64 protein-coding genes (1 of these 64 running past the window's edge) are annotated in these 57671 nt (G+C 32.4%); 50 read left to right on the top strand and 14 right to left on the bottom strand.

The window, feature by feature from the left end; all coding sequences use genetic code 11:
* Positions 1 to 255: ISAon1 family transposase N-terminal region protein (locus T367_RS0106820; RefSeq protein ID WP_027419173.1), on the bottom strand; the 255-nt coding region annotated here is incomplete at its 3' end.
* A 377-nt stretch (positions 256 to 632) separates the two neighbouring features.
* Here T367_RS0106820 and T367_RS0106825 point away from each other — a divergent pair.
* Positions 633 to 1763 carry a histidine kinase dimerization/phosphoacceptor domain -containing protein gene (locus tag T367_RS0106825; protein ID WP_157454150.1) on the top strand — a complete coding sequence of 377 codons (1131 nt, stop codon included), beginning with the start codon at positions 633 to 635 and terminating at the stop codon, positions 1761 to 1763.
* Between the two features lie 48 nt (positions 1764 to 1811).
* Here T367_RS0106825 and T367_RS0106830 read toward each other — a convergent pair whose 3' ends face one another.
* The gene (locus T367_RS0106830) at positions 1812 to 2624 is read right to left on the bottom strand and encodes a universal stress protein (protein ID WP_169736036.1); all 813 of its coding nucleotides are present in this window, start codon (positions 2622 to 2624) and stop codon (positions 1812 to 1814) included.
* Positions 2625 to 2807: 183 nt separating this feature from the next.
* On the opposite strand from T367_RS0106830, the gene T367_RS0106835 reads away from it, so the two are divergent.
* The 17 genes from T367_RS0106835 (at position 2808) to T367_RS0106915 (ending at position 19418) form a co-directional block, all read left to right on the top strand.
* Positions 2808 to 4352, top strand: a complete 1545-nt coding sequence (locus tag T367_RS0106835) for an SDR family oxidoreductase (RefSeq protein ID WP_027419176.1) — start codon at positions 2808 to 2810, stop codon at positions 4350 to 4352.
* Between the two features lie 91 nt (positions 4353 to 4443).
* Positions 4444 to 5169, top strand: a complete 726-nt coding sequence (locus T367_RS0106840; RefSeq protein ID WP_027419177.1) for a hypothetical protein — start codon at positions 4444 to 4446, stop codon at positions 5167 to 5169.
* Positions 5170 to 5196: 27 nt separating this feature from the next.
* On the top strand, positions 5197 to 5568 hold the full coding sequence (locus tag T367_RS0106845; protein WP_027419178.1) for a VOC family protein: 372 nt from the start codon (positions 5197 to 5199) through the stop codon (positions 5566 to 5568).
* Positions 5569 to 5588: 20 nt separating this feature from the next.
* Positions 5589 to 6086, top strand: coding sequence for a GNAT family N-acetyltransferase (locus T367_RS0106850; RefSeq protein WP_027419179.1), 498 nt, complete (start codon positions 5589 to 5591; stop codon positions 6084 to 6086).
* Positions 6087 to 6155: 69 nt separating this feature from the next.
* Complete coding sequence (locus tag T367_RS21645) at positions 6156 to 6797, top strand: DsbA family protein (RefSeq protein ID WP_051568412.1); 642 nt, start codon at positions 6156 to 6158, stop codon at positions 6795 to 6797.
* Positions 6798 to 6941: 144 nt separating this feature from the next.
* On the top strand, positions 6942 to 7415 hold the full coding sequence (locus T367_RS23760; RefSeq protein ID WP_051568413.1) for a hypothetical protein: 474 nt from the start codon (positions 6942 to 6944) through the stop codon (positions 7413 to 7415).
* Between the two features lie 18 nt (positions 7416 to 7433).
* On the top strand, positions 7434 to 8351 hold the full coding sequence (locus T367_RS0106865; protein ID WP_027419180.1) for a hypothetical protein: 918 nt from the start codon (positions 7434 to 7436) through the stop codon (positions 8349 to 8351).
* Positions 8352 to 8359: 8 nt separating this feature from the next.
* Positions 8360 to 10042 (top strand): NAD(P)/FAD-dependent oxidoreductase, encoded by a 1683-nt coding sequence (locus T367_RS21655; protein WP_051568414.1) that lies wholly within the window; start codon positions 8360 to 8362, stop codon positions 10040 to 10042.
* Positions 10043 to 10101: 59 nt separating this feature from the next.
* On the top strand, positions 10102 to 11244 hold the full coding sequence (locus tag T367_RS0106875) for a beta-ketoacyl-ACP synthase III (protein WP_027419181.1): 1143 nt from the start codon (positions 10102 to 10104) through the stop codon (positions 11242 to 11244).
* 1 nt (position 11245) lies between these two features.
* Positions 11246 to 11647, top strand: a complete 402-nt coding sequence (locus T367_RS0106880; RefSeq protein ID WP_027419182.1) for a hypothetical protein — start codon at positions 11246 to 11248, stop codon at positions 11645 to 11647.
* A 6-nt stretch (positions 11648 to 11653) separates the two neighbouring features.
* Positions 11654 to 12658 (top strand): BtrH N-terminal domain-containing protein, encoded by a 1005-nt coding sequence (locus tag T367_RS0106885; RefSeq protein WP_027419183.1) that lies wholly within the window; start codon positions 11654 to 11656, stop codon positions 12656 to 12658.
* A complete protein-coding gene (locus tag T367_RS0106890; protein ID WP_051568415.1) occupies positions 12658 to 13401 on the top strand; it encodes an ABC transporter ATP-binding protein in 744 nt (247 codons plus the stop codon). The genes T367_RS0106885 and T367_RS0106890 overlap by 1 nt, the downstream gene beginning before the upstream one ends.
* A gap of 5 nt (positions 13402 to 13406) precedes the next feature.
* Positions 13407 to 14678 carry an ABC transporter permease gene (locus T367_RS0106895; RefSeq protein WP_027419185.1) on the top strand — a complete coding sequence of 424 codons (1272 nt, stop codon included), beginning with the start codon at positions 13407 to 13409 and terminating at the stop codon, positions 14676 to 14678.
* A 4-nt stretch (positions 14679 to 14682) separates the two neighbouring features.
* Entirely contained in the window at positions 14683 to 14949 is a 267-nt protein-coding gene (locus T367_RS0106900) for a phosphopantetheine-binding protein (protein ID WP_027419186.1), read from the top strand.
* Positions 14950 to 16146, top strand: a complete 1197-nt coding sequence (locus tag T367_RS0106905) for a beta-ketoacyl-[acyl-carrier-protein] synthase family protein (protein ID WP_027419187.1) — start codon at positions 14950 to 14952, stop codon at positions 16144 to 16146. It begins immediately after the preceding gene.
* 1 nt (position 16147) lies between these two features.
* Positions 16148 to 17185: a beta-ketoacyl synthase chain length factor gene (locus T367_RS0106910; protein WP_027419188.1), complete on the top strand. Its 1038-nt coding sequence runs from the start codon at positions 16148 to 16150 to the stop codon at positions 17183 to 17185.
* A gap of 97 nt (positions 17186 to 17282) precedes the next feature.
* On the top strand, positions 17283 to 19418 hold the full coding sequence (locus T367_RS0106915; RefSeq protein WP_027419189.1) for an endonuclease MutS2: 2136 nt from the start codon (positions 17283 to 17285) through the stop codon (positions 19416 to 19418).
* Positions 19419 to 19507: 89 nt separating this feature from the next.
* Here the strand turns inward: T367_RS0106915 and T367_RS0106920 are convergent, their stop codons facing one another.
* From T367_RS0106920 to T367_RS0106940, 5 genes are all read right to left on the bottom strand, one after another.
* Complete coding sequence (locus T367_RS0106920; protein WP_027419190.1) at positions 19508 to 19714, bottom strand: hypothetical protein; 207 nt, start codon at positions 19712 to 19714, stop codon at positions 19508 to 19510.
* 117 nt (positions 19715 to 19831) lie between these two features.
* Positions 19832 to 20476 (bottom strand): DUF2490 domain-containing protein, encoded by a 645-nt coding sequence (locus tag T367_RS0106925; protein WP_051568416.1) that lies wholly within the window; start codon positions 20474 to 20476, stop codon positions 19832 to 19834.
* 28 nt (positions 20477 to 20504) lie between these two features.
* Positions 20505 to 21116, bottom strand: coding sequence for a carbonic anhydrase family protein (locus T367_RS0106930; RefSeq protein ID WP_027419192.1), 612 nt, complete (start codon positions 21114 to 21116; stop codon positions 20505 to 20507).
* 2 nt (positions 21117 to 21118) lie between these two features.
* Positions 21119 to 22681 carry a SulP family inorganic anion transporter gene (locus T367_RS0106935; protein ID WP_157454151.1) on the bottom strand — a complete coding sequence of 521 codons (1563 nt, stop codon included), beginning with the start codon at positions 22679 to 22681 and terminating at the stop codon, positions 21119 to 21121.
* Positions 22682 to 22875: 194 nt separating this feature from the next.
* A complete protein-coding gene (locus T367_RS0106940) occupies positions 22876 to 23214 on the bottom strand; it encodes a hypothetical protein (protein WP_157454152.1) in 339 nt (112 codons plus the stop codon).
* 210 nt (positions 23215 to 23424) lie between these two features.
* On the opposite strand from T367_RS0106940, the gene T367_RS0106945 reads away from it, so the two are divergent.
* The 7 genes from T367_RS0106945 to T367_RS0106975 all read left to right on the top strand — a co-directional run bounded on the left by T367_RS0106945 (position 23425) and on the right by T367_RS0106975 (position 29407).
* A complete protein-coding gene (locus T367_RS0106945) occupies positions 23425 to 24279 on the top strand; it encodes a helix-turn-helix domain-containing protein (RefSeq protein WP_051568417.1) in 855 nt (284 codons plus the stop codon).
* Between the two features lie 257 nt (positions 24280 to 24536).
* Positions 24537 to 24974 (top strand): peptide-methionine (R)-S-oxide reductase MsrB, encoded by a 438-nt coding sequence (gene msrB, locus T367_RS0106950; protein WP_027419196.1) that lies wholly within the window; start codon positions 24537 to 24539, stop codon positions 24972 to 24974.
* Positions 24975 to 25043: 69 nt separating this feature from the next.
* The gene (locus T367_RS0106955; RefSeq protein ID WP_027419197.1) at positions 25044 to 25325 is read left to right on the top strand and encodes a DUF427 domain-containing protein; all 282 of its coding nucleotides are present in this window, start codon (positions 25044 to 25046) and stop codon (positions 25323 to 25325) included.
* Positions 25322 to 25831, top strand: a complete 510-nt coding sequence (locus T367_RS0106960) for a peptide-methionine (S)-S-oxide reductase (protein ID WP_027419198.1) — start codon at positions 25322 to 25324, stop codon at positions 25829 to 25831. Before T367_RS0106955 ends, T367_RS0106960 begins: the two co-directional genes overlap by 4 nt.
* 4 nt (positions 25832 to 25835) lie before the next feature.
* Positions 25836 to 27053, top strand: coding sequence for a bifunctional alpha/beta hydrolase/OsmC family protein (locus T367_RS0106965; protein WP_027419199.1), 1218 nt, complete (start codon positions 25836 to 25838; stop codon positions 27051 to 27053).
* Positions 27054 to 27309: 256 nt separating this feature from the next.
* Positions 27310 to 28467 carry an ergothioneine biosynthesis protein EgtB gene (gene egtB, locus T367_RS0106970; protein ID WP_035842837.1) on the top strand — a complete coding sequence of 386 codons (1158 nt, stop codon included), beginning with the start codon at positions 27310 to 27312 and terminating at the stop codon, positions 28465 to 28467.
* Position 28468: 1 nt separating this feature from the next.
* Positions 28469 to 29407 (top strand): L-histidine N(alpha)-methyltransferase, encoded by a 939-nt coding sequence (locus tag T367_RS0106975; protein ID WP_027419201.1) that lies wholly within the window; start codon positions 28469 to 28471, stop codon positions 29405 to 29407.
* A gap of 73 nt (positions 29408 to 29480) precedes the next feature.
* Here T367_RS0106975 and T367_RS0106980 read toward each other — a convergent pair whose 3' ends face one another.
* Positions 29481 to 29777, bottom strand: a complete 297-nt coding sequence (locus T367_RS0106980; protein WP_027419202.1) for a hypothetical protein — start codon at positions 29775 to 29777, stop codon at positions 29481 to 29483.
* 550 nt (positions 29778 to 30327) lie between these two features.
* On the opposite strand from T367_RS0106980, the gene T367_RS0106985 reads away from it, so the two are divergent.
* On the top strand, positions 30328 to 31167 hold the full coding sequence (locus T367_RS0106985) for an MbnP family protein (RefSeq protein WP_157454153.1): 840 nt from the start codon (positions 30328 to 30330) through the stop codon (positions 31165 to 31167).
* 95 nt (positions 31168 to 31262) lie between these two features.
* Positions 31263 to 31703 carry a DUF2141 domain-containing protein gene (locus tag T367_RS23765; RefSeq protein ID WP_051568418.1) on the top strand — a complete coding sequence of 147 codons (441 nt, stop codon included), beginning with the start codon at positions 31263 to 31265 and terminating at the stop codon, positions 31701 to 31703.
* 19 nt (positions 31704 to 31722) lie between these two features.
* Here T367_RS23765 and T367_RS0106995 read toward each other — a convergent pair whose 3' ends face one another.
* On the bottom strand, positions 31723 to 32103 hold the full coding sequence (locus T367_RS0106995) for a DUF1987 domain-containing protein (RefSeq protein ID WP_051568419.1): 381 nt from the start codon (positions 32101 to 32103) through the stop codon (positions 31723 to 31725).
* Positions 32103 to 33191 carry a DUF6272 family protein gene (locus T367_RS0107000; protein ID WP_027419205.1) on the bottom strand — a complete coding sequence of 363 codons (1089 nt, stop codon included), beginning with the start codon at positions 33189 to 33191 and terminating at the stop codon, positions 32103 to 32105. Before T367_RS0107000 ends, T367_RS0106995 begins: the two co-directional genes overlap by 1 nt.
* A 203-nt stretch (positions 33192 to 33394) precedes the next feature.
* Here T367_RS0107000 and T367_RS21665 point away from each other — a divergent pair, with 203 nt between their 5' ends.
* From T367_RS21665 to T367_RS0107015, 3 genes are all read left to right on the top strand, one after another.
* Positions 33395 to 33994, top strand: a complete 600-nt coding sequence (locus tag T367_RS21665) for a murein L,D-transpeptidase catalytic domain-containing protein (protein WP_051568420.1) — start codon at positions 33395 to 33397, stop codon at positions 33992 to 33994.
* A 23-nt stretch (positions 33995 to 34017) separates the two neighbouring features.
* On the top strand, positions 34018 to 34584 hold the full coding sequence (locus T367_RS0107010; protein ID WP_027419206.1) for a PsbP-related protein: 567 nt from the start codon (positions 34018 to 34020) through the stop codon (positions 34582 to 34584).
* Between the two features lie 113 nt (positions 34585 to 34697).
* Positions 34698 to 35033 (top strand): TfoX/Sxy family protein, encoded by a 336-nt coding sequence (locus T367_RS0107015; protein ID WP_027419207.1) that lies wholly within the window; start codon positions 34698 to 34700, stop codon positions 35031 to 35033.
* A gap of 31 nt (positions 35034 to 35064) precedes the next feature.
* Here T367_RS0107015 and T367_RS0107020 read toward each other — a convergent pair whose 3' ends face one another.
* From T367_RS0107020 to T367_RS0107030, 3 genes are read right to left on the bottom strand one after another with little or no spacing between them, the layout of a single operon-like run.
* Entirely contained in the window at positions 35065 to 35460 is a 396-nt protein-coding gene (locus tag T367_RS0107020; RefSeq protein WP_027419208.1) for a hypothetical protein, read from the bottom strand.
* Entirely contained in the window at positions 35460 to 36023 is a 564-nt protein-coding gene (locus tag T367_RS0107025) for an RNA polymerase sigma factor (RefSeq protein ID WP_027419209.1), read from the bottom strand. Before T367_RS0107025 ends, T367_RS0107020 begins: the two co-directional genes overlap by 1 nt.
* A gap of 11 nt (positions 36024 to 36034) precedes the next feature.
* A complete protein-coding gene (locus T367_RS0107030; protein WP_027419210.1) occupies positions 36035 to 36361 on the bottom strand; it encodes a DUF6249 domain-containing protein in 327 nt (108 codons plus the stop codon).
* A gap of 204 nt (positions 36362 to 36565) precedes the next feature.
* Here T367_RS0107030 and T367_RS0107035 point away from each other — a divergent pair, with 204 nt between their 5' ends.
* From T367_RS0107035 to T367_RS0107115, 18 genes are all read left to right on the top strand, one after another.
* Positions 36566 to 37726 carry an iron-containing alcohol dehydrogenase gene (locus T367_RS0107035; protein ID WP_027419211.1) on the top strand — a complete coding sequence of 387 codons (1161 nt, stop codon included), beginning with the start codon at positions 36566 to 36568 and terminating at the stop codon, positions 37724 to 37726.
* A 132-nt stretch (positions 37727 to 37858) separates the two neighbouring features.
* Positions 37859 to 39583 (top strand): hypothetical protein, encoded by a 1725-nt coding sequence (locus T367_RS0107040; protein ID WP_027419212.1) that lies wholly within the window; start codon positions 37859 to 37861, stop codon positions 39581 to 39583.
* 121 nt (positions 39584 to 39704) lie between these two features.
* The gene (locus T367_RS0107045) at positions 39705 to 40283 is read left to right on the top strand and encodes a hypothetical protein (protein ID WP_027419213.1); all 579 of its coding nucleotides are present in this window, start codon (positions 39705 to 39707) and stop codon (positions 40281 to 40283) included.
* Between the two features lie 103 nt (positions 40284 to 40386).
* Positions 40387 to 41703, top strand: coding sequence for a flotillin family protein (locus T367_RS21670; RefSeq protein ID WP_394331574.1), 1317 nt, complete (start codon positions 40387 to 40389; stop codon positions 41701 to 41703).
* A 26-nt stretch (positions 41704 to 41729) separates the two neighbouring features.
* Positions 41730 to 42671 carry an endo alpha-1,4 polygalactosaminidase gene (locus tag T367_RS0107055; protein WP_084274337.1) on the top strand — a complete coding sequence of 314 codons (942 nt, stop codon included), beginning with the start codon at positions 41730 to 41732 and terminating at the stop codon, positions 42669 to 42671.
* A complete protein-coding gene (locus T367_RS0107060; RefSeq protein ID WP_027419215.1) occupies positions 42672 to 43331 on the top strand; it encodes a class I SAM-dependent methyltransferase in 660 nt (219 codons plus the stop codon). It begins immediately after the preceding gene.
* A gap of 222 nt (positions 43332 to 43553) precedes the next feature.
* On the top strand, positions 43554 to 44885 hold the full coding sequence (locus T367_RS0107065) for a cytochrome ubiquinol oxidase subunit I (protein WP_027419216.1): 1332 nt from the start codon (positions 43554 to 43556) through the stop codon (positions 44883 to 44885).
* A gap of 1 nt (position 44886) precedes the next feature.
* Positions 44887 to 45960, top strand: a complete 1074-nt coding sequence (gene cydB, locus T367_RS0107070; protein WP_027419217.1) for a cytochrome d ubiquinol oxidase subunit II — start codon at positions 44887 to 44889, stop codon at positions 45958 to 45960.
* Between the two features lie 9 nt (positions 45961 to 45969).
* Positions 45970 to 46266, top strand: a complete 297-nt coding sequence (locus tag T367_RS21675; RefSeq protein WP_035842844.1) for a hypothetical protein — start codon at positions 45970 to 45972, stop codon at positions 46264 to 46266.
* 75 nt (positions 46267 to 46341) lie between these two features.
* Positions 46342 to 46560 (top strand): (4Fe-4S)-binding protein, encoded by a 219-nt coding sequence (locus T367_RS0107080; protein ID WP_027419218.1) that lies wholly within the window; start codon positions 46342 to 46344, stop codon positions 46558 to 46560.
* A gap of 59 nt (positions 46561 to 46619) precedes the next feature.
* Positions 46620 to 46850, top strand: a complete 231-nt coding sequence (locus T367_RS24490) for a GNAT family N-acetyltransferase (RefSeq protein ID WP_084274349.1) — start codon at positions 46620 to 46622, stop codon at positions 46848 to 46850.
* A gap of 213 nt (positions 46851 to 47063) precedes the next feature.
* Positions 47064 to 48575 (top strand): sensor histidine kinase, encoded by a 1512-nt coding sequence (locus T367_RS23770; RefSeq protein WP_051568421.1) that lies wholly within the window; start codon positions 47064 to 47066, stop codon positions 48573 to 48575.
* A gap of 156 nt (positions 48576 to 48731) precedes the next feature.
* The gene (locus T367_RS0107090) at positions 48732 to 49181 is read left to right on the top strand and encodes a KTSC domain-containing protein (RefSeq protein ID WP_027419219.1); all 450 of its coding nucleotides are present in this window, start codon (positions 48732 to 48734) and stop codon (positions 49179 to 49181) included.
* A 147-nt stretch (positions 49182 to 49328) separates the two neighbouring features.
* Positions 49329 to 49907 carry a HutD family protein gene (locus T367_RS23775; protein ID WP_051568422.1) on the top strand — a complete coding sequence of 193 codons (579 nt, stop codon included), beginning with the start codon at positions 49329 to 49331 and terminating at the stop codon, positions 49905 to 49907.
* A 26-nt stretch (positions 49908 to 49933) separates the two neighbouring features.
* Complete coding sequence (locus T367_RS21690; RefSeq protein WP_051568423.1) at positions 49934 to 50593, top strand: YdcF family protein; 660 nt, start codon at positions 49934 to 49936, stop codon at positions 50591 to 50593.
* Between the two features lie 77 nt (positions 50594 to 50670).
* Complete coding sequence (locus T367_RS0107105; RefSeq protein WP_027419220.1) at positions 50671 to 51000, top strand: hypothetical protein; 330 nt, start codon at positions 50671 to 50673, stop codon at positions 50998 to 51000.
* A 101-nt stretch (positions 51001 to 51101) separates the two neighbouring features.
* The gene (locus T367_RS0107110; RefSeq protein ID WP_027419221.1) at positions 51102 to 53288 is read left to right on the top strand and encodes a B12-binding domain-containing radical SAM protein; all 2187 of its coding nucleotides are present in this window, start codon (positions 51102 to 51104) and stop codon (positions 53286 to 53288) included.
* 10 nt (positions 53289 to 53298) lie between these two features.
* Positions 53299 to 53871 (top strand): hypothetical protein, encoded by a 573-nt coding sequence (locus T367_RS0107115; protein WP_027419222.1) that lies wholly within the window; start codon positions 53299 to 53301, stop codon positions 53869 to 53871.
* Between the two features lie 228 nt (positions 53872 to 54099).
* Here the strand turns inward: T367_RS0107115 and T367_RS0107120 are convergent, their stop codons facing one another.
* Entirely contained in the window at positions 54100 to 54897 is a 798-nt protein-coding gene (locus T367_RS0107120; protein ID WP_027419223.1) for a hypothetical protein, read from the bottom strand.
* Positions 54898 to 55217: 320 nt separating this feature from the next.
* On the opposite strand from T367_RS0107120, the gene T367_RS0107125 reads away from it, so the two are divergent.
* Complete coding sequence (locus tag T367_RS0107125; protein WP_027419224.1) at positions 55218 to 56942, top strand: helix-turn-helix domain-containing protein; 1725 nt, start codon at positions 55218 to 55220, stop codon at positions 56940 to 56942.
* Positions 56943 to 57271: 329 nt separating this feature from the next.
* Positions 57272 to 57671, top strand: partial view of an alpha/beta hydrolase family protein gene (locus T367_RS0107135; RefSeq protein WP_027419225.1) — the start only. Its footprint extends 1871 nt past the window's final position; only the first 400 of its 2271 coding nucleotides appear in the window; it begins with the start codon at positions 57272 to 57274; the stop codon falls past the right edge of the window.

Here is a 57671-nt window from a genome sequence, read left to right on the forward strand (position 1 = left end):
TTCTTTATTTGTCCATCTACGTCGTTTAATATGAAAAAAAACAAACATACCTTTTAAAGGAAAATCCTGAACTGTAATGGTTTTATGAAAACCTTTTGAAATTAATTGACGTGAATTAAATTCTTGGGGAACAGTATTCTTTTCCTCAAAATAAAGGTTCAATCGTTCTCCTACTTTTTTTGATTCCGTAAGCTCAAAATGTGCTACTAAAATCTCAGGTAAAATCATTTTTATTAAGTCTAAATATCCCTCCAAAACTTATTCTTTTTTACAAAGAAAATCATTTTAGTCTAAATTCCTCCCCAACTTTTGTGACTGATCTGAAGTTTATGCTGAGCAATGTCGAAGTGAACCCGGTCTTCCACCCATTTATTTTAAAGCTTCATGGAAACATAGCCACATACAAAATCGTTCAATATTTAGACGCTAAATGATTCAATTCGAGTAATTAAAATTATTACGATTATAATAAAAGGGGCATTTCAATCAACTTTTAACTGCCGAAAACGATTTTCAATTTGACACTCATAGCGTTATAATCAGGGTTTGTCTTTACATAACGGCTCTTCAGCTATTTTTTTAAAAACTAATCACTTAAAAACCTATTTTTAGATCAAAACACGAATATTTAAGTGAACGATTTAGAGCAGGAAATAATTTACGGGAGTAAGAATATCTATCTCATGGATACTGTCAATAGAGGCGGTTTATTAGGTGCGATAGTTCACTTAATCTTCGCATTATTGTTTATATTTTTAAACATCCCTGAATTAACGATTATAAATTTAATTGGAGCTGCAATTTTTTTCATTGGCCGACTTTTATTTCTTCGAGATTTAAAATTTACCATTCCATTTGTTGCTGCAGGTAGTTTTGTCATTATAGCACACGCAATTATTGCAACTTATTTTATTGGCATAACGGCTGGCTTTGCGCTCTATATCTGGTTGATTCCTTTATTTTTTATCCTTCAAGTTAAAGATCCATCATTCTTAATTATTTCGATCATTATTGTAAGTTTACTTCACTTCTATTTACATAATGCCCCGATTTTTACCACAGGCGTTTACCAACTTAATCCAACAATTGAAAAAATAACCAGCTACTTTACTTCTATTGGTGTTGTTGTTACAGTCATGGCTGTTTTGCTCTATTTTAAAGATACTGTCCGTAAAAAAGAACAAATTATTATCAGGGAAATTCATCATCGAATAAAGAACAATTTACAGGTTGTATCCAGCATGGCTAATATTCGAAATATTAGTTTTAGAGACGACCTTAGTGAAGTCGCATTCGATAAATTAAAAATGGATGTCTTACATCTGTCCTCTATTCATAATCAAATAAATGTGACTAAAGATGGCATTACAATGAATTTTATTGATTTTTTAAATGAAAAAGGAACAAATTTGGTTTCAAATCGAATGAATTTTGATCGATCTTTAAAATCACTGAATATTGATCTTGATCTAGCTGTTCCTTTAGGTCTTGTATGTTCTCAAATTTTCGAACACTTTATAGAAATTCATGACGCTTCAAATTCCAAGAATGGGATTTCAATTGATCTAATGAGTGAAGCGGATGCATATCATTTAAAAATCAATTTGCACTGTAACGATATTACAGAATTTAATACATCTCCTTTAAAGAGTATTGAATTAGAAATTATTGACTGCCTAGCAGAACAATTCGATGGTAAATATCAAATTGATTGCATTCAAGGCATCAAATCATTCAATATATTGATTCCTGCTTTAGTATAAAAACAATTTACAATCCATTTAAATTAAATGGATTGTAAAATATTAAGACTAATATCCTCCTTGCGTATGGAAACTTGAATAATTACTCAATTCTTGATTCTGAATTGCGATAATTGGCATTGACCTTTTATTACGAATTAAGCTTTCAACAAAACCTTTTGCTGCAAAATTAAATAGATTTTGATTCGTAAGATTCACAATTGAAATAGTATCTGCCTCTAACGCATGTCCAAAATCAATTAAACCGTCCATTAATTCTTGCTCTGAATTCCCTAAAAACACCGATTTGAATCCAATATTCGCTTTATTTAATAGTTCTGATGCAACAATCATCGTATCATTTTGACCTTCATTTTCAGCATTATAAGTGCAAAGTGTGATTTTAAACTTTAAAAAATGTTGCAGATAAATAAGAACCTTAAGATTTGCTATCGAATGCTTATCTGGAAATATAGGAAGTAAAACATGTTTAATCGATTGATTATCGGCAGTTGAACTTGGTACAAAGATAAAATTAGTATCCAATTCATTTAATAATTTTAAAGCTCTACTATCAAGAATATGCTCCAAAAATTTCATATCGTGGGTTCCACAATAAACAAATCCAATTTTCTCACCTTTTACGTATTCAGAAAGTTCATCGCTTAATTTACCTCCTAATTGTACAATACCTATTTTTACCTCAGAAGTTGTATACTTTTGGACTAAAGCATTCATTTTTTCTGTGGAAGACTCAGCATTTTTATCATCTATAACATGAACTAACTCCAATTCTCCTCCAGTTTCTTTCATTGTATTAACAGCAAAGGAAATTGCTTTTTCTGACTCGGGTGTAAAATCTACTAAAACTATGTTTTTCATATCCAGGTTTTTAATTTCTTTAAAGTTAAAAACAATAAATTTAAATGTTAGTTTATAACAATTAAATAACATGCACCTTTTACAAATATTAACGGTTTTAGAGGTTCTAATTAAAATAGATATTATCTAAATGAATCAATTCAAGATTTGAAATTAACTATATTTGTATTTCATAAGCAGCGTGTGACAACAAAAGAAAGTAAACCAGATTCAACTTTATCAGCAGAGCAAATTAAAAACTGTATAGACACTTTAAATTTGCTATTAGATGATACCACTCAATTATTCGACTTACCTGAAGAGCAACGTATCGAGTTAATGACTTCGGCGGGGCAATTATCCCGTCCGTCAAAAGAAGAACACAATAAACGACGGAAAGATGCTAAAAAAGCTGCAAAACGAAAACAAATAGAACGTGACAAACATGCACGAAAGGACACTGGAATTCGAAGTGCGCGTGAATCAAACATCTTTATAGCACCTAAATTTATAGAACTACCAAAAGAATTTGAACCCAAAACATTATCCTCTCCACGGAACTGTTATGTGTGTAAAGCTGAGTTTACGACATTGCATCATTTTTACGATACAATGTGTCAAGATTGTGGAGACTTTAATTATGCAAAAAGATATCAAACAGCTGATTTAACTGGACAAGTTGCTGTTGTTACAGGTTCTCGTTTGAAAATAGGATATCATATTACATTAATTTTATTAAAAGCTGGAGCAACTGTTGTAGCAACGACTAGATTCCCCGTAGATTCAGCTTTAAGATTTGCTAAAGAAGAAGATTTCACTTCTTGGGGACACAGACTGCATATTCACGGTCTTGATTTAAGACATATACCAAGTGTTGAAATATTTTGCAACTATATTGAAATGAAATACAGTCGCTTAGATATCTTGATAAATAATGCAGCTCAAACTGTTCGTCGTCCTGCTGGTTTCTTTAAACATTTAATGGATAAAGAAGAATTACCAATGGATGAATTACCTGATTTTGCTAAAGATTTATTAAAAAATCACTTTGACTGCATTCAGGAGTTAAAAACGCTATCTATCCAAACAGCTGATCAGAAAAACCTTCCTGTTACTTGGCATGGTAAAGAACCTGGAATTGGACTAAGTGCTTCTGCTAAATTGTCTCAAATCCCTTATAGTTTTGACAATTCCTTAGCTGCAAGTGAAGTTTTTCCTGAAGGTAAATTAGATGCTGACTTACAACAAGTCGATTTAAGATCCACCAATAGCTGGCGACTTAAACTAGGTGAGATAGAAACTTTAGAAATGATAGAGGTGCAATTGGTAAACTCTATTGCCCCTTTTGTACTCTGTAATCGCTTATCTGTATTAATGCGTAAAGAAAATACAGGTCAGAAACACATTATCAACGTTTCGGCAATGGAAGGGAAATTTCATACATTCAAAAAAATTGCACGCCATCCGCATACCAACATGGCCAAAGCAGCTTTAAATATGCTAACACATACTTCTGCAAGTGAATTTGCTAAGGATGGTGTTTTTATGAATGCTGTTGATACTGGTTGGGTGACTGATGAAGACCCTATTGAATTGTCTAAAAAGAAAACTGAAATACACGATTTTCAGCCACCTCTTGATATTGTAGACGGCGCAGCTCGTGTCCTTGATCCATTAATTGACGGAATCAATACAGGTAAGCATTGGTGCGGTAAATTCCTTAAAGACTATAAACCAATTAGCTGGTAATTTAAAAATATTGAATGTGTATTAACCTAAATTTAATATCCGCCTATCGATATTATTTTTCTTAGACTATGCAGTTGATTAAATTTGTCAGATGATTGATACTCTTGAAATCGTAAATCGACTGGTTCATATAACTGACAACGGTCCTATGTATAACGAATTTATTCACGACGCATACATTCATGAACCTTGGAACGCATTTTCATCTCTTATATTTTTTATACCTATAATATATTGGATTTGGAAATTGCATGGTAATTACGCCAACCATAAAATAATAGTTCTGCTATTACCACTTTTATTTCTGAATGGTTTAGGCTCGACTTTATTCCATTCTTTTAGAAATGAACCTGCCTACTTCATATTAGACTGGTTGCCTGCATCATTAATGTCATTCTGCTTGGCTTGTTACTTTTGGTATAAGGTTGTTGATAATATTAAACGCGCTATAATACTCACAATAGCTTTTCAATGCGTTGCAGTACTGAGCACTAATTTTCTTTCACAAATAGATAGTTTAGAGGGGTTTGGGCCTAATATTGGATACTTTTTTGTTGGAACGTCACTCCTTATCCCTATTATTATATTCCTTTTTAAAACAAAATTCAAGTTTGTGAATTATATAATTCTTTCATTCATATTCCTGAGCACAGCATTAATATGTAGAATGTTAGACTACCCTACTCCTAACCCATTCCCTGAATTATTACCTCAAGGCACTCATTTTTTATGGCATATATTTAGCTCTTTTGCTGTTTTCAGTATGGGTTACTATATTTTCAAACTAAATAATTGGTTGAGAAAAATCGAGGAATAAAATTCTTACCTTGTCGGTAAAAACGATATGAAATTAGGCGCATTTTCAGTAAGCTTGAACGTGAAGGACATTCACGTTTCAAAATCATTTTACGAAAAATTTGGTTTTGAACAAGTTGGAGGAAACATCGAACAGAATTGGATTATTTTAAGAAATGAATCAACTACGATTGGCTTATTCCAAGGTATGTTTGAATCAAATCTTTTAACCTTTAATCCTGGATGGGATCAAAATGCACTGCCTATAGACAACTTCGAGGATATAAGAAAAATACAAAAAGACTTAAAACAAGGAGGAATTAACTTTCAGACAGAAGCTGACGAATCAACATCAGGTCCGGCAAGCTTTATTGTGATTGATCCAGATGGTAATCCTATTCTTGTTGACCAGCATGTATAATATAAAAGCAAATAATTGTCATGTTATATTTTGAAGATGCCAAATTAAGCGATCTACCTGTCATTGTTGAAATTTACAATTCTACAATAACTTCACAAATGGCAACTGCAGATATTAAACCAGTAAGTCTAGCAGAAAAAAAGCCTTGGTTTAACGCACATACCTCTGATGCTAATCCTATTTGGTTGGTTAAAAATAACGATGATGAAATTGTTGGCTGGGTAAGCTTCCAACAGTTTTATGGGCGTGAAGCTTATAACAGTACTAAGGAGCTAAGCATCTACATTGCTGAATCTTTCCGTCAAAAGGGATATGGAAAAGAAATACTCGATTATTGCATCACTGAAGCGCCTAAATTCAAAATAAAAACTTTATTGGCTTTTATTTTTGGACATAATGAAGCGAGTATTCATCTTTTTTCAAGATTTGGTTTCCAAAAATGGGGTATTCTACCACAAATAGCAACCTTTGATACATCTGAAAAAGATCTAATTATAATGGGATTACGCGTTGATTAATCTGTAATTTCAACCCAATTATTGCAATGATTATTGAATAATAACGACCAAGTTTAAAAAAATAAAATAATGACAAATTTTGATTGGCTAGAAACTGAAGAAAACACTATAATTTACATTGGAGACACTATGTGCTCATGGTGTTATGGGTTTGCGCCAGAATTAGACAAATTCATCTCAAATCACAAAGACTATAAAGTTAGAATAGTTAATGGAGGGCTGAGACCAGGGAATACCGAAAAAATAAATACAATGTCAGATTTTTTAAAGTCGCATTGGGTTGAAATTAACGAAAGAACAGGTCAACCTTTTAGTTATAAAATACTAGAAGATGTAGATTTTATCTATGATACTGAACCTGGATCGAGAGCAGTTATGACAGTTCGCCAAATGAATCCAGCAATTGAATTAGATTTTTTTAAAGCTGTCCAAACTGCATTTTACAAGGATAATTTGAATACCAGTAAATTGGACACCTTTCTTCAAATTGCTAGCGGTTTCAATTTGGATTTAAAAGAATTCGAAGCACTTTATAATAGTGAAGAAACCAAATACCTAACAAAAGCTGATTTTCAATTATCTTCAGAAATGGGAATAAAAGGTTTTCCGTCGATGATTATAAAACGTGGCAAGGAGTTCACTCTATTGTCTAACGGCTTCCGAGAAGTTACTGATTTAGAAGATGTTTACAATAAAATAACAGCTATTTAAATCACAAAATAAAACTTGACTTTAGAAAAAGTCAATAGCAATCAAATTAGGAATATAGACAGTGCGAATAACTTGGATCTATTTTTGTATAGAGTGTTTGAAAAATAGCAATAATTGTACTAATTTTGTAATCGACTATAACCTATGAAAATTTTAGCCATTTTAGTATTGCTTTCGATACAAACCGCAATAAATTCGAAAGTTGATACAACTAATTATTATAGCACCTTATCATCGAATAGTGAAACAGAAATTAATAAAATTCTGAAACTATTGGAAACGGAAGAGAACACCCTTACCAATAAGGCTTATCGTGGGGCTTTAATCGCTAAAAAAGCAGATTTTGCTAATTTTCCTGCTGAAAAGTTAAAATTATTCAGAATTGGTGTTGATTTAATAGAGCTTGCGGTTAAAGAAAAACCAGAAAACGTAGAATTTCGTTTTTTACGATTAGTTATTCAAGAAAAATCTCCTGGAATTGTTGGTTACAAAGACAATCTTCAGGAAGACAAAAATATAATTTATAAACATTTTTCAACTTTAAGTACCCCACTAAAATTGGCGATTAAAGATTATGCTAAAAATTCAGACATAATTAACAACGCCAATCTAAAATAAAGAGGACCCAAATCGTTAATGAAAAAAATTTTAGCAATTAATTATTCGCAATCTGGACAGTTAAGCGAAATTGTAGACAATTTAATATCAGCATTTACTGATATTGATGTAGATCGAATTAATGTCGAAATGCAGAATGATTTCCCGTTTCCATGGACACCAAAGGTTTTTTATAATGCAATGCCCGAGTCGGTATTAAAAATACCCGCTCCAATTAAACCTTTAAATTTCAAGCACGAGAATTACGATTTAATTTTGATTGGTTATCAACCATGGTATTTATCACCATCTATACCCACAACATCATTCTTAAATGATGCAGGTTTACAAAAAAGATTAAATGGCACTAAAGTCATAACAGTGATTGCCGGTCGAAATATGTGGCTTACATCACAAGAAAGCGTTGTAGCAACAATTGAGTCTGCTGGTGGTGAAATTGTCGGTAATCTACCTTTTGTCGATAGAACGTCAAACCTAATTTCTGTAATCACAATTTTGCATTGGATGTTGACAGGGAAAAAAACTAAAAAATACGGTATTTTCCCGAAACCAGGAGTAGCGGATGAAGAGATAGACACATCTTCAAAATTTACACCATTAATTCAAGACGCACTTCTTGCAGATGATTATATCGGTCTACAAGAAAAAATAATTAAAACAGGTAAGTTCAGTGTTTTAACAACTGTAATGTTTATCGAATCTAGAGCAAAGATGCTCTTCCAAGTTTGGGCGAAGTTAATTAAGAAGAAAGAAGCAAAATCCCAACAATCGCGTGAAAAATGGCTTAATGTTTTCAAATACTATTTAATATTTGCAATATTTATTGTTTCACCAATTGTATTGCTAATTTATTCAATATTGATTAGACCTTTTACACAAAAAAGTATTAACTTAAATAAACGCAATTTTCTTTACTTAGGTATCCGCAGAAAATAAAATGATTAATGGAAAATAATTTTGATGTAATTATTGCAGGCGGTGGACTTGCCGGACTAACTTTGGGTATTCAATTAAAAAATGCTCGACCCTCTATTTCAATTTGTATAATCGAAAGTAGTAATGGAGATCATAAAGTCTCAGCTCATAAGGTAGGTGAATCTACTGTTGAATTGGGAACCTATTATCTTCGTGAAGTATTAGGACTAGCTGATTATTTAGATCAAGATCAACTTCCGAAACATGGCTTGCGTTTCTTTTTAAGTCCTGAACATAAAGAAAATATAGATAAAAGATACGAAATTGGTCCTGTTTTGGCACCACCAACTCCAAGTCACCAATTGGATAGAGGTATTTTTGAAAATGAATTAATTCGGAAAAATCAAAAGATTGGTAATATTGTTCGTTTGGCTGAAAGGGTCAACGAGGCTATTTTAAATAAAGAAGGACACAAAATAACAGTAAATAGTAAGACTGAAAGTACAACACTAACAAGTAAATGGTTTGTTGATACGACTGGTAGATCTTCATTCTTAAAAAAACAATTTAATTTAGCCAAAGATATTGATCACGATATCAATGCTATATGGTTTAGATTAAAAGGTGTGATTGATATTAGCGATTGGTCAGATAATACGGAATGGAAAGATCAACTTGGACCTGGTTTAAGACGTTTGAGTACTACCCATTTAATGGGAGAAGGTTATTGGGTGTGGCTAATTCCTTTGGTTACAGGAAATACAAGCGTTGGTATAGTAGCAGACCCAAGGTATCACGAATTTAAATCAATCAATCGTTTAGATAATGCCATTCAATGGTTAGAAAAATTCGAACCTCAATGCGCTAAACACATCACTGCTAAACGCGATGATATCCTTGATTTTAAGATACTAAAAAGCTTCGCGTATAACTCAACAAAATTATTCAGTGAAGACAGATGGTGTTTAAGCGGCGAATCAGGTGTGTTCTTAGACCCATTTTATTCTCCAGGAACTGATTTTATTAGCTTATCAAATACATGGATTACGGATTTAATTAGCAAGGATCTGAACGGTGAAGACATTTATGTCCAAAATATAGTCTATGAAAAAGTATTCCAAGCCATGATTGAGAATTGGGCAGAGGTATACAGAAACAAATATCCACTATTTGGTTCGACTGAAATTATGGCTACCAAAATCATTTGGGATTGGGCTAACTATTGGTCCATTCAAACACTTATGTTCATGAATAATGGCTATACAAACATGAATGTCTTGAAGAAGCTATTTTTCGGAGAAAACGGCCTTGGACTGAAGTTAGCCGCATTAAATTCTAATATCCAATCACTATTTGTAAATTGGCAACCTGAATATAACGAGGAAATAAAAGCAACATATTTAGATCCTTTTGAAATTGACTTTTTAAAAGATTTACATTTAGGCCTGTCTCAAAAGTATAATGAAGATGAATTGATTGAAAAAATTAAGTCAAATATCAGTTTGCTTGAGCAGATTGGAGCTGAAATTATAAGACATGCAGTACAGAAAACAAAGCATATAAATATGTCTGACACAATAAATCCTTATCACGATAATATTGTGACTAGCGATATAAAGGAGGAAGACAAAATAGATGTTAATATAGCGATTCAACCTTCAATTCAAGAGGATTGGCAGAAGGTTTGGATGCCGCAAATGGTTAACAGTTAAAGTAAACAAAAAGAATTTGAATAGTTTTTTACTAATTTTAAGACAATTTTAAGATAGATATGAAAGAAGTATATCTTACAAGAACAGCCAATTTTTTACCAAACTCATTGGTTGAGAATGAAGATGTGGAAGAATTTTTAGGCCTAATTAACGGACAAAAATCAAAATCAAAATTATTGGTATTGCGCAGTAACAAGATTAAAGGACGTTATTACGCTATTGATAAGCAAGGAAATACGACACATACAAACGCCCAAATGGTTTCAGAAGCTGTGCGTGCGTTATTTAAGCAGAGTCCAGAGGAAATAAAATCAGTTGACCTACTTTGTTGTGGAACATCTTCTCCAGATCAATTGATGCCTTCGCATGCCGTGATGGTGCATGGATACTTACCTGAAATGAACTCTATAGAAGTTGTTTCTCCTTCAGGTGTATGTTGTTCAGGAATGCACGCGTTAAAATATGCGTTTAATTCGATAAAATGTGGTGATAAAACAACAGCCGTTACAACAGGTTCTGAAAGATTAGCAAAACAATTGAGATCGGAACAGTTTGAGGAAGAATTAACGAAGTTACAAGAGCTTGAAGAGAGACCTTATTTAGCGTTTGAAAAAGATTTTTTACGTTGGATGCTTTCTGATGGTGCTGGTGCGTTTTTATTGTCAGACAAACCGAACGAGAATGATATTTCACTTAAAATTGAGTGGATAGATGGTCGTTCTTATGCCAATGTAAAGGAAGCCTGCATGTATATGGCAGCTACAAAAAATGAAGATGGGACTTTAACTTCATTTGTTGATTTATCTAAAGCTGAAATTATTGACCAATCGGTAATGAGCATCAAACAGGATGTGAAATTATTGAGCGAGAATATTATTGAACTTGGATTTCAACATTTAGCTGATTTAATGAAAGTAAAAGATGTCGATGTTAAAAACGTCGACCATTTCTTACCTCATTTATCTTCATATTTCTTTGAAGACAAAATAGCAGATATTTTAGAGAAGCATAATGTGTCAATTCCCAAAGAAAAATGGTTCACTAATTTAGCGACCAAAGGTAATGTTGGAGCAGGATCAATTTATTTAATGGTAGATGAATTGTTCAATAGTGGTAAACTCAAAAAAGGTGAAAAAATCTTGTTGATGGTACCCGAAAGCTCAAGATTTTCATATGTATATTGTTATTTAACAGTTTGTTAAAATGAAAAAAAGCGATCTTCCTCAAGATAAAAGTGCCTTAGAAAACTTCACCAAAGAACTCTGCTATGTGCAGAATGAAGATGGGACTTATTCAACTGAATTAAGTCAAGGTTGGGATGTAAAAAAAGCTGCACTTGACAATGCTTGGGAGGATATTAATGATCAACTTGAATTGGCAAAAGAAGAAGTGAAAAATGGAACAAAAAGTCCAATTTATTACTTCATGTTGAAAAGTTTAATGGATTTGCAAATTTTATCGGCCTATTCAGGGTTTATGAAATTCAAAATCAAACGACATTTTAAACCAAAAAACTTTGCCAAATTAAATGATCAAACTTTAAATAAATACGCCACTATTTTTGAAATAAGTGTCGAGGAGCTAAAAGAATATAAAGGAGAGTAAAAATTCATGGAATTTAAACATGTACAAACGGCACACTGTGAAAACGGAGTAATTGTAGGATTACTAAAACACCAAGGTGTCAATAAAATTACTGAGCCTTTAGCTTTTGGGTTAGGATCAGGATTATTTTATATTCATATCCCTTTTTTAAAAATACAAGGAGGACCAGCAATCGCTTTTAGAAGTATGCCTGGTTCAATTTTTAAACGGACGTGTAAAACCTTAAATATTGAAATGAACCGTAAAAAGTTCAATGATCCTAAAAAAGGGGAACAATATTTAAATAAAAAACTCGCAGAAAATATTCCTGTTGGATGTCAGGCGGGTGTTTTTCACTTAGATTATTTTGCGGACGAATACCGATTCCACTTTAATGCACACAATCTTATAGTTTACGGTAGAAATGAAACGGGATACCTCGTTAGTGATCCTGTAATGGAAGATGTAACAACACTTTCATATGATAAAATGGAGAGAGCGCGTTTTGCGAAAGGTGCATTAGCACCAAAAGGTCACCTCTACTACCCTAGTAAAGTGAATGAAATCACAGATGCCATGATTCGAAATGGAATTGTGAAAGGTATTAAACATAATGTGCGTGACATGTTAGACATCCCTGGAAAACTTGCAGGTGTAAAAGGTATTGGCTATACAGCTGGTAAAGTCAGAAAACTAAGAGAAAAAGGTCAAAAAGAAGCAGGACTATATCTTGGTCAAATTATTAGAATGCAAGAAGAGATTGGTACTGGTGGTGGCGGATTTAGATTTCTATACGCTGCCTTCTTAGAGGAAGCTGTCGCATATATGCACGACGACCGACTATTAGCATTCTCAGAAAAAATAACAAAAGCGGGAGATCTTTGGCGTGACTCGGCAGTACAAATGGCCGGTGTTTATAAAGGCCGATTAACTGCGCAAAGTGATTATGATGCGATTGCAGATTTAATGTTAGAAATAAAAGCTAAAGAATTTGAAGTTTTTAGTGGTTTACGGAAACTTAAATTAAAATAATGTCGAAACTTAGTACCGTAACTGTAAATAGTATTTCGAAACAATATAAAAAAGCTAAACATCTTAGCTTAAATAATGTATCGTTTAATATTCAAGTTGGTGATAAACTCGGGATTTTAGGTCCTAATGGTGCCGGGAAGTCGACGCTTATCTCAATACTGACTGGAATTCTTGACCCTACAATAGGTGCAGTTACTTATCAAAATGAAAAGGGGGAGCAAATCGATGGAAATGATTTGAAACTTAAAATTGGTTATGTACCCCAAGAATATGCTATTTATGAAGATTTAAATCTCCATCAAAATGTAGCATATTTTGGAGCATTATACGGATTATCAAAAGAGGAAATTATAAAAGTAGAAGAAGAACTTCTACAGGAGTTTGGACTAGAAGAAGCGCACTTAAAAAAAGTAAAGCATTATTCGGGAGGAATGAAACGCCGACTGAATCTTATATTAAGTTTATTACACAAACCGGAAATACTATTTCTAGATGAACCAACGGCAGGTGTAGATGTTCAGAATAAACATGCGATCATCCAATTTTTAAATCAGCTTTCAGCTAAAGGAACGACGTTAATATATACTTCACACCATATGGATGAGGCTGAACAAATTTGCAATAGAATTATTCTATTAAATAAAGGAGAAATTGTAAAAGACACCAATATTGAATATTTAATGGGTGAAAATCCAGCAGAAAGTTTGACAGAAATATTTTTAAAATATACCGAAGTACATTAATTAAAGTGAAAAAATTAATCGCCGCAATAAAAAAAGAAGTCTTGCAACTACTCAGTGATGGGTTGGGATTGACATTGATGTTTTTACTACCATTGATGTTAGTTTTTATTATCACTATAATTCAAGATAGTGCATATAAAATTGTCAATGACAATAATATTGACTTATTAGTTGCCAATGGAGATGAAGGTGACCAATCTGTTTTATTAATTGATGCCTTGGCCGACTCAAAACTATTCAACATCATTCATTCCTCAGCCGATGAGACGCACTTAAAAAAAGAGTTATTGGCAAGTGACGGATTGATTGCAATATATTTCCCAAGTACTTTTAGTGCCGATTTAGAAGCTAAAAGCGAGGCTATGAGTGAGTTTATTGTATCTAATTTTGGCGTAACGGAAAATAAGAATAAACTGGTAAATAATAGTAGCATTCATCTAAAACTATATTACGACCCTGTTCTACAAGAAAACTATCGGATGTCTATCTCAAATATGTTGAACTCTTATATTAGCATGATTGAGAACGACATGATGATCAATTCTATTTTTACTAAAATGGAAATGGAAGCACCGAAGGACTTAAAAAAATATATGGTAGAAAACCAAACCGTTATAGATCAAGTCCCTGCATTATTCTCCGACAATAAAATTCATCCAAATTCTACACAACACAATGTCCCGGCATGGACCTTATTCGCTATGTTCTTTATGGTGATTTCATTAGGAGGGAATATTGTCAAAGAACGATCGAACGGAAGTTTTTTACGATTAAAAATGTTACCGACCAGTTTTGCAACAATTCTCGGTTCCAAAATCATTGTCTATTTATTCGTTGCGATTTTACAAGTGACACTTATTTTTTCAATAGGTAAATTAACTTTCCCAATGATTGGCTTGCCAGAATTAACTTGGCCATCTAACTTTCTAGCCCTAATTGTTATTGTATTATTAAGTGGATTGTCCGCAGTCAGTTTTGCATTGCTAATCGGAACAATAACAAAAAGTCAAGTTCAAGCAAATGGTCTAGGTGCTGTTTTAGTTATTATTTTCGCAGCCATTGGCGGTATTTGGATTCCTACTTTTGTAATGCCAGAATTCATGCAAAACATTGCAATGATGTCTCCGTTATATTGGTGTTTAGAAGGATTTTATATCTTATTTTTGCAAGACGGTGATTGGGCTACATTATTGCCTGTTGTCACATATTTAATTTTATTTATAGTATCTTGTCTTATTATAATTTTGATAAAACTTAAGCAAGAAAGATTAATTTAGCGGTATGGAATATAACGAACTCACAGAAAAACTTAAAGGCGAAATTATTAGCTATTGTAATTTGGTTGGTGTTGAGCCTAGTAGCATTAAAAATGACACACCATTATTTGGTGATGGTCTTGCTCTTGATTCAATCGATTCAATTGAACTAGTAGTATTAATTGAAAGAGAATACGGTATAAAAATAAACAGTGCAACTGACGGAAGAAAAATTCTAGTTGATGTGGATCACATGGCACGATTTATTATAGATCATAAAGCAAACGCATAAATGAATCGAGTATTTGTAACTGGATTAGGTATAATTTCAGCTATCGGTAATAATCTTTTAGAAAATCATGATTCACTTGTCAATAGTGAATCTGGTCTTTGCAGATCAAAATATCTAAATTCTAATTACAAAAATTCATTCTATTTTGGAGAAGTTAAACTGTCTAACGAATCGCTTTTTAAATTAACAAATAAGCAAGATTCACCTGGTTTAACGCGAACAGATTTATTGGCATTCAAAGCCGTTGAAGAAGCGATTGAAGATGCCAAGTTAACCCCCGAAGACATTTCGAATTATAAAACGGCATTCGTTTCTGCGAGTACTGTTGGTGGAATGACACAAACAGACGAATTGTATCAAGACTCTAAAGGAAGTGACACAATTGCCAGTCAATTTATTGAATCATATTCAGGTCATGCGCATCTTTTACACCTATCTAAAGCTTTAAAAATTAAAGGACTTACAGATTGTATCAATACAGCATGTTCATCCTCTGCTAATGCGATAATGATTGGGGCTAAATGGATTAAAAGCGGACGTGCTGATCGTGTAATTGTTGGTGGCACTGACGGATTGGCAAAATTTACAGTAAACGGATTCAATTCATTACAAATCCTTTCTGATGAAAAATGTCAACCATTTGATGCCAATAGAAAAGGTCTAAACCTCGGTGAAGGTGCAGCTTATCTTGTTCTTGAAAGAGAGGATTTAGCTAAAGACAAAAAGAAATACGCAGAAATTAGTGGATATGGTAATAGCAATGATGCTTTTCACCCATCTTCACTGTCAGCCGACGCAATAGGCGTAATAAAAGCAATGCAAGAAGCTTTAACTTCTGCAAATATTGAAGCTAATAATATTAGCTATATCAATGCCCACGGAACAGCAACCCCGAATAATGATAGCACAGAAATTTTAGGTATTACTAAAATTTTTGGTGATACAATTCCGTACAGCTCTACAAAACCCTATACAGGTCATACTTTAGGAGCGGCAGGTGCCATTGAAGCAATATTTAGTATCTTAAGTATTCAGCATAAAGAAATTTATGGGAATCTGTTTTTCAACCATAAAATTGAAGGATTTCATCCCCCTATATTGAAATATCAACCGAATACCAAAGTTGACCATGTCCTAACCAATTCTTTTGGATTTGCAGGAAATTGTACATCATTATTAATTTCTAAAATAGATTAATATGTATATCAAAGACCTCACTTGCATATCACCACAAAAATCGTTTAATAATGAATTATTTACGGTTGGTGTTGAAAAAATAGTCGGTATTCGATACAATGCTATCGATCCTGATTATATGGATATAATTCCGCATAACTTACTCCGAAGAATGGGGCGTGTTGTAAAATTAGGAATAGGTACCGGCCTAACATTGGTTAAAAAACATAATAACTTAAACGGAATTATAATTGGCACAAGTAATGGTGGTTTAGAGGATTGTTTTAAATTTTTAAATCAAATCATTCAATATGATGAGGGTACTCTTACCCCTACTAACTTTGTACAAAGTACACCTAGTGCGGTGGCTGGTAATTTGGCATTAATGAGTCAAAATACTGGTTATAACGTAACACATATAAATGGTGGTTTATCTTTTGAGAATGTTCTTTTAGACACATTAGAATTGCTTAAGGAGAATACAAATGCGAGTTATTTAATAGGTGCTTCCGAAGAAATTTCTGATTATAATTTCAATATCAATCTTAAACTAGATTTATACAAATTAGGAGAGACTGATAATACAACATTACTAAATGACAATACAAAAGGAACAGTAAATGGTGAAGGTGCAGCGATGTTTGTCGTGGATAATAATCCTGAAAATGCTTTTGCTGAAATTCTCGATACGGATCAAATTACTTTCCCTAATAATTTAGATATCGAATTCAAATTAACAGAATTATTGAAAAGAAACAATCTGAAATATTCTGATATCGATGCGATAATGGTAGGTAGAAATGGTGATGTTGATGATGACAAATGGTATGACGAATTCGAAGATAAGTTTCCTGAATCTTACCATTTAGTTTTTAAAAATCTTTGTGGGGAATACCAAACAGCAAGTGGCTTCTCTACTTGGTTAGCTGCACAAATACTGAAAGGTGAAAAAATTCCAGCTTTAATTCAACGCAAATCATCTGATAAATCTATTAAACATTTACTCATCTATAACCATTATAGAGGCGAACAGCATGGTTTTATTCTGTTGTGTCGCTAAAAAATACTCCTTATTTATAAAAATTCGAATTGGATGGCTATAAATACAACTTCACTAGTTAACTTTACTAGCTTTTAAAATAGGATATTAATAATTGATGAACTTCGACCAACAAAGTAGTAAAGATTTAGAATTTAATTCAGTTTGTGAGCTGTTAGGAACATATTGTAAATCCCAAAAAGCTCAAGAAAATGCTGGGAAAATTTCCTTTTTCGAAGATCCTGTTCAATTGCAAGAAGAGTATAAACTCTTGAATGAAATTAAGATCATTCATGATGATCCTATATTAAGTTTCCCCCATCCCAATGCGGAGGATATTGACAAAGCTTTAAATATATTACGAATTGAAAATGGTGTTTTAATTCTAAGTGAATTGATAAAAATTTATGCCTTATGTATTGGTACAAGGCAATTAATTCGATTTGCGCATGCACAAAGAGAAACATCTCCGCTTATATACGACGCTTGTTCACATATCACAAGCATCAACGACATTCTAAAAATAATCACTGAAATTCTAGATGAAAAAAAACTAGAAATCAAAAATAACGCAACAGCTCGTTTAGCAGATATAAGGTCGAAGCAGATTTCGAATAAAACGGCAATCAATAAAAACTTTGAACATATATTAAGACGATACAAATCGGATGAATTTTTAGCAGATAGTGAAGAAACATTTCTAGAAAATCGCCGATTACTTTCAGTACTTTCACAATATAAAAGACGCGTAAATGGTAAAGTTTACGGATCAAGTGCAAAAGGCAACTACACGTATATAGAGCCTGTTGAAAACATACAACTAAACAATGCGCAAGAACAGCTCAGAATAGATGAAAGCAATGAAATATTTGCGATTTTAGAAAGCGTAACGTTTAAACTTCGCGCTGAGAAAAAACAATTAAAGGCTTTTCAACGGTTATTAGTACGTTTTGATTTGCTCAATGCAAAGGTTCTTTTTGGAGCGAGCTATAATGGAATTTTACCTAAAATTAACAAAGGGGAAAAGAAAATGTTATGGGAGAATGCAAGACACCCGTTACTTTATATAAAAAATCAAACTGAAGGAATTGAAACCATTGGACAAAATATTGAATTGAGCGAAGACAATCGCCTATTAGTTATTTCAGGTCCAAATGCCGGTGGTAAGTCAATTACATTGAAAACAGTTGGGTTAACGCAAATGATGTTTCAATGTGGTCTTTTTGTTGCGCTAGATGAACATAGTTCGTGTTGTTGGTTTGATCATATTCTATCTGATATTGGAGACAATCAATCGATAGAAAATCAACTTAGTACTTATAGCTATAGATTAAATAGAATGAGATTCTTTTTAACAATAGCCAACGAAAATACACTATTATTATTAGATGAATTTGGTAGTGGCTCAGATCCTGAATTAGGTGGAGCTTTAGCTGAAGTATTCTTTGAAGAAATATATGAACGATTGTCTTTTGCCGTTATAACTACACATTATACCAATATCAAAATTATTACCGCTGAAAAAGCCGCAGCAACGAATGCTTGTATGCTTTTCGACACTAAAAAATTAAGTCCACTTTACCAGTTATCGATTGGTCAACCAGGCTCTTCTTTTACCTTTGAAGTTGCAGAGTTTAACGGAATATCTAACGATTTAATTGATCGTGCGAAAGATAAAGTTTCTGAAATGAAGGTTAATATTGATAAATTATCAGCTTCACTTCAAAAAGAAAAATCGAAATTTAAAAGGATCAATGATGAGCAATATAAATCGAATTATAAAGCTAAAAAAGCTTATAATGATTACGAGAAAAAACTATTGCATCTAAATGAAAAAGCCGAAAGGTTAAACCAATTCACAGAGCAACAAAATAAATTTGTGAATATGGGTAAAAAGGTCTTCGACTTAATCAAAAAATATAAAAAACATAAGACAAATAAGGCATTACTAGAAGATTTGAAGAAAATTGCTTCAATTGAAAAGTCTAAACTCTTAGAGAGTGAAAAAGTAAAAGTGGTTGAAAAGGAATTAAAATTACCTGACCTTCCAAAACCTTCTCCTGAGTCTATTAAAAATAAAATAGAAGTCACTCAAAAGCCTAAAGTGGACCCGAGTTTACTTAAAGTTGGGGATATTGTGAAATTGAAGAATCACTCTAAACAATCAACAATCACTGAAATAAAGGGGAGAAAACTGACTGTATTAATGGGTAATTTTACGATTAAAACAACTTTTGATGAGTTAGAATTGTAAGTGTATTTCAATCGAATTCTGGAATAAAAAATGTCTAAAAAGAAAAGCCCCACTCAATGAGTGGGGCTGTTTTTTTGAATCTTTAATGCTTATTCGTAATCTGAAGAATCCTCAATCTCATCGTCCCAATCATCATCATCATCATCATCATCATCGTCCCAGTCAAAATCTTCTTCATAATCAAAGTCATCTTGCAAAGAGCTTAAATCTTTTGCGAACATTTTTTCTGTCGAAAATCCACTCATCATTTGTACGTGAAAATTCGCCAAGTCGGAATTAAAAAGTATTGTTTCCATAACGTATAATTTAAATAACAAGATAAATTTATTAAAATTTATAGTTACGAAAAAAATAAAAATGCGATTTTTTTTAAAAAAAATTCATTTTTATTCTACCGCTACTTTGCAACTCCCTTAAATGCTCAGATTTGGATTAAACGAAATCGAAAATTGCAAATAGTTTTTATCCCCATTTCCCGTTAATTGATTTAAAATACCAGCTTGAAAACTTAAATTACCAGTAACCTGATACCCCATAGCAGCATAAAATCTATTCCTGTCAAAAACATTTGTTTCGGGATGTAAAAAAATCTCATCATAAATTCCTACAAACAAAGTATTCTTTTCAATAATAGGTTTGTTTATCGGTAAAAAAGCCATCAATCTATACCTGAATCTGTGTTTAAAGTCATTGGTTAACCATCTTTGTTCAATCCTTAATCTATGCTCAAATTTCAGTCTTCCTATAAAGTTATTGCCAATAAACTGTTCAAACACTCGATGCTCTTCTGATTGCGGCCCAGCTTCATTCGCTCCTAAATCATAATTCGCGATATAACCATAACCCGCCGTCACAATCGTTTTGTTTTCAAAATGATAATTTACACCTGTTCGCAACAATAATTGCTCTACATTCACTGGAGCTACAGTATGATTACGGTATTGAATTTCTGAATGAATACTCCAATCTTTCGTGAGTTTATTGGTTCCGAAATACATTAACCAGTTTCCCCAATTATTTTGCGCATTCAAATAATTGGGGAGTAAAATTAAAATCAATAAACAAATTCTCAAACCAAATTACTTTTTACAAGAATGTTACTTCACCTGTTTCAACACTATAATTTGCACCAACAATCTCAATCTCTCCACTTGCTTCCATCTCACTTAAAATACTGCTATTCGCTTTAATTGCAGCAATTGAATGTTTAACATTTTCAATCGCAACTTCTTCCACTTCTTCTTCGCTTAAATCTGTTTTTTCAGGATGAACCTTATCAACAGAAGGGATGATTTTAGAAAGTAATTCAGTAATATTCCCCAATTCAACGCGTTTACATGCCGAAGTAACAGCTCCACATTTAGTGTGCCCCATAACAACAACAATTTTAGATCCTGCTACTTTACAAGCATATTCCATCGATCCTAAAACATCATTATTAATCACATTACCCGCGACTCTTACACTAAAAATATCTCCAATACCTTGATCAAATACTAATTCAGCTGGTACTCTCGAATCAATACAACTTAAAACAACAGCAAACGGATATTGACCTGCACTTGTCTCAAAAACCTGTGACTTTAAATCACGTTGAGCTTTCACATTTTGAACAAACCTTTTATTTCCTTGCTCTAAAATACGATGTGCATCTGCTGCTGTTAAATTCTCTTGAATTTCTTTTGTTTGTGTCTTCATAATTAAAATTTTTGTACCAATTGATTATTACCCTTTTTTTGGAAATTTAATGCTATTACTTTAATATTCAAATCTTTTGCTTTCGCCTTAAAGTTTTCAATTATTTCAATAACATCATAATGAATAAATTTTGTACTTGTGATATCTATTTCTACCGTTTCACCGTTTGGTATACGATCTAGGATTTTTAAAATAGATGCCTTATTTAAAAAAGAAACATCCTCACTTAAGACCAATTTGTACCTTTTCACGTTATTAGTATTACTCAACTCTAATCTGAAAGGTGATCTGAAATTATTTACAATAATTACTAGAATTGCAACTACTAAACCAAGAACAATACCTACCAATAAATTGGTCAATAAAATTCCAGCAACAGTAACAACAAAAGGAATAAACTGACCTAATCCCTGAGCATACATCTTTTTAAACATAGCTGGTTTTGCTAATTTAAATCCTATTATTAATAAGATTGCCGCTAGCGTAGCTAAAGGTATTTTATTCAAAAGTACAGGAATTGAAATCACGGAAATCAACAATAATGCACCATGTAAAATAGATGACATTTTAGATTTAGCACCAGCTTGTTGATTTGCTGATGATCGAACGATAACCTGTGTTACTGGCAAACCACCTAAGAAACCAGCTACTATATTCCCGATTCCTTGCGCTTTTAATTCTCTATTAGTCGGTGTAATTCTTTTTTCAGTATCTAACTTATCTGAAGCTTCAACACTTAATAAAGTTTCAATACTCGCGATTACCGCTATAATAATTGCAGTTGAGTATACAGCTGGATTAGTTAAAGCAGAAAATCTTGGTACGGTAAAATTGCTAAAGAATTCTTGCGCACTAGACGCGATAGGCAGAGCTACCAAATGATCTTTTGAAAGCGCAAATTCAGGGATTTCTGCAAACACAAAATTTAAAGTAATACCAGAAACCACAGCCAATAAAGGGCCTGGTATAAATGATAACACCTTCACTTTTTGGATGAATTTTGATTGCCATATCAATAGAATAAATAAAGATACACCTGTAATAATGACAATACTCGGTTGAATATAATTAACCATATTGATCAATTCTGAAAACGTATTCTCGTTATCTGATTGAATAAAACCTTCATCTCCTTCGGGTATTTTATCATAACCTAAAGCATGAGGAATTTGTTTCAGAAAAATTAAGATCCCTATCCCTGCTAACATTCCGTGAATCACGGAAGACGGAAAATAGTTTGCAATTTCACCGGCCTTTGCAAAGCCCATAACAACTTGAAGGATCCCTGCTAAAATAACTGCTACCAATAGGATGTCAAAACCTCCTAAATCTGTAATTGCATTTAATACGATGACAGCTAAACCTGCTGCAGGACCACTAACACCTATAGCTGAACCACTAAAAGCTCCTACTATCACACCTCCAATTATTCCAGAAATAATTCCAGAAAAAAGTGGTGCGCCAGAAGCTAAAGCAATTCCTAAACACAATGGTAGTGCTACTAAGAATACAACTATACTTGCTGGAAGGTCATTTTTTAGATGACCAAAAATATTATTTTTCATTTTTTTTATTTTTTTGACATAGAGAGTCTATGTCTGTAATTTTAAATATTAAGGGGATTTTAGCGCAAGGCTAAAGAAAGTATACAACTAGTAAAGTTGAACCATTAGCCGATAATCAACGGAAACAAATGGTACAATAGGAATATTAAACACCTATGAAATAGCTGTTATTATTCGTTACAAAAGTTGTATTGTTAAATATATAATTCGGGTGGGGGACTCGGAATTTCAGAATAAAATTCTTTGTATTTTTTAGGTTGAAAATGATCATTATCATTAACCTGATCCTTTAAGGATAAACACTTACAATAAATATCAAATGATGGCAATTCTTCTCCAATTCTTTCTTCAAGGAAACGACTCTGTCCAGAATCTTCTTCTTCTACCAATTGAAATACTTGACCACCATTACACCACTCTGGATAAACAAAACCAATCAATGGCATAGCCAAAAAGAAAAATAATAGGTAAGTCGTCATCAAACGCTTACATACTAATAATCTATTATCGTATCCCGATTTTTGTTTAACCATCAATTATATTTGTTAGAACACATATTCAGTCCTAGAGCACAAAGATACCGAAAATATACCTTTAGTATCCAAAAAAAAACTTAAATAATTGTTAAATGTATAACTCGTAAAGTTCCAATTTAATCTAAAAATTAGGATAATATTTAATGAATCAGTTGGTTATCCAAATGTGAATTTGTCTAGTTTTGAGGTGAATAAAAACTATATATCTTGACAAAAGACTTAAGTAGCCTAGCATTTCAATCCCAAATAGGAGAGATATTTACCTTAACTGAATTTTGTAACACAAATTTCAACGTTAATATTTTTAACACACAAGACAGATTAAGTATTATTTGGAATACTGGTGATAACACACTTATCACCATCGATTCGATACCCTATAAACTAGAAAAGAACTGTTGTCTTTTTTTAACCGAATTTCATATTATTGATGATTATAATTTTGACACATTAAAAATTATTCAATTTAACAGGCTCTTTTATTGTATTAATGACAACGATAGTGAGGTTGGTTGCAAAGGACTCTTGTTTTACAATGGTACGAATATCCCAAAAATTCAAATCCCAAAAGAGAATGCAAAACAGTTTAATTTAATATGGGAATTATTACAAATTGAAATACAAGAAAATGACAATTTGCAGGTTGAAATGTTGCAAACTTTACTCAAGCGATTCCTAATTTTAAGTCTTAGAATTTTAAAGACTCAAGAATTTAATTTAGAATCAAATAAAGACAACCTCAACTTAATTAGGACCTTTAATTATTTAGTGGAAAAACATTTTAAAGAATATAGTAAAGTTTCAGATTATGCTAAGCTACTGAACAAGTCTCCTAAAACCCTATCCAATACTTTTAAAAAAAATGTAGGCTCATCCCCTCTTCAAATAATATCAAATAGACGCTTATTAGAAGCAAAAAGAATGCTAAAACATCAAGACATTTCAATAAAAGAAATCGCATTCAACTTAGGCTTTATAGACTTGCAAACATTTAGTCATTTCTTTAAAAAGCTTGTTGGTACTTCTCCTAAAGAATTCAAAAGCCAATTTAATCAATCATAATCTTCATTTTGTTCTGCTAAATTATTATCTTACAAATTCAGGGAATTATTGCCTATCTATAAATATTTAATTGCTGATGCAGTATTAATAAAAAAGTTTGAAGGATCTTTTTAGCGCTTTAAATTTGGAGAGTAATATCCAATCAAGTTCTAATCAAATCTTCGAAATTTAATCTTAAGGAAACAACAACAACTCTTAAGGAAAAATAACTATTTACAAAAAGTCTTGTATTTACTAGCTTTGTATAAAAAAAGAAAATGAATTGGAACGAAATCATAAAATTTGCGAATCATGGCGCTCCTAAACCTGATAATAGAGTAGAAAAAACAGAAGCCGAATGGAAAGAACTATTAACTCCCGAACAGTTTAATATAACAAGATTGAAACATACTGAGCGTCCCCATACGGGCGAATTTTGTACAAGTCATGAAGCCGGAAGATATGCTTGCGTTTGCTGTGCAACTCCTCTTTTTGACTCCTCTATTAAATTTGAATCTGGAACTGGATGGCCGAGTTTTACAGCACCAATAAAAGAAAACGCAATTAATTATATTAAGGACACCTCTTTTGGAACAGTCCGAGTTGAAACTATTTGTAATACATGTGATGCACATTTAGGACATGTTTTTCCTGATGGTCCGCCACCAAGTGGATTGCGTTATTGTATTAATTCTGAATCTTTAAAATTGATTTAATAAAGACGTATTCATTTTAAAAAAATGAAAATGACAAAGCGTATATTTTAATAACTAAATACATTTATTATGAAAGCGATATGGAACGGGCAAGTAATTGCCGAAAGTGATAACACAATAAATATTGAAGGGAACCAATACTTCCCTCCATCTGCAATTAAAAAGGATTTTTTTAAAGATAACGAAATGAAATCCGTTTGTCCATGGAAAGGAACAGCTTCTTATTACGATGTGGTGGTTGATGGAAAAACGAATACCGGTGCTGCGTGGTTTTACCCTTCTACATCTGAATTAGCAAAGAATATTGAAGGATACATTGCATTCTGGAAAGGAGTAACTGTTGAAAAATGATATTGGCTAAAATCGCTTTTGGTGGCGGTTGTCATTGGTGTACGGAAAGTGTTTTCACTTCAATTAAAGGTGTAAAAAAGGTTGATCAAGGATGGATTGCTTCTATCGATGAAGCAGCAAGTTTCTCGGAAGCTGTTATTGTATGTTTTGACAGCGAAGAAATTTCTGAAAAACTTTTAATTGAAATTCATTTAGCAACGCATTCATCTGCTTCAAAACACAGTATGCGAAGTAAATACAGATCTGCTATTTATATTTTTAATGACTTGCAAGAGCAGCGGGTTTTAAACTTTTTGCAAGGTTTTCAAACTGACAACGACATTAATTTGGTAACACAGGTTCTACCTATGACTACTTTTAAGTTAAACGACGAACAGTATTTAGATTATTTAACGAAAAATAAAAAGAGTCAATTTAGTGAAAGGTATATCCATCCGAAATTGAAATTAGTTAATGATAAATTCGGCAATTTGAAAAAAGACAGAATTAATTTAATAAACCATTAAAATTATGAGTTCGCAAGTTTTAGAAATACAAGGAGAAACAGAATTATTATATGCCAATCTAGAATTGCCTGCAAATAATAAAATAAGAAGTTATGCCATTTTTGCACATTGTTTTACTTGTCATAGTAACCTAAGAGTTGTTAGAGATATTAGTCGAAATTTAACAAGTAGTGGAATTGGAGTATTGCGTTTTGACTTTACCGGTTTAGGAAAAAGTGATGGTGAGTTTTCAGATACCAATTTCTCAAGTAATGTTGGTGACATTTTAGCTGTTTATAATTTCATGGAAAAAAATTATAAAGCACCAGAATTATTAATAGGTCATTCTTTAGGCGGAACGGCTATTTTAATGGCTGCTACTAAATTGCCAAAAATTAAAGCATTGGTAACAATTGGTTCCCCGGCAGAACCTTCTCACGTTCGCCATCTATTTAATACAGCGTTGCCTGCAATTGAGGCGAGTGGAGAAGCGGAAGTCAATATTGGCGGTAGGCCTTTTAAAATAAAAAAACAATTTTTAGAAGATATTGAAAACACGGATCTCCTATCTACAATTAAGGACATCAAAAAACCTTACCTTATTTTACATTCGCCACAAGATACAATCGTTGGTATAGAAAACGCGGCTAAATTATACAGTAATGCTTTCCACCCTAAGAGTTTTGTATCGCTAGATGGAGCTGATCACTTACTATCGAATAAAAATGATGCCATATATGTTGCAAATATTATAGCTACATGGATGTCTAAATATTTCCCACCTGAAGACAAATTAATACCTCTTTCAACTGAAGGAGAACAAGTAGTTGCGCATTTAGATTTAGACAATGATTTTACTACTCAAATATTCACGCCGAATCATCATTTAACAGCTGATGAACCTAAATCCTTCGGTGGACAAAACCTTGGGCCGTCACCATACGAATTATTGAATGCTGGTTTAGGGGCTTGCACAGTGATGACTATTAAGTTATACGCCGAAAGAAAAGGATGGGATTTAAAGGAGGTATTTGTTTATTTGACTTATGATAAAAAACATGCTGACGAATTAAATATCGAAACTGAAGAGGTTGGCAAAATTGATCATATTTCTAAGAAAATTAAATTCCATGGTGATTTAAATGATGAACAAAAAACGAAATTAATTCAAATAGCTAGTAAATGTCCTGTGCATAAGACATTGCAGAACAAAGTTATCATAGAGACTTCTGAAATTGTATAATCCGATTGAATTTCAGTCTCCACTCCTATTATATATCTAATAATTTAGATTTATAAAGCATTTTTTGAATTGCAAATGTTAATTCAAATTAAAAGAAAGATCAATTTATCATTGCTATTTTAAATCGTCTAAATCTGCTCTAAATAATCAATAAACTCTGCCTATTTCAATATTATTTTATTTAAATTTATATGATTTAAAAAATTACCCAACTCCAATTCGTAAGGATCATATATTACGATCGACTTAATTAAATATGATTAATAAAATTAGAGAACATTTCACAGCGACAAGGAAACGCACGGAAGAATTATGCAAACCTTTAGCTATTGAAGATTATTCGGCACAGCCGATTATTGATGTCTCTCCTCCCAAATGGCATTTAGCACATTCAACTTGGTTTTTTGAACAATTTATTCTGGTTGAAAATGTGGTTAATTATAAAGTTTTTAACGCAGACTATGCCTTCTTTTTTAATAGTTACTATAACAATGTTGGAGAACGCGTATTGCGTCCGAATAGAGGTTTAATGACACGTCCTTTAGTTGCTGAAGTTTATGATTATAGGCGTTATGTTACGGAAGCTGTCAACTTATTTTTAGCAGATGATAACAATTGTACTTCAGAAATTCTAGCATTACTTGAATTGGGTATTAACCATGAGGAGCAACATCAAGAATTACTGGCTTACGATATTAAATATATACTCGGACATCAACCTTTATTTCCGAATCATAAAAATGATATGGTTTTTAAACCAATCGAAGACAGTCCTGAATTCCTTAAAATTGAAGAAGGACTATACACTATTGGTCACCAAAATGACGGTTTTTGCTTTGATAATGAATTGGGTGTACATAAAGTTTATCTACACGAATTTGAGATTGCAAAAAACCTGGTCACGAATAGAGATTATATTGAATTCATTGAGGCGGGAGGCTATGACGACTTTAATCTCTGGCATGCTGAAGGTTGGGATTTTATACAAAATGAAAATATTAAAAGCCCATTATATTGGCATTTCACGGAGGGTAAATGGCATTCCTACCATTATAATGGTTTAGAATTAGTTGATCCTAATCTACCTGTAGTAAATATTAGTTTTTACGAAGCAGCTGCTTATGCAGCGTGGAAAGGTAAAAGATTACCAACAGAATTCGAATGGGAAATTGCTTCTGGTAAAATAAACTGGGGGCAATTATGGGAATGGACTGGTAGTGCTTACCTGCCCTATCCTGGATTTGAAAAAGCTCCAGGCGCTTTGGGAGAGTACAACGGAAAATTCATGGTCAATCAGCATGTCTTGCGTGGTGGTTCTATTGCTACAGCAAATGGCCATACCAGAATTACATACAGGAATTTTTTCCATCCTAATATGAGATGGCAATTTTCTGGAATAAGATTAGCAAAATAATATGGATAAATTATTCTTACAAGATGTATTGGAAGGGTTATCAAGTCAACCAAAAACATTGAAATCAAAATATTTTTACGACGATAAAGGGAGTCAAATATTTCAACAAATCATGCAATTAGATAGTTATTATCTTACCAATTGTGAATTTGAAATTTTTCAAGACCAAGCCGCTGGAATTATTAATAAACTAAATTTCAACGAACCCTTTAACCTTATAGAATTAGGTGCGGGAGACGGTGTAAAAACAAGCGAATTGATTCGATATATGTTATCTAAAAATATAGAATTTACTTATACGCCAATTGATATTTCAAGTAAAGCGAATCAGATTCTTGAAGATAAATTACGCGCTGATTTTCCCACATTAGATATTCAGCCTAGAACTGGAGACTACTTTAAGATCCTCAAAGAATTAAACAATACGAATAAGCCAGCCTTATTACTTTTTATTGGAAGTAATTTAGGAAATTATATGCCAGAAGGAGCCCAAAACTTGGTCGCTTTATTGAGCAAATACCTAAAAACAAATGATAAATTATTAATTGGTGTTGATCTAAAGAAAAACCCATTAATTGTAAGCAAGGCATATTTTGATCCGGAAGGCGTGACTAAAGCTTTTAATATTAATTTGCTCAATCGAATTAATAATGAATTGGGGGGTAATTTTAATCTAGATAAATTTGATTTCTATTCTTTCTATAATCCTCAAAATGGCGAAGTAAGAAGCTATATTATAAGTTTAGAAAAACAAAAAGTAAATATTGGATCAACCCACGAATTCAAATTTGAAAAAGGTGAGGATATTTGGACAGAATTATCTAAAAAATATGATTTATCAGAATTGGATAAATTGATAGAGCGAGAAAAGTTTGAACTTGTGCATCACTTCTTGGATTCAAGGTCTTACTTTACTGATAGTCTTTACATAAAAAAATAAAAACGTTTTATTTATTATTCTTTTAAATTGAAAGTTTTAAACGGATTAAATAGCCTAAATTTGAATGATTCTATTAATTAACAGCGACTGCTGCTGGAAGAACTTCATGTTTTTTTTCTCTACCATCCAAATAAACTTTCATTATAGTGAAATAAATATCTTGATTAGTAGCAATGGATGCGAATCCGATTTTATCCTTACACAGCTTCACCAATAAAAGATGATTGTAATTATTCTCATCAAAATTTAAAGGGGACAAAGCATTGTCCTCAATACAATCGTAATAGATATTATCTAACAACTCTCTATGCAGACGAACAAACAGCCTTTGTACTGCCGTTCTTAAATTTATTTTAACGCTATTATTCATAATTTCATAAGTTAGAAATGTACACCTGGTAATTCCTCATGGGCACGAATTATTACTTTACATCGCTAAGTAACGTAATATTCTATTTATTTCCAAACATAAAAAATAAGCTAACAAGCAGATTACTAAAAACTTAAACCGTGTTTAAACCGAATATATAAGCTTAAATACCTAGTTTGAATTTTGCTTAGTAACAACAATTAATCCCATAAACAACTATCTATCAATAGATTAGTGTAAGCGAATTTATACCTAAAAAAAATATAATAAAGTGTTAAAAATTATTCATCTTTTTTTCATTTTTTTTAAATGAAACAGCATTTTTTATAGTTTAACACCATAAATCAATCGACAAACATGTTTTTAGTAATATTTGATCCTTCTAAAACTTTACTGTTTTGGTGTTTTTAAACCTCGCAGACTAAATTTTTAAAACAGTCGTTATTTAAATATGTGAATTGAATATTTACGCAATTACGCTCATACTAATTTAAATAAGTTTTTACAAAAAAATTAATATTAACTTAGTAGTATTGAATATTTTAGAATTATGAAAAACAGAAAAATTAATTTCGTCTTTATAGTTATGATCGCCTTGTTAAGTGCATCATGTAAAAAAAGTGGATGTACAGATCCTTTTGCATCGAATTATAGCGAAAAGGCAGAAGAGAATGATGGATCATGTTCTTATTCTTCTCAAGATATGATCTTCAAATTTAAGTTCATGTTTCAAGGTCAAGAAGTCAATTCATCTGATTTGGCACAATTAAAATACACGAATTCAAAAGGGAATGTTTTAAGCATTACAAAACTACAGTATTTACTTTCTGACTTTAGATTTATAAAAGAAAACGGAGATAGCTTAGTGACTGATGAATATCATTTGATTGACATAGAAGATGAAACTACTCTAAGTAAAACATTGCAACTTCAATTAAGACGTGGTAAATATAATGCTATCGCTTTCAATTATGGTTTTGAATTAGAAGATAATAATGACGGTGAATATACAGATTTAAATGTCGCTAGTTGGAGCTGGCCTGCAATACTTGGTGGTGGATATCATCAATTAAAGTTTGAGGGGAACTTCATCAATGCTGATGATGAAAATACTGGATACCAAATGCACAATGGTAGTAAAGCTCAAAAAATAACCGGTGAAACGGCTAATTACTATGACAATCATTTATATGTTCTATTAGAAGAATCAGCTTTTGAGGTGAATGCAAATACAAAAATAACTGTGGTAATGAATATAGACCAATGGTTTGAAAACCCAAACTTATGGGACTTAAATGAAAAACATACAATGTTAATGCCTGATTACGATTCTCAAATCAAAATGCGTCAAAACGGAAGTAGTGTATTTACATTAGAATCGGTTAAATAGAATGTACCGAAAGTACTTCCTCATAAATCATTGTTTTTTTTTGTAATTAGTTCAACGTAACTGCGTCTATCGTCATTTAAGGTAATAATTGTAACGTGAATTATATATATTTAATTTTTGCATTGCTTGCTCCAAGCATACCTAATCAAAAATCGATCGTAAATGACAATTTTAAGATTGAAATTGATTTACCGAACTTAAGAAATAACGACGGAAACATTTATATTTTCTTGTATAATTACGAGAATCAATATCCTTATAACCCATACAAAAATTTTATTTTCTCAAAAAAACAAATGAATAATAACAAAGGAAAATGCACTATTACTGATCTACCAGAAGGCAACTATGTAATCTCATTATTCGATGACGAGAACGGTAATAACGATCTGGATACATTTTTTGGGATACCTACGGAGGGGTTTGGATTTTCAAATAATGTAAAAGCGTGGACAGGCTTCCCTAATTATAATGATTTACAATTCAATTTAAATGGCGATAAAAAGATAATATTGAATCTCCAGTATATCTTCTAACCATTCTAATAAGCCTTTTCTAAATTTCTACCAGGGTAAAGGGAAGATCCAAAAATTGTTTGAATTCTCTACCTTTTTGCTCCATCAATACATCTGTTTTAGCGTATTTCCATATAATACTGCCTTCATTTCCAGATTTAGAAAAGTTTTCAATCAAAAGAAATAATTTATATAATTGTTTTAATGAGCCAGAATTGAAATAATCAAGTTTGATTTCTAATAAAATAGGATCAATTGTTGAAAATAGATAATTCTGCAGCCAATCAATCACTGGTCCATAACATTCAACCGAATTTTCAGGTAGAGAACGCCCACTTAACTTAAATTGACCAGGCAGATAATTAAAGTTAATACTTGGTGTTTGTCTATCACCTTTTAATATAAGTGTATTTTCCATCATTAACTAACAATTGTAGCTGATAAACTAACAAAACAATTATCATCAGCGATATGCACAATTTCGTATGTAAAGTTTCCTTCAGTTAATTTCAATATTTCCAAAATACCTACCTCAGCATTAGAAGATTGATCATCATTTGTTATATTTTTACTCAACTCCTCTTTATATCTAACTAATAATTGCTCTCCATTTAATTTTTGAACTTCATCTAGGTAGTTTTTGAATTTAACCGCATTTTCATGTTTTATATAATTTCCAGTCTTAAAAACAGTTTGGTCTAATTCGTTAATACTAATTTGAAAAACACCAATTTTACCATTTATTGAAACAGGGGTATTATGGCTCATATTCTGTAATAACTCAATAATCAAATACAGTTTTTTACTTTTATTTTTGATTGAGTTAGTTTCAATTAAATTGTTCTCTAGCATTTCTACTAGCGACATGACTGCTTCTTTAGAAAAGTCTCCTTTTTGTAATAAAAGAACACGATTGTCTTTTAAATAATTGTAGAACTCTTCAGTTGACATTATTTTTGACAAATCAACCTCTTTCTTATTAGAGTCATCATAAAAGGTGAGCTCAAGTTGAAATGCATATTCCGAATCGCTAATCTCAGTAAACTTATATTTAGGAGCGCGTTTCGTTTTACGCGCCATTTCTATTAAACCAAGTCCTGCCCCCCCCTTAGTATCTAATTCATTATTCTGCAGAGCTTCTAAATATAGCTCTCGGAGCGCAGATTCAGTAAGCCCCTCTAAACCATCAATACTATTCTCTATATTTTTTCTGGCAGATTTCTTTATTGGATTAATCGTAACTATTGAGTGCCTATTCCCGAAACTCCTAACCGTAAATAGTTTATTAAAATTCGAGTTTTCAGATTCAGAGTGACGAATTACATTTTGGAAACTTTCAGTTATTAAATATGATATTCGTTTTCGAATTAGTTTTTTTGCCGCTATTCTCGAATCCTGAAGGGAAATGAGTGCATCCGTAGCAGAGTCAGAAAAATGATCTAAATATGCAAACGTAAAATCTTCGTGTAAAAAATCTTGGTACAGTTCATACATTTTTTTTGCTACCATAAGCATTCAAAATTACTAATATTAATTACTGATTTTTAGATTAGTATGAAATTACTTTTGAACATTTATTTAACATTTATATTTGGGACTTCATTCAGTATTATGGTTTTCATATATCGCAATCAATTATTCCGCAAAATATCTAAATTTAAATTTGATAAAAATGACTAAATTTGATAGCGTACCTTTAAATTGTTATTCGAGTGAATTTTTCCCTATTTATAGCTATTACAATAATCTTAGCATTACCAAAAAACGAAACCGAAGTCGACGTGTATGGCATCAATCCAGAGAAAGTTCAAGAAGCTAAAAATTACTGTATCGAAAAAGAACTCAATACACAAAAAGCCATATTCATTGATATGACAATTCATTCTGGAAAAAAGAGATTATTTCTTTACGATTTTAAAGCAGATTCGATAATAATGAGTAGCCTTTGTGCACATGGCTGTTGCGATAATTTATGGGGACAAGATGAAACTAAAACGGATCCTGAATTCAGTAATATACCAGATAGTCATTGTTCATCCATAGGGAAGTATAAAATCGGTAAAAGAGGTTACAGTAATTGGGGAATCAATGTCAATTATAAATTGCATGGTCTTGAGCAAACGAACAACAATGCTTATAAACGAATAATTGTACTTCACAGCTGGAATGAGGTTTCAGAGGTTGAAACTTTTCCTATTGGCACTCCCGAAGGATGGGGCTGTCCTGCCATTTCGAATCAAGCTTTAAGAGATTTAGATCCGATTTTAGAAAAATCAAAAAAACCAATCTTACTGTGGATCTATAATAATTAATTAATTTCACACAAAATTAAAATATGTGGCACCTTACCTCAAACAAATCAACGATATTTATTAGCATAATTACTAGTTTTATTTTAGTCTCTTGTGACAATTCAACTGGAACAACCAAACCAAAAGATGGCTGGAATCGTTTTACAAGTGATACCTATCAAATTGACTATCCACAGGATTGGGAAATTAATGAAAGTACTGAACATGGTACTGATTTAGCGATTCTTAGTGAAAAGGTGAATGCTGACGATCAATTTAGAGAAAATGTAAATTTGGTCATACAAAATCTAAAAGGCAAACGTGTCTCATTAGATAAATACACAGAGGTTTCGCTTGCACAAATAAAAAAACAAATGCCTGATGCTAAAATCCTGATTGACGAAAGGGTAACATTAAACAATATTCCATGTCATAAAATTATATACACCGGTAATCATGTGATTTACGATGTGAAATTTGAACAGTACTTTATGATTATTGACGAGATAGCTTACGTCCTCACATATACGAGTCACGATGAAAATTACGAAATGTACAAGGATGATGCCTTTTCTATCATTAACAGTTTTAGTTTAAAGGATATTAATTAAACTACTCTTTTCTAGCCTTTCAGCTTACATATTTTGCTTGTCTTATAATTTTAATGCATAAGTTTCGGTCAACTGATCATTTAATTTTGAATCAATTTTATTAAATTAACAAGATGGCTTATAACGACTTTTTAGTAGATAGGGTTAGAATGCGATTGACTAAAGCAGGTCCTATTCGAGAAATCAAAATGATGGGGGGATTAATATTCATGGTTAACGAAAAAATGTGCATAGGCATTGACATCAACAAGGAAACTACTGAGGATCGATTAATGGTTCGTGTTGGTAAATTGCCCTACGAAGAGCTTTTAGCTAAAGAAGGTGTAAGGAAAATGGATATAACAGGCAAAGTTATGCGAGGATTTTTAATGATCAGTCCTGATGGTTTTGATAATGAAGAAAATCTAGACTTCTGGGTTGAGAAGGCACTAGCGTTTAACAGACTCTGATCTTACAATAACACGAAACTTGCTTATTCTATTATCTTTTAATAAACTTAAATTTTCGCCAAATAAAATCACCGATTATGAATAATGCAATAATGGCAACAGAAAGTAATGGCGAGATTAGACTTTTAATTGATACTAAAAAGTAATTGACAATTTCAGGATCGAAATTTAACCCACTAAACTCAAAGAAATTTGAATCTATTGTTAGATTATACGTATAATTTAGAATGGCAATGACAATCAAGAAAATGGCAATAATTGGCCAAACCCAAGGCGTAATTAACGGTTTGCTTTTTTTAACTATATTCGACTGAACGGCTTGCAATATTTTATGTTCTAAATTACTAGGCGCTTTAACCTCTTTAAATTCTTGACGAATTAGTTCTTTTAGTATTTTATCCTCTTGCTCCATCTTAAAATTATCCATTAACGTATTGAATTTAATTCATTTTGAAGAATGTGACTCAATATTGTATACATTTTTTTTCTTGTTCTGTGTACTTTTACCTTAACATTCGATACCGATAATTTCATAATCTCCGCTACCTCTTCTATCGAATGTTCATCGAGATGGTAAAGTGTTATGATAGCACGTTCATTCGGTTTCAAATAAGCCATCGCCATATTTAAATATTTAATCCGATCATTCGATTCTATCTTTTCGAATAAATTATCATCACTTGCCTGGTCAACATTGTCAAACGAATCATTCGTTTCTATTTTATGCTTCCGTAAATTATTTATCGCTGTGAAGTAAGTAATTTGATAAATCCATGTAGAAAATTTTGATTGACCTTTAAAATTTTTCAAGCCTTTATAAGCTTTAACGAAAGAATCTTGGGCTATTTCCTCAGCATCTTCAATTGTTTGTGCCATTTTTAAAGCCAAGGCGTAAACCAAGTCTTTATGACTTTTTACCAATTGCTCAAAAACAGACTCATCACCAGCTTTAAATCGTTCTATTATATTGTTTATCTCTATTTGATCCACAAAAACAGCCCTTAAAATTCGCGGTTATTCTTTTTGTCTTCAATAAAATAAGCCAATACCATAGCTAAACCGCCAAACAGAAAAGCAAATACGACTGCTGCTGTTTCAGCCGCCATTCCGAATAGACCATGCCCCATATTCCCCAATAATATTCCAATAGGTACAAAAAGAATTAAAAGTCCATTCCGTAATTTATTATGTTTTTCTTCCTCTTCCTTTGGATTCAAACCTGCCTCTATCATTGCCATATTTTGTCTATGACTGCTGACAATTGCAATATAAACAATGCCAAAAATCATGGCAAATAAAGCAATTGGTACTATTATTTGTACAAACATATTTTTAAGTATTATTCGTTTCTAGGTTAGTCACAATATATTAAACTGTGGTTACATTTTTAAGGAATTATTTTTAAAACTGTAAATGTACAAGCTCCCTACTTAAACATCAATAGCCTTTTAACATTAATTAATGAATGTTCATTCTTTTTTGATTATCTTTGTTTCATATTAAAATTAATTACGCTCAAATAATATAACACTATGAATAATTTTCAATTCAAAAACCCAACAAACATAATTTTCGGGAAAGGAGAAATTGCCAAATTAGCAAATGAAGTTCCTACAGGCGCTAAGGTACTTGTACTATTTGGAGGTGGCAGTATAAAAAAGAATGGCATATATGACCAAGTTATGTCTGCACTAAAAAATCACGAGGTTGTTGAAATGGGAGGTATTCCACCAAACCCTGAATACAGTGTATTGATTAAAGCATTAGATATCATTAAAAAAGAGAATGTAACATTTTTATTAGCTGTAGGCGGTGGTTCAGTTATTGACGGAACGAAATTCATATCCGCTGCGGCAGTTTATGAAGGATTGTCTCCATGGGAATTAATAACGAACAGACAACCCGTAAAAAAAGGGATGCCATTTGGAACAGTTTTAACTTTGCCTGCAACAGGCTCAGAAATGAATTCTGGCGCAGTTATTACAAGGGAAGAGTTAGAAGTTAAAGTACCTTTAGGTGGCCCTGGCTTATTCCCTGTATTCTCAATTTTAGATCCTGAAGTTGTTGCTTCTATTCCCCATAGACAATTAGCGAATGGCTTAGCAGATGCATTTACACATGTACTAGAACAATATACAACCTACCCTATTGGCGCATTGATCCAAGATCGATTCTCTGAAGGTGTTTTGCAATCACTAATAGAAGTTGCTCCTCGTATTATAAAAAATCCAGCGGACTACGATGCCGCTGCAAATTTTATGTGGAGTTGTACAATGGCATTGAATGGTTTGATACAGAAAGGTGTTCCAACTGATTGGAGTATTCACGTAATTGGACATGAATTAACTGCGATGTACGGAATAGATCATGCACGAACTTTAGCGATTATCACAAAGAGTCACTACACGTACAATTTTGAAAGTAAAAAAGAAAAATTGGCACAAATGGCTGAGCGTGTTTGGAATATAACGGAGGGTTCTGTTGACGAAAAAGCTAAAAAAGCAATTGATAATATAGAGGCATTCTTCCATAGTATTGAGATAGAAACGTCTTTATCAAAATATACAGACAAATTTGAAGGAACTGCTGAAACGATTGAAAAGAGATTCAAAGAAAGAGGAATGGATGGGATTGGAGAACACAAAAGTTTAACACCTCAAGATGTTGCTAAAATTGTAACCATGAGTTATTAAGTTTCAATAATTCGATTAATTTTATTGATAGCTCTCAATTTATTTGAGGGCTATCATTTTTTTGCATTATATCTTCCTTTTTTTTAGCCATTTTATTAATTATATTTGAACAGATAAACAATCTGATTTTAAATGCGTTTAACAATTTTTTTTCTCCTTTTTTATTTTTTATTTACTTCGTTTTTAAGTTTTTCTCAAATAGAAATACAACCATTTGATATTTCTCAAAATGAAATTCGTCAACACGCCATAAAGTCAATTAAAGAATTTGATACTGAGCAAACGCAGCAAAGGTTTGCCATATATGATACCTTAGGAATTAGAACACACTTTGATAGTCAAAATTTAAAAATTGATTATCAATACACTTATGATAAAAATGGATACCTAATTGAAAAACAAGTATCCGAATGTGTTAAAATTGATGCATTAAAACTTCAAACGAACCATTTTAACGGTAAACTTACCACGGCTAATTATACTTTTAATTTCATGATGGAAATTATAGAGGTTTTTGAACAGTATTTTTATAATTCGAAAGGTCAAATAAAAGAAGTTGCCCTTTCATTTCCTCCTTTTGATAACAAAGCTTATACTCGGCAATATGAATATGATGATAAGGGCCGTTTGACACAAGTAAAAACGTTCTTTAATACTGATGAAAAACCTATTAACTTATTTAATACAACCTTTCAATACCAAAAGAAAAACACCTTGTTAAGTACTTTAAAATCTACATCTAACAATGATACAATTGATTATTATCTATATAATAAGAAAGGAGCTATCATCAATCGTAAATACGATTACAATTTAATAAATTCGCCAAAACATACAGTGAATGGTGATTTGTATGAAGACTTTTTCCAATCGTACAATTCTCCATTAAATATTATCTTCCTGCACAGAAATTTAGACGCTCAAGTTAATGCCTTAGATCAAAACCTAATTGAAGTAGCTTATACGTATGATAGCGATAAACTAATTACTGAAGAGCATACTACCGCCATTAAAGACAAAGCTCTCTTTAAAACCATTCGCTATTTAAACGATGGTGAAAAAATGATCATTTCTCATGGCAAAAACGATACCGCTTTGTATAAATACAAGACCGAAGATATTAATGCTCATCGAAAATCGATCAATGTAGAACTCAACCCTAAAACCAAGTCACAACTACACATTAATCAATTTACAGGAGACAATAATGATCAAGAACTAATTATTAAGTTTCAAAATCATATACGAGAGTGCATTACCTATCATAAGATTGATACTGCAGCTAATTCATTTCAAAAAGCAACTTCTTGTTATAATTTTAGGAAAGAAATTTTTAATCCAATATCTAAAAATCAATGGAGTCCATCAACAACATTGAATGGTAGTGATTTAAAAATCCCCAAGTACATCCCTGTGAATAGCAAATTGTCATCACTGCAACTAGGTATAGGTTTTAAAATCAATGAAAATGGAGATTTCGTCCAACATAGTCGTAACGAATGGCAATATTTAATCTCAACTTATAGCCGTATAGATTCGCTTTTAATTGAGCAAAAAATTTATTCGGATAGCGAACATACAAAGTTAATACATACACTGGGTTATACTTATACTGAATCTGGTTATCAAATTTTAACACGACATGCAGATCCGTTGACCATTGAAAGTTTGGGCGAATCAATTTCATTTTACGATAATAACGGAAAAATTCAAAAAACAACTTGGCCTGTTCCAAATTCAAGAAGTATAGAAGTAATTAATTATACCTATAATGATAGAGGTTTATGTACTACTAAAATTGTTGACTTTGGTTTTAATAAAGTCACTACTAGCTTCGAATATACTTACTTTGATTGATCATTCTCAGCTTGAAATTTAATTTTTATTCTCGTTTATATTGATTTATAGGCAAATTCAGCCTTATTCAACGGCAAAAGCCATTTTTTTTATTACATTTAGCTAGTCTAAACAAACCGCTATGAATGATTTTTTTGCCCAAATGTCCTCTCAAGAATTTATTTATTGGACAATCGCATTAGTCGGCTCAGGACTTTTTGTTATTCTCTTCATTGTTACCATGATTGGCGGTGGTGATATGGATATGGAAAGTGATATGGGTGATATTGATGGTGGCGATGATGGCGGCGTCGGTTTCCAGTTTTTTACTTTTAAAAATGTTGTTGCTTTTTTCACTATTTTTGGGTGGACTGGTGTCACATGTATTGGTAACGGTATGTCAACAGGTATATCGTTATTCATTTCATCATTGGCAGGACTTGCCATGATGGTTTTAACCTCTGCCCTCTTTTATTGGATGAGTAAAATGGTTCAATCTGGTACTTTAAAAATTAAAAATACAATTGGTGTGATTGGTGAAGTTTATTTACCAATTGGAGCAAAGCGTTCAAAAATGGGAAAAGTACAAATTAAAGTACAAGGTAGTTTGCGTGAATTAGATGCGATTACTGATGCCGAAGAAGACCTCAAAACCAATTCAATCATCAAAGTTATTGATGTCGTTAGTGATGAATTACTGCTTGTTGAAAAATTAAAATAAACCTTATAAAATGAACCTAAACTTATTAGCTGTCCAGCCAGATTCTACTGGAATTTTTATTGTAGGAGCCGTTGTTCTTATTATTGTCGTTTTCCTTTTCTCCATGTTCAGACGCTATAAAAGGTGTCCTTCTGATAAAATATTGGTTGTCTATGGAAAAACGGGTGGAGATGAGTCTGCAAAATGTATTCATGGTGGTGCTGCATTTATTTGGCCAATCATTCAAGATTATTCATTTTTAGATTTAACACCTATTTCAATTGAAGTTAATCTAATCAACGCATTGAGTAAACAAAATATTCGTGTGAATGTACCTTCAAGATTTACAATTGGTATTTCAACAGAGCCTAGTGTAATGCAAAATGCTGCAGAAAGGTTGTTAGAATTAAGTTTAGATGCGGTTCAAGAATTAGCACAAGAGATCATTTTTGGTCAATTGCGTCTAGTTGTCGCTTCAATGGACATTGAAGAAATTAATACGGATAGGGATCAATTCTTATCACACATTACGCATAGTGTCGAAGCCGAACTTAAAAAAGTTGGTTTAAAATTAATCAACGTAAACATTACTGACATCCACGATGAGTCAGGATATATTGAGGCTTTAGGAAAAGAAGCTGCAGCAAAAGCAATCAATGATGCGATTATTTCTGTTTCTCAAAAAGATAGAGATGGAGCAATTGGTCAAGCACAAGCCGTGCAAGACCAAAGAACACAAGTTGCTGCTGCTAATGCACAAGCAGTTGAAGGTGAAAATATGGCAAAGATAAAGGTTGCCAACTCTGATGCTGATAGAAGAGCAAGAGAAGCTGAAGCTGAACGAATTGCCAATGCATCTGAAAAAGTGCAATCTGCAAAAGCATTAGAAGAAGCGTATGCAGCTGAAAAAATTGCAGAAGATGCAAGAGCATTGAGAAAAAAAGCTGAGCAAGGAGCTGATATTATCGTTCCCGCTGAAATAGACAAACGTAAAATTGAAATTGACGCTGAAGCAGCGGCTGAAAGAATTCGAAGAATCGCTAAAGGTGAAGCTGATGCGATTTTCTTACGCAAAGAAGCAGAAGCTAAAGGTCTATTCGAAATCTTAACAAAACAAGCAGAAGGTCTTGACAGAATTGTGAAGGCTGCAGGAAACAATTCTAAGGATGCTGTTTTACTCTTAATTGCTGACAAATTGCCTGACTTGGTAAAAATGCAATCTGAAGCGATCAAGAATATTAAGATTGATAAGATTACAGTTTGGGAAAATGGCGGCGGAAAAGATGGAAAAACAGCTACATCGAACTTTATTTCAGGTATGTATAAATCTGTTCCACCTTTGCAAGAAATGTTTAATATGGCAGGAATGGAATTACCTGAATATCTTAAAGGTAAAACGGTGGATGACAAAACTGATGATCAGGCTGAAGTAGTTGAATAATTATCTTGCTGGTCATAAAAGTCTTAATGCACATATTTAAAGTATTCGCTCTTTTATTTATAGTATTATTGTCAGGTTGTTCTAAAGAAAAACGTGCTGATAAAAAAGGTGTTATCATGCAAGAGTTCATTGTCGAACTCTCTCAATATGCTCGAACAATTGATTCACATTTTATAATTATCCCTCAAAATGGATCAGAATTGGCTTTTAATAAAATTTATCCAGACGAAGGTCTAAACTTGTCTTTTCTTGCTACGATCGATGGATTTGGTATCGAGCAGGTTATTTATGATGGAGAATATCATCCGGATGATGAGCGGCTAGATAATCTCAATAAAATCGTTGAATCCAAAACGATACTTGTTTCAGATTATGTGTACAATACAGATTATATAGCAGATGCTCAATTAAAAGCTACGGAAAAAGGATTTCTATCTTTCCCACGTACGCCTGATAATTATGATTATTTGACAATTCCTTCGGAGATAAGTAATGAGAATGCAATTGACGTTAATTCACTCGCCGATGCACAAAATTATCTCTATCTCATAAGTAATGAAAACTATTTGGACAAAGAAAGTTTTATCGCTGCGATCAATGCTACCAATTTTGACCTTGTTTTAATTGATGCCTTTTTTAATGGACAATTGTTTACAATGGAAGAAATTGATGCGCTTAAAACGAAAAATAACGGTGCCAAAAGATTAGTCATTGCCTATATGAATGTTGGCGCGGCCGAATCGTACCGTTATTATTGGGAAGAAGACTGGAAACTGAATCATCCACGTTGGCTGAAGAAAAATTACGAAGGATATCCAGATGAAATCTGGGTAAAATTCTGGCATAAAGACTGGAAAAACATTATCTACGGCAATGACCAATCTTACACTAAAAAATTATTGAACAGTGGGTTTGATGGCGCTTATTTGGACAATGTCGAAGCTTTTTATTTCTTATATTTTGATTAAATGAAATTAGACGCAGCACAACTATTAGAACTTGAAAGACAATTGGGTAAACCTGAAGGCGAATTTGGAATGGCTGTGGCCAATGAAATGAACAAAAGTAATTATGGAATTATTCATGACGCTTTTGAACGGTTAAACATTAAAAATGGTCAAAATATCCTGGAACTTGGTCATGCCAACGGAGAACATGTATTGAACTTGCTTGAAAATCTTCAATCCATTCATTATAGCGGTCTTGAAATTTCAACACTCATGCACAATGAGGCTATTCGAATCAATGAAAAGCATATTCGAAATGGGAAAGCCAAATTCGAATTGTATGACGGAAATTTGATTCCTGAAAGAGACCTTTTCTTCGATAGTATTATCACGGTTAACACTTTATACTTTTGGGAAAAACCTATTGATTTAATGAATGAAATTCATCGCGTATTAGCAACTGACGGATTTTTTGTACTTGCTTTTGTAAAAAAAGACTTCATGCAGGATCTTCCTTTTGTGAACGATGGATTCTCTCTTTATAATAACGCAGATGTGTCTAAACTCGTCTCTCAAAGCAAATTTAAAACAGCTGAATTTCTAGATCGTGAAGAAGAAGTGCAAAGTAAGGACAACACATTTGTTAATCGAAAATATTCCCTCGCTATTATCAGAAAGTAAAACATTTTAGCAATATGGATTTCAATTTGACTTACCTCCTATTTATACCCGCTCTAAATTGAAAAAAAAGATTAATTCTGACGTATTTAATCCTCCTCCTTTTATTGAATAATGCGTAAATTGCAGATAAATTTTATTGGTTAAAATATTATCGAATGATTCATTAAATTATGGACGTTTTGGTAAAAATTTAACACTTAAATCTACCAAAAATCCATTCCTATGGAAGACATGATTTTCTACGATCGATTGCAATTTGCTTTCACCATTACTTTTCATTATATTTTTCCCCAGCTGACAATGGGACTTTCATTAATCATTGTCCTATTTAAATTTCAATTCTTGCGCACAAAAATTGAAAAGTACAATGATGCTGCTAAATTTCTGATGAAAATATTTGCCATCAATTTCACTATGGGGGTTATTACCGGAATTCCAATGGAGTTTCAATTCGGAACCAATTGGGCCAAATTTTCAGAATTAACTGGTGGAATTATTGGTCAAACATTGGCGATGGAAGGATTGTTTTCCTTCTTTCTCGAATCCTCCTTCTTAGCCCTCTTTATATTCGGTGAAAAATTAATGGGTCAAAGGCTTCATTTCCTGACTGGTTTATTGGTTTTTATAGGCTCTTGGGCGAGTGGTTATCTTATTCTAGCGACCAATGCTTGGATGCAACATCCCGTAGGATATGAAATTCTTGAGAACGGTAGATTTGTATTAACTAATTTCTCCGAACTATTCACTAATCCATGGCTGATGCCAGCCTTCTTGCACAATCAAATGGCATCTTTGGTAACTTCATCTTTTGTATTGGCTAGTATAGGAGCATTTTATGTTTTACGGAACAAACAAGTCGAATTCGGCCGTTTATTTTTAAAATCAGGTGTCATACTAGGTTTAATATCGAGTCTTCTCGTTGCTTTCCCTACTGGCGACTGGAATGCAAAAAACATGGCTAAATATCAACCTGGTGCATTTGCTGCAATGGAGGGTATTTTTGAAACAGAACATGCTGGCGCTGAAATTGTATTAATTGGTCAACCCAATATGGTCGAGAAAAAATTAGACAATAAATTGGCTGTACCTAACGTCCTGAGTTTTTTAACCTATCAAGATTGGAACATGCAGATTAAAGGGATGGATCAATTTGAGGAAGATGAACTCCCAGATAATATTCCTGCTTTGTATTATTCATATCACATAATGGTTGGATTAGGAACAATTTTCCTAGGTATTATGGCTTTAGCTGTCTTTTTACTTTGGCGTAAAAAATTATTCAAATCGAAAGCCATTCTTTGGACCATACTCTTCCTTTTCCCCTTCCCATACATTGCAAATATTACAGGTTGGTATACAGCGGAATTAGGGCGACAACCTTATTTAGTTTATGGTTTATTGCGCACTGCAGACGGCGTTTCACCTAACGTTTCTTCTGGAAATACACTCTTTACTTTATTAGGATTTATGGGGCTCTATCTAATTCTAGGTTTATTATTTGTCCTCCTAGTCGGAAAAACTATTCATCAAGGTCCAACACCTAAAAAACATTAATATGGAAATTTTTTGGTACAGTTTAATCGGAATAATACTTGTCATCTTTTTTATATTGGATGGTTATGATTTTGGAACAGGAATCATTCATCTCTTCTACGCAAAAAAGGAGAAAGACAAAGAAGTAATTACAAAGGCAGCAGGACTTTTTTGGGATTCGAACGAAGTTTGGTTAGTTGCTGCTGGAGGCATGCTATTCATGGCTTTCCCAACTTATTATGCGTCTGTATTTAGTGGTTTATATTTACCCTTAATCATTGTATTGTGGCTTATCATTTTCAGGGCATTAGGGCTTGAATTACGCGGACAGTTTAATTACCAAATGTGGAAAGATATTTGGGATAAGGCATTTGGTGTATCCAGCTTATTATTGACCTTGTTTTTTGGTATCGCTTTAGGCAATGTACTACGTGGTGTCAATTTAGGCGGTGTCGAAGGAACAGAAGGCATTTACGAAGGTCATTATTTCTTTCTGCCACTTTGGTCGCACGACTTTAGTCCGCTATCCACGCATCCAGGTGTCATCGATTGGTTCACCATAATCATTGGAATCATTGCTGTCGTTACCATTGCAATTCATGGTGCCAATTGGGTAATCCTGAAGACCAATGCAAGTATCAATGAAAAATTAAAGAAGGTACGATTTCGTTTAGGAATTGCTCTTGTCATTTTAACCTTATTCTCTTTAAGTATATGGAATCTCATCAATCCCGAAGCGTATAGTAATTTCGCAGAACATCCTTATTTTATAATTTTCCCACTGATTTATATTACTGGTTTAGCAGGAATATTGATGTCGCATAAATTCAAAAAAGAAATTACACCTTTTATCTGTTCGACTTTGTTAATTGTAGGTGGAATCATATCTTCAATTTCTTCTATGTTTCCCGTTATTTTACCATCAACGAATGACATTCATGAATCATTAACAATTTATAATACATCAACAAGTGAATACGGCATGAATACAGCATTTATTTGGGGTATTATTGGCGTTATCTTAATCATTGTTTACTTCATCATTCAAAAACGACTTACTACAGGAAAAGTTGATAAAATGGATTATGGACATTAAATAAAAAGAATGACAGAGACGATAATCGCTTTATTAAGCATTGTTATTGGGATAATTGCCACACTAGTTCTTGGTCAAATTAAACAAAAGTTGAGTTTTGGTTTAATTGGCAATTGTATGATAGGTGTCTTTGGCAGTGTTTTATTTATTAAGTCTTTTGGACGTCTTGGATTCGATCCTGCTAGTATTTGTGCAAACAATGTTACTAACCTTCCCTTACTCTTTATTAATATGGCTGTATCAGCTTTAGGTGGTATATTTTTACTATTGTTATTGAACTTTTTACGTGTCAAGATTAAGACTTAAAAAGTAGAAAAACAATCAATTAAACCATTTGAAAAATCAATTTTATTTACTATTTTTAAAGAATAAATTAACGATATGGGCAAAGGAAATAAAGAATATTCGACAGATGGTATCACGGTAATTTGGAACGCTGAAAAATGCATTCACGCGGGCATCTGTGTGAAAACACTGCCCAATGTTTATGACCCAAAATCAAAACCTTGGATCTCGGCAGACAATGCATCAAAAGATGAATTGGTGAATCAAATTAAACAGTGTCCTTCAGGTGCACTATCATATAAATTTGATCAATAGAAAGTATAATGGCGTTCAATTTATAACATGACGAGGATAAAAAAGTCTACTATTTTGAAATCGAAGGAAAGATTGCCAAAATAGAGTATTTTAAAACTTTAGACAAAATTTTCATAACTCATACGGAGGTCCCAAAAGAACTAGGAGGTCAAGGGATTGCTTCAGCATTAATTAATGCTGATCGTCACGAAATAGAGCGGAACAAACTTAAATTAATTTCAAGATGTCCTTTCGTGACACGATATTTAGAGAAGCATCCTGAATGGGACAAAATTTTAGCCCATAATTAGAATTATAATTCCAGATATTATTCAAATTGATTATTTCAAAATACTCTTTTCTCTGAAAACTAATTCGTAAAAATGATAAATTATACAGATTAAAATTGTATTTTTAGTTCTGTTAACCTAAAACAACTACTCTTTTCTTAAATTAAAGCATTATTGTAACACCTAACAGGGCTTAAAAATTTAAAGCCTTGCAATTTTGCCTAATCTATTGCTATGGAATCAAAAAACACCTTAAAGGTTGAAAAAACATTGTTGGCTATCATAGTTATTGTGGCCACACTAGTTGCGCTATCTTGGCTTTTCAAAATTTATCAATTAACAGATATCCTTCCCAATGCTCCCACAATGAAATTTAACACTGCTGTGCTATTTATTATGGCAGCTAGCGCTGTTTATTTACGATCACAATTAAAGGAACCATCTCGTATCTTTTACTTTATTATCTTATCAATAATTTCAATCGTTTCGCTTACAGCATTGGTATCTTATTCAATAAAATTATCAATTGACATAGACAATGCAATAATTGAAGACAGTTATTCGAAAGTTATTTCTGGTAGAATGTCAAGAGCTACAGCTATCAACTTCTTGCTATTCGCAATTGGACTTTTGCTCTTAGAATCTAAAAAAAAGTCGATTAAACGTATTGGTAATGCATCCTTCCTGATCGTTTTATTAATAAGTGTAATTGGGTTTGTTTCATTTATTTTAATGGTTCCGATTGATCATAAAATTGATTTTTTCGAATCTATGTCTATTGTCACTTCCACCCTCTTTATTTTATTAACGATTAGTACTTTATTGACTACACCATATTTTTGGTTCAAAAATTTTATCACCAATAAACTCGCTGGTAGTCGGTTGATTATAGCAATGCTGCCATTTATTTTGTTCATGCCTATACTATTAAATTACTTCCTGATTTACTCTATTAAAACGAATTTACTAGCGACTGATTTTGCGATTGTTTTAGGTGCAGTACTTTATATGATCATCAGTTTGGTATACATTATAATAGTTGCAGACAGTTTAAACCATTCAGATTATCAACGTAAAGAACTGACTTCAAAATTAACGTCGCAACGCGTTGATGCGATGAAATCAGACCTTTTAAAAGAAACGCATCACCGTGTAAAGAACAATTTTCAAATGGTGAATAGTATTCTTACTCTACAAGCAAAAAAAATTGAAGACCAAGCGCTTATAAATGTAATTGAAGAATGTCAAGATCGAATTAGAGCAATGGCAGCTTTGCATGAAAACATGTATAGCCACGGAGATTATGAAGAAGTTCTGGTCAAAGACTTTTTTCAATCAATTGTTCACTCACTTGTCATGTCATATTCAGGTTCGAAAAAAATTGAAATGGAAATAAATATTGACCTCGAAAAAATGGATATGAATACAGCCATTCCGTTGGGGTTAATTATTAATGAAATGGTTACCAATTCTCTTAAACATGCCTTTTCAAATCGAGATAGTGGCACAATTCTATTGGAATTAAGGGAAGAGAATTCGAAATATTATAAATTAGTTATTGGTGACGATGGCGTGGGGTCTCCAATTGAAAACTATGTCAATAAAGATGATAATTCATTCGACGAAATATCTATGGGTCGTGAATTAATTGAAGTTTTCACTGAGCAAATTAGTGGACGAAAAAAAATATTGGATCGAATTGGCACCGTTTACAAAATTACTTTCCCAAAATATCATACAAGATAACCTGTTAAATCAACCATAGATAAATAGTTCATTTCAATGATTTGTATTATTTAGTGTGAATAACGAATCAATAAACTATCTTTGCGCGATTAAATAGAAGTTTATTGTGTATTTATTCAATTCATACCGCTAAACGTCGAAAGCAAATAATGAATTATGAAGCGCATAAATGAATACAAAAAGTTGTTCAATGTTGAACCAACTACGGATCTAAAACAACTTAAAACTACCTATAGAAATTTGGTAAAGGAATGGCATCCTGATAAATTTCAAGCTGGCGATGAAAAAGCAGCGGAAGCTGAATTAAAAAGCCAACAAATCATTGATGCTTATCACTTTCTAGTTAGTATTGCTCCTGAAACTAAAGTTGCAAATCAAGCCGAATATGATAACTTGATCAATGTAGTTGGAATTTCAGATTTCCAACACAAAAAACAAGTATTAGAAGTTACTTTTTTAGACGGTTCGACTTACGAATATTTTGGAGTTTCACCTAAAGTCTATCAAAAAATGGTGAATACTGATAAATTGTCTAGATTCGCTAAAAGAAGTATCTACAACTCATACTTATACCGTAAATCTAAAAACGGTGCTAAAGAAAGTTAATTATTAGCTCAAATATCTAATTTTCAGTTCTTAATTCTTACTTTTACTATTGTGTTTTTGCAATAAAATTTGTATTTTAATTTTTTAATTCCAAATTTTATCGAAGTACATAAAAGTGGTAAAAATTGAACAAAATTGTCCATTACGATGAAGTGTAGTATTTTAAAAACTCAAAAGATTGAAAGCAAAAAATGGTCTGGTGGAGAAACTACCGAATTGCTTATCTATCCTAATACTGCTGTATATCAACAATTGGATTTTGATTTTAGATTAAGTACTGCGACAATTACTGATCCTTCTTCTACGTTTACAAATTTAAAGGATATATCTAGGACCTTAATGGTCGTGGATGGTGAAATTGAATTGAGTCATAATGGTGAAGATCCTGTATTATTAAAAAAGTTTGATCAAAGTAGTTTTAGTGGCGATGACAACACGCAATCAAGAGGTTTAGGATCTGATTTTAACTTGATGACGAGCGGAAAAACGAAAGGCGAAATAAAAGGATTGACGGTACTTCAATCAAAACCTTTCTATTATCGACTTTCGTCTAAGCTCAAATTCTTATATATTTATATAATCAAAGGAACTGTTAAAGTTGATTGTGACGAAAAGAATTCAACCTTAGATAGCAATGACATGTTGGAAGTTTCAGATTGTAGAGATTTAAATATGCAATTCATGGCAGATATTGAGGCAGATATCATCTTGATTGAAATTTATTGATAACTCCTGGTATGAATAGCAAATTAATGACTTTTTTATCGTGTTTTGCGATATTATTCAGCACGTTTAGTTGTGTCATTAGACATCCTGAAAAACACTTGATCAAAGTAATTGATAGCAACGAAAAGTTTGATGCTGTAATTGTGCCTGGTCACCCACTCGAAGATGGAGAATGGTCTAATGTCACTGAAATGCGAATGGTGTGGGTTAAATATTTATGGGACCAAGGTCTTGTTAAAAATATAATCTTCTCTGGTGGGGCGGTGTACAATCAATATGCCGAGTGCAAAGTAATGAAACTATATGCGCTCGAGATGGGCATTCCAGCACAAAATATTTTTATGGATTCGCTTGCTGAACATAGTACAGAAAATGTTTTCTATTCAACACTAATAGCAAAAGAAAACGGATTGAAAACAATTGCTTTGGCCAGTGATCCTTATCAAACCAAAAACCTCAAAGCATTCCTGAAAAAAATGGAACGTAAAACAGGTTATGATATCCAAATATTACCGGCTATAATTGATACTTTGGCCACTATAGAAGACAGGAATTATAGCATCAATCCAGAGAAAGCTATTGGTTCTAAATTTGTGGACATTACAAATACGCAAAGTCTTGGATATCGACTTAAAGGAACGATGGGTTTAAGAATTGACTGGGAATTATTAGCTCCTGTTCAATAAAATTATCTATTTTCATATTAAACAAATACCCTGGTTAAAAATCAATACGTTTAAACGTGTTAATCAATTCTACTCTCATGAAAAACATCATTTATATTTTTATTTTCGCAATTAGTGTTTTCAGTTGCTCTGAAAATAAAACAGCAGACTTTATTGGCACTTGGACGTCGACATCAAACGATAAGGATGTGCTTATAATAACTAACGACAGCGAGAGTATGACTGTTCTAATTGATAAAAAAAACAAATCTCTTCCAGCATATATACAAGGAGATACATTAAAAATAATATTTAAGAAAGATACGCTTTCAGCACTGCTAAATGATCAACGTGAATTGGTTATTAATAGTAGTGAAAAGAAGAAAATAAACGGCATCTATACCCTTTCTTCAAATTTATCAGAATAGAAAATTGCGATACTTAACGAATTCAATTAACTACACTGATCACTACACAATTTAATAAACTATCTTTGTTCAGCTATCAATAAAGCACTAAATTGTTTCGTTTGAAAGACTTACTTTTAATAACACCTCCGTTTACTCAATTAAACACGCCCTATCCCGCAACGGCTTATTTAAAAGGATTCTTAAACACGAAGAGTATTTCATCTTTTCAAGTGGATTTGGGGATTGAAGTTATTCTTGCCTTATTCGAACGATCAAAATTTGCCTACTTATTTGAAAGTGCCAAAGAGAATAATACCATACAAACAGAAAATGCCGAACGCATCTATACATTGCGTGAAGCTTATTTGACTCCATTAAACGAAGTCATTCGTTTTTTACAAGGAGAGAACCCTACCCTCGCCAGACAAATTTGTGCAGGAAATTTTCTCCCGCAAGCATCGCGCTTTGAACAATTAGATGATTTAGAATTTGCATTTGGAATGATGGGAATGCAGGATAAAGCGAAACATTTGGCAACCTTGTATCTCGAAGATTTATCAGATTTTATTATTGAATGTATCGATGATAATTTTGGCTTTAGCAGATACGCAGAAAGAATGGGGCAAAGTGCGAACTCGTTTGATGAATTGCATGATTTATTACAAACAGCACCTACATTTATTGACGAAATAACACTGTCCTTACTCGAACAAAAAATAAATGAAACGCAACCTAAATTGATCTGTTTCTCTGTTCCCTTTCCTGGAAACTTATACAGTGCTTTTAGATGTGCGCAATTTATAAAATCAAATTACCCAGATATAAAAATAGCAATGGGTGGTGGTTTTCCCAACACTGAATTAAGATCCGTTACTGATACCAGAGTTTTTGATTATTTTGATTTTATTACGCTGGATGATGGAGAATTACCAATAGAATTATTGTTCCAGCATATTGAAGACCTTTCATTTTTTGAATTGAAACGAACACTTCATTTAAAGGATGATAAAGTCTATTATAATAATACCAGTGATAAAGCGGATTATAAACAAATTGATCTCGGTACTCCGGATTATAGCGATTTAAGGCTCAATAAATATATTTCAGTTATTGAAATAGCGAACCCAATGCATAGCTTATGGAGTGATGGCAGGTGGAATAAATTGACCATGGCCCATGGATGTTATTGGGGTAAGTGTACATTTTGCGATATCTCATTAGATTATATAAAAATATATGAACCCATAGCCGCCAAAATTTTGGTGGACAGAATGGAAGAATTGATTAAACAAACGAATGAAAGCGGTTTTCATTTTGTTGACGAAGCCGCGCCTCCGGCATTAATGAAAGCTTTGGCATTAGAAATAATTCGAAGAAAATTGACTGTTACTTGGTGGGCCAATATTAGATTTGAGAAGAACTTTACGCAAGACTTATGTTTATTGCTCAAAGCTTCAGGATGTATTGCAGTTTCAGGAGGTTTAGAAGTTGCTTCTGATCGACTTTTGGCATTGATAGATAAGGGAGTTAGCGTTGAGCAAGTTGCTAAAGTAACGCGGAATTTCACGAATGCGGATATTATGGTACATGCTTATTTAATGTACGGCTATCCAACACAAAATGAACAAGAAACCATAGATAGTTTAGAAATGGTTCGACAACTTTTTGAAGCAGGGATTATCCAATCAGGATTCTGGCATCAATTTGCTTTGACAGCACATAGCCCTATCGGTCTTAATCCTGAAAATTATAATTTAAAACCTAACCTAAAAGAGATCACCTTCGCGAATAACGATATTGATTTCGTCGATAATACTGGAATTGACCACTCGAAATATAGTTTTGGGTTAAAAAAATCACTGTATAATTATATGCATGATATTGGATATGATATTCCATTAAAAGATTGGTTTGATTTTAAAACTCCACGAACAAAAATAAGCCCAGACTATATAAACAATTGTTTAGTAACGTCTGAACATTTTAATATCAAGGCGAATAATAAAATTATTTGGCTTGGCACTACTCCAATTCATAACGAGTTTACAAAAAGTAAAAAAGGAAATACTTGGACAATGCTTCAATTAATTTTCCATACCCCTGAAATGGTTAAGGAGATAATTTTAGAACAAAAAGAAGGTCTTTGGTTTTTAGATTTATTGCCTCAATTATCGCCAGAAAACGTAAAACAATTAACTTTTAATCAAATAAAATTGAATTTTGAAGAACAATTTGAAAACTTTGAATTGTTCTGGTATTCTAAACCGATACAACAATTAAAATCCATTGGCCTAATCGTCATTTAAAATAAATATTATGAAATTAACATCTCTCGGATACTCCCCCAATTGGCTGAAATTTAAACTCTTAGACGAATCTATTTTCAACCAACAATTAGCAGCATTTACTAAAGCTGAAGAACTAGAGATTGACTCTTGGAAATACAGAATGAAAACCTTAGAAAATTGGTTTGCTACAAAGACAAAGATTTCCGATAAAGAAATCGATCAAGTATTATTAGTGATTCATGAAGATCCAGACGAATTATTTATTGGTAAAGCAGTTGAGTTTTTGTTTCAATCTCCAATATTAAGCCCTAGCCAATTTTCAATTCTAGAGCAAAAAATACCAGAATTTGGCGATTGGACAAAAAAATTAATCGATCGAACTATTCTAGATAAAAGACTTAAAAAACTACCAATTAGTCGTCAATTATTTGACGCGTGTGTTAGTTATAAGAATGAATTTAACGACAATCGGTTAATTGTTAAAATCATTGAATTAACAGATAATACGGAATATCTTGAAGAATTTCTTGTGAACGGAAGCGGAAAAAGAATTAAGACTATGGCTGAGAAGAAATTACGTCAAATAGCGCGTTTGAGTTAATATTCCATCCAACGATAAGTGTTATTCTCGTTTTACAACAAAGCATTTGCCATACAAATGTTAGAAAGGTGCTGTTCAATTTTCTAAAGACAAGCCCCTACCCTTACATTAATATAATTGTATACTACATCGTGAACGAAACCTTCAAAAAGGCAACTTTTTATTTAAAAAAAAAGAGCCTTCAATTTAAAAAATTGAAGGCTCTTGAATTCAGATCAATTATAATGATTAATTGAATTTAACCATTTTAGTTCTTGCTGTTTCATTGATAATCCAATAGTCTTTGCCATCAATTGATTGCGGATCATAATTAATCCCGACAATTTGAACAAAGCCATCTCCACTTCCTAATCCAACCATGTCGGCTGCACTAAAAGTATACGAACTTGTTCCACCTGCAACAATATAAAATTTTGCATTTTCAGAACCATAAAGTCCAAAGTAAACAGAATCTGCATCAGCAACTTCTGGACAAGATAAGACATAGTCAGAACCTGTATTTACGTCTCCAGAATTAATATCGTCAACAGTAGGAAATCCAACAGAACTAGCTGCTGTAACAGCAGGCCAAGTTCCACCAGCAACTACCCATGAAACATCGTCTGTGAAATCAATTCCTGTAGGAGACGAGGCTGAAGGAGTGAATACATAAGAATTATTATCCTGTTTTGTAAGCACTTTAGTATTGACTTTTACTTCACCTGCATCTTGGAAGTTCGCACCTCCATCTTCACTAAACATAGCAACCGCAGTTCCGATTGATGCATCAAAAGTAATTCCACCTGTATTTGTAGTTGTCAATGATTTAATTGAAACAAACGCTCCAAAACTGCCGGCGAAACTAGGTGTAAATCCTGAAGGCGCAGTAGCAGTTACTTCTCCATATTCACATGACCCGTCATCTTCCGTGGCGGTCACTTTGTAATTTGAAGCCAATGGATCAGTACATCCGTCTTTCTTACATGAAGTAAAAAAAAGCATTGCACCAACCACAGTGATGGCTAATTTTAAAGATAGGTTTTTCATATTTTATGATTTAATTAGTTAAGCAAACTAAGTAAAAAAAAATGAATTTTAAATCGTTCGAATAAAATATTTAGCCCTAACAATCAAATCATTACAAAACACCAATACATTAAACACTTAATTATCAATATATTAATTTAATATCTATTCATATAATTGACTGAAGCCATTTTATCATTCACACACCTTTTATTGGACAAACAACTTTAATAAGCTGGTTGAACCACTTTTAATTCACCTACCAAAAAAGTATCATTTTACATTTTATGTTAATTTTACGACCAAATTAAATGCTGAGTAGAATAACTCAAATAGACAATATGTTGCAAGGAAAATTCCTTATTAAGTTAATCTTCTGTTTTTTAATCCCTTTTTCTGGACTTGCCCAAAAGTTGAATTACGATGAATTATCTGCTGATGAACTTCAAGATTCTTTGACAAAATATCTCACGTACGATAAAGAAAAAGCATTGTTTTTTGGCGAATTGTGCGAAAAAAAGGCGAAAGAAGACGGGAATATAGAAATACAAGGTTTAGTAATTGAGGCCTATTCTATTCTCCATTTGTACGATAAAAATATTGATCAAGCCATTTTTGAATCCGAAAGGTTAATGGCATTTGCTAAAAAACATGAGAACGATGTCCTACTAATACATGCTAATTTATTGGGAGGAGATTTACAGTTCAGCATTCCAAATAGTAGCAAAGCAATAACCTATTATAATGCAGCTTTAGAGATTGCTAAAAAAAGTAATAACGACCTACTTCGAGAAGTCACATTAAGTAAATTAGCGAGTCTTCACATATTTTCTGAAGACCATGCTAAAGCCATAGAAGCTACAAAAAAGAATGTTGCATTTTATTCAAGTAGGCAAATTGATTCATTATATACGCGTGATATAAAAGACCTCAGCATAATAAAAAGCCTATTATATTTATCTATTTCTTATCAGAAAATAGATCAACTTGATTCTGCAAAATATTATCACAATAGATTAAAGTTAGTTGCCTTGGATGGTGATTCATGTCTTATGTATTTCGTTTACTTAAATCAAGCAGAAATTGATTTTATTGAAGGAAATTTTAATGAGGCTAAACGTAATTATCAAAAAACACTTGATTTTTGTCCGCCAGCATCTTCATTATTTTGGCTAAATCATGCTTATAGATTAGGAAAAGTTGAACATGGTATGCGCAATTTCTCAGCCGCAATTCAAATTTTAGAAGATGGTTTAGCAGCATATGAAGTCACTCCTGAAGAGGAAGGTTATATGCTTGACTATTATGAAATTATCGCAGATTCATATAAAGAAAACGGTAATTTCGAAAAAGCACATTTCTATTTTGAAAAATATTTAAACACGAAAGATGAGTTCTCTAAAATTAAAGACGATGTGAATGCTTCACTTCGTGCACAAGAATTAGCGGACTATAAAAGTGAATTGAATAAATTGGCAAGGGCTAAGAATATTCAAAATAACTATTTGAATTATGTTCTATTAGGATCTTCAATACTGATTCTCGGATTATTGTTTTTGTTATTGCGCTTTTACCGATTGAGAAAAAAAGATGAATTAAGATTCAATCTTTTGATGGATAAGTTGAATAATATTGAACAAACCAAAATTGTACAACCAATCGTCGATTCGAAAGACACCGTCTTAGAAGAAAAATCTACGAATGACATAAGTGAAGAGATAAAAACTCAAATAATCGACGGTTTAAAATATTTGGAAGAAAAAGAATACTTTCTCTCAGTTGACTGTAATTCTTATAATGTTGCCAAAAAAATCAAAACCAACACGACTTATTTATCCAAGGTATTGAATATGGAATTTGAAAAGAATTTCAATACTTATATCAACGACCTGAGAATTAATTATGCGATAGTGCGGCTAAAAAATGATCGACAATTTAGATCATATTCCATTCAAGCCATCGCAGAAGAGTTAGGATATAAAAGCGGCGATTCATTTGCTAAATATTTCAAACTACATACCCAATTGAATCCTTCATTTTATATTAAACAGTTGAATAATCTTTGATTTTTTTCATAAAACTACCCGAAATTTAGAAATTTAGGGTTGGGATTGATCGTTTTAGTAGATGCCGTCAATAAACACGTAAACCACTCATAATCAACATGTTAAAAACTAATTTCGTCGCCATTTTTCCTTAATTTCGGGCAAACATCAATCAAACCTATGCTTTTTAGGTTCATCTTTGTGCTGTACTTAAATTTCAATAGTTATGACAGAAAAATCAAATACAAGTAAAAAAATTCTTTGGATAAAATTTGCAATTGGTATGGTAATAGGCGCAAGCTTATACTTAATTATAAAATTATTATTTTAAATCTCTAAACCGTTAAATTATGAAAACAATTCGATTATCAATACTCACATTTGCTATTGTTATGATAAGCACTATAAGCACAGCACAAGACTATTCTGGATCATGGAAAGGAGCTATTACGACTCAAGGTATAGAACTTGAGCTCATCTTTGACATCAGTGAAACTGACGAAGGATATTCCTCAACATTAGATGTTCCAATGCAGGGAGCAAGCGGTATTCCTATTGACAAAACAATAGTTGAAGATGGCCAAATCACATTTACTTCTGCCACTGTACAATTCAAATATGTCGCTAAAATGGAAGACAATGATCTTAGCGGTACATTTTATCAAAATGGTATGGAATTGCCGTTGGTATTAAGTAAAACGGTAAAAACATTACCGGGAAATACTGCATTACCAACGACGAGTGCGGATT

Origin of the sequence: Crocinitomix catalasitica ATCC 23190, from assembly GCF_000621625.1 — a bacterium.
Classification (GTDB): domain Bacteria; phylum Bacteroidota; class Bacteroidia; order Flavobacteriales_D; family Crocinitomicaceae; genus Crocinitomix; species Crocinitomix catalasitica.

Bases quoted from the DNA above. Each gene is read 5' to 3' on its own strand.
- T367_RS0106830 (WP_169736036.1), bottom strand. From the start codon at position 2,624: ATGAAAAACATAGTTTTAGTAGATTTTACACCCGAGTCAGAAAAAGCA.
- T367_RS0106840 (WP_027419177.1), top strand. From the start codon at position 4,444: ATGATTGATACTCTTGAAATCGTAAATCGACTGGTTCATATAACTGAC.
- T367_RS0106845 (WP_027419178.1), top strand. From the start codon at position 5,197: ATGAAATTAGGCGCATTTTCAGTAAGCTTGAACGTGAAGGACATTCAC.
- T367_RS0106850 (WP_027419179.1), top strand. From the start codon at position 5,589: ATGTTATATTTTGAAGATGCCAAATTAAGCGATCTACCTGTCATTGTT.
- T367_RS21645 (WP_051568412.1), top strand. From the start codon at position 6,156: ATGACAAATTTTGATTGGCTAGAAACTGAAGAAAACACTATAATTTAC.
- T367_RS23760 (WP_051568413.1), top strand. From the start codon at position 6,942: ATGAAAATTTTAGCCATTTTAGTATTGCTTTCGATACAAACCGCAATA.
- T367_RS0106865 (WP_027419180.1), top strand. From the start codon at position 7,434: ATGAAAAAAATTTTAGCAATTAATTATTCGCAATCTGGACAGTTAAGC.
- T367_RS21655 (WP_051568414.1), top strand. From the start codon at position 8,360: ATGGAAAATAATTTTGATGTAATTATTGCAGGCGGTGGACTTGCCGGA.
- T367_RS0106875 (WP_027419181.1), top strand. From the start codon at position 10,102: ATGAAAGAAGTATATCTTACAAGAACAGCCAATTTTTTACCAAACTCA.
- T367_RS0106880 (WP_027419182.1), top strand. From the start codon at position 11,246: ATGAAAAAAAGCGATCTTCCTCAAGATAAAAGTGCCTTAGAAAACTTC.
- T367_RS0106885 (WP_027419183.1), top strand. From the start codon at position 11,654: ATGGAATTTAAACATGTACAAACGGCACACTGTGAAAACGGAGTAATT.
- T367_RS0106890 (WP_051568415.1), top strand. From the start codon at position 12,658: ATGTCGAAACTTAGTACCGTAACTGTAAATAGTATTTCGAAACAATAT.
- T367_RS0106900 (WP_027419186.1), top strand. From the start codon at position 14,683: ATGGAATATAACGAACTCACAGAAAAACTTAAAGGCGAAATTATTAGC.
- T367_RS0106905 (WP_027419187.1), top strand. From the start codon at position 14,950: ATGAATCGAGTATTTGTAACTGGATTAGGTATAATTTCAGCTATCGGT.
- T367_RS0106910 (WP_027419188.1), top strand. From the start codon at position 16,148: ATGTATATCAAAGACCTCACTTGCATATCACCACAAAAATCGTTTAAT.
- T367_RS0106915 (WP_027419189.1), top strand. From the start codon at position 17,283: ATGAACTTCGACCAACAAAGTAGTAAAGATTTAGAATTTAATTCAGTT.
- T367_RS0106920 (WP_027419190.1), bottom strand. From the start codon at position 19,714: ATGGAAACAATACTTTTTAATTCCGACTTGGCGAATTTTCACGTACAA.
- T367_RS0106930 (WP_027419192.1), bottom strand. From the start codon at position 21,116: ATGAAGACACAAACAAAAGAAATTCAAGAGAATTTAACAGCAGCAGAT.
- T367_RS0106935 (WP_157454151.1), bottom strand. From the start codon at position 22,681: ATGAAAAATAATATTTTTGGTCATCTAAAAAATGACCTTCCAGCAAGT.
- T367_RS0106940 (WP_157454152.1), bottom strand. From the start codon at position 23,214: ATGGTTAAACAAAAATCGGGATACGATAATAGATTATTAGTATGTAAG.
- msrB (WP_027419196.1), top strand. From the start codon at position 24,537: ATGAATTGGAACGAAATCATAAAATTTGCGAATCATGGCGCTCCTAAA.
- T367_RS0106955 (WP_027419197.1), top strand. From the start codon at position 25,044: ATGAAAGCGATATGGAACGGGCAAGTAATTGCCGAAAGTGATAACACA.
- T367_RS0106960 (WP_027419198.1), top strand. From the start codon at position 25,322: ATGATATTGGCTAAAATCGCTTTTGGTGGCGGTTGTCATTGGTGTACG.
- T367_RS0106965 (WP_027419199.1), top strand. From the start codon at position 25,836: ATGAGTTCGCAAGTTTTAGAAATACAAGGAGAAACAGAATTATTATAT.
- egtB (WP_035842837.1), top strand. From the start codon at position 27,310: ATGATTAATAAAATTAGAGAACATTTCACAGCGACAAGGAAACGCACG.
- T367_RS0106975 (WP_027419201.1), top strand. From the start codon at position 28,469: ATGGATAAATTATTCTTACAAGATGTATTGGAAGGGTTATCAAGTCAA.
- T367_RS0106980 (WP_027419202.1), bottom strand. From the start codon at position 29,777: ATGAATAATAGCGTTAAAATAAATTTAAGAACGGCAGTACAAAGGCTG.
- T367_RS0106985 (WP_157454153.1), top strand. From the start codon at position 30,328: ATGAAAAACAGAAAAATTAATTTCGTCTTTATAGTTATGATCGCCTTG.
- T367_RS0106995 (WP_051568419.1), bottom strand. From the start codon at position 32,103: ATGATGGAAAATACACTTATATTAAAAGGTGATAGACAAACACCAAGT.
- T367_RS0107000 (WP_027419205.1), bottom strand. From the start codon at position 33,191: ATGGTAGCAAAAAAAATGTATGAACTGTACCAAGATTTTTTACACGAA.
- T367_RS0107010 (WP_027419206.1), top strand. From the start codon at position 34,018: ATGTGGCACCTTACCTCAAACAAATCAACGATATTTATTAGCATAATT.
- T367_RS0107015 (WP_027419207.1), top strand. From the start codon at position 34,698: ATGGCTTATAACGACTTTTTAGTAGATAGGGTTAGAATGCGATTGACT.
- T367_RS0107020 (WP_027419208.1), bottom strand. From the start codon at position 35,460: ATGGATAATTTTAAGATGGAGCAAGAGGATAAAATACTAAAAGAACTA.
- T367_RS0107030 (WP_027419210.1), bottom strand. From the start codon at position 36,361: ATGTTTGTACAAATAATAGTACCAATTGCTTTATTTGCCATGATTTTT.
- T367_RS0107035 (WP_027419211.1), top strand. From the start codon at position 36,566: ATGAATAATTTTCAATTCAAAAACCCAACAAACATAATTTTCGGGAAA.
- T367_RS0107040 (WP_027419212.1), top strand. From the start codon at position 37,859: ATGCGTTTAACAATTTTTTTTCTCCTTTTTTATTTTTTATTTACTTCG.
- T367_RS0107045 (WP_027419213.1), top strand. From the start codon at position 39,705: ATGAATGATTTTTTTGCCCAAATGTCCTCTCAAGAATTTATTTATTGG.
- T367_RS21670 (WP_394331574.1), top strand. From the start codon at position 40,387: ATGTTCAGACGCTATAAAAGGTGTCCTTCTGATAAAATATTGGTTGTC.
- T367_RS0107055 (WP_084274337.1), top strand. From the start codon at position 41,730: ATGCACATATTTAAAGTATTCGCTCTTTTATTTATAGTATTATTGTCA.
- T367_RS0107060 (WP_027419215.1), top strand. From the start codon at position 42,672: ATGAAATTAGACGCAGCACAACTATTAGAACTTGAAAGACAATTGGGT.
- T367_RS0107065 (WP_027419216.1), top strand. From the start codon at position 43,554: ATGGAAGACATGATTTTCTACGATCGATTGCAATTTGCTTTCACCATT.
- cydB (WP_027419217.1), top strand. From the start codon at position 44,887: ATGGAAATTTTTTGGTACAGTTTAATCGGAATAATACTTGTCATCTTT.
- T367_RS21675 (WP_035842844.1), top strand. From the start codon at position 45,970: ATGACAGAGACGATAATCGCTTTATTAAGCATTGTTATTGGGATAATT.
- T367_RS0107080 (WP_027419218.1), top strand. From the start codon at position 46,342: ATGGGCAAAGGAAATAAAGAATATTCGACAGATGGTATCACGGTAATT.
- T367_RS23770 (WP_051568421.1), top strand. From the start codon at position 47,064: ATGGAATCAAAAAACACCTTAAAGGTTGAAAAAACATTGTTGGCTATC.
- T367_RS0107090 (WP_027419219.1), top strand. From the start codon at position 48,732: ATGAAGCGCATAAATGAATACAAAAAGTTGTTCAATGTTGAACCAACT.
- T367_RS23775 (WP_051568422.1), top strand. From the start codon at position 49,329: ATGAAGTGTAGTATTTTAAAAACTCAAAAGATTGAAAGCAAAAAATGG.
- T367_RS21690 (WP_051568423.1), top strand. From the start codon at position 49,934: ATGACTTTTTTATCGTGTTTTGCGATATTATTCAGCACGTTTAGTTGT.
- T367_RS0107105 (WP_027419220.1), top strand. From the start codon at position 50,671: ATGAAAAACATCATTTATATTTTTATTTTCGCAATTAGTGTTTTCAGT.
- T367_RS0107115 (WP_027419222.1), top strand. From the start codon at position 53,299: ATGAAATTAACATCTCTCGGATACTCCCCCAATTGGCTGAAATTTAAA.
- T367_RS0107120 (WP_027419223.1), bottom strand. From the start codon at position 54,897: ATGAAAAACCTATCTTTAAAATTAGCCATCACTGTGGTTGGTGCAATG.
- T367_RS0107125 (WP_027419224.1), top strand. From the start codon at position 55,218: ATGTTGCAAGGAAAATTCCTTATTAAGTTAATCTTCTGTTTTTTAATC.